Annotated in this window: 52 protein-coding genes and 1 pseudogene (2 of these 53 only partly in view); 26 read left to right on the forward strand and 27 right to left on the reverse strand. The window is 64.1% G+C overall.

Annotated features, from left to right (window positions below; all coding sequences use genetic code 11):
• Positions 1-956, reverse strand: the 5' portion of a protein-coding gene (locus EPO50_RS09205) for an amidohydrolase family protein (protein WP_296343168.1). 730 nt of this gene lie to the left of the window's left edge; 956 of the gene's 1686 nt are visible here — the first part of the coding sequence; the start codon lies at positions 954-956; its stop codon lies beyond the left edge, outside the window.
• Positions 957-1016: 60 nt separating this feature from the next.
• Between EPO50_RS09205 and EPO50_RS09210 the strand changes: the two genes are divergently transcribed.
• Both EPO50_RS09210 and EPO50_RS09215 read left to right on the forward strand, forming a co-directional pair.
• Complete coding sequence (locus tag EPO50_RS09210) at positions 1017-1997, forward strand: tripartite tricarboxylate transporter substrate binding protein (RefSeq protein WP_296343170.1); 981 nt, start codon at positions 1017-1019, stop codon at positions 1995-1997.
• A 62-nt stretch (positions 1998-2059) separates the two neighbouring features.
• On the forward strand, positions 2060-2845 hold the full coding sequence (locus tag EPO50_RS09215; RefSeq protein WP_296343172.1) for a dienelactone hydrolase family protein: 786 nt from the start codon (positions 2060-2062) through the stop codon (positions 2843-2845).
• Here the strand turns inward: EPO50_RS09215 and EPO50_RS09220 are convergent.
• Genes EPO50_RS09220 through EPO50_RS09240 form a run of 5 tightly spaced genes read right to left on the reverse strand, consistent with a single transcriptional unit; the run spans position 2842 to position 7397 of the window.
• Positions 2842-3798 (reverse strand): arginase family protein, encoded by a 957-nt coding sequence (locus EPO50_RS09220; RefSeq protein WP_296343174.1) that lies wholly within the window; start codon positions 3796-3798, stop codon positions 2842-2844. The genes EPO50_RS09215 and EPO50_RS09220 overlap by 4 nt on opposite strands.
• Before the next feature lies 1 nt (position 3799).
• Complete coding sequence (locus EPO50_RS09225) at positions 3800-5056, reverse strand: M20/M25/M40 family metallo-hydrolase (protein ID WP_296343176.1); 1257 nt, start codon at positions 5054-5056, stop codon at positions 3800-3802.
• Positions 5056-5721: an amino acid ABC transporter permease gene (locus tag EPO50_RS09230; protein WP_296343178.1), complete on the reverse strand. Its 666-nt coding sequence runs from the start codon at positions 5719-5721 to the stop codon at positions 5056-5058. Before EPO50_RS09230 ends, EPO50_RS09225 begins: the two co-directional genes overlap by 1 nt.
• A gap of 57 nt (positions 5722-5778) precedes the next feature.
• Positions 5779-6597 carry an ABC transporter substrate-binding protein gene (locus EPO50_RS09235; protein WP_296343180.1) on the reverse strand — a complete coding sequence of 273 codons (819 nt, stop codon included), beginning with the start codon at positions 6595-6597 and terminating at the stop codon, positions 5779-5781.
• Between the two features lie 38 nt (positions 6598-6635).
• Positions 6636-7397, reverse strand: a complete 762-nt coding sequence (locus EPO50_RS09240) for an amino acid ABC transporter ATP-binding protein (RefSeq protein WP_296343182.1) — start codon at positions 7395-7397, stop codon at positions 6636-6638.
• Between the two features lie 116 nt (positions 7398-7513).
• On the opposite strand from EPO50_RS09240, the gene EPO50_RS09245 reads away from it, so the two are divergent.
• Both EPO50_RS09245 and EPO50_RS09250 read left to right on the forward strand, forming a co-directional pair.
• Complete coding sequence (locus EPO50_RS09245) at positions 7514-8392, forward strand: LysR substrate-binding domain-containing protein (protein WP_296343183.1); 879 nt, start codon at positions 7514-7516, stop codon at positions 8390-8392.
• 8 nt (positions 8393-8400) lie between these two features.
• Complete coding sequence (locus EPO50_RS09250; protein ID WP_296343185.1) at positions 8401-9678, forward strand: M28 family peptidase; 1278 nt, start codon at positions 8401-8403, stop codon at positions 9676-9678.
• Positions 9679-9690: 12 nt separating this feature from the next.
• On the opposite strand, the gene EPO50_RS09255 is transcribed toward EPO50_RS09250, so the two are convergent.
• Entirely contained in the window at positions 9691-10584 is an 894-nt protein-coding gene (locus tag EPO50_RS09255; RefSeq protein ID WP_296343188.1) for a LysR family transcriptional regulator, read from the reverse strand.
• A gap of 95 nt (positions 10585-10679) precedes the next feature.
• Between EPO50_RS09255 and EPO50_RS09260 the strand changes: the two genes are divergently transcribed.
• Together EPO50_RS09260 and wrbA are read left to right on the forward strand one after the other, a co-directional pair.
• The gene (locus EPO50_RS09260) at positions 10680-11549 is read left to right on the forward strand and encodes a pirin family protein (protein WP_296343189.1); all 870 of its coding nucleotides are present in this window, start codon (positions 10680-10682) and stop codon (positions 11547-11549) included.
• Between the two features lie 49 nt (positions 11550-11598).
• Positions 11599-12198 (forward strand): NAD(P)H:quinone oxidoreductase, encoded by a 600-nt coding sequence (wrbA, locus tag EPO50_RS09265; RefSeq protein ID WP_296343191.1) that lies wholly within the window; start codon positions 11599-11601, stop codon positions 12196-12198.
• Positions 12199-12280: 82 nt separating this feature from the next.
• Here wrbA and EPO50_RS09270 read toward each other — a convergent pair whose 3' ends face one another.
• Positions 12281-13417 (reverse strand): alpha/beta hydrolase, encoded by a 1137-nt coding sequence (locus tag EPO50_RS09270; RefSeq protein ID WP_296343193.1) that lies wholly within the window; start codon positions 13415-13417, stop codon positions 12281-12283.
• A 195-nt stretch (positions 13418-13612) separates the two neighbouring features.
• On the opposite strand from EPO50_RS09270, the gene EPO50_RS09275 reads away from it, so the two are divergent.
• From EPO50_RS09275 to EPO50_RS09295, 5 genes are all read left to right on the forward strand, one after another.
• A complete protein-coding gene (locus EPO50_RS09275) occupies positions 13613-14032 on the forward strand; it encodes a VOC family protein (protein ID WP_296343195.1) in 420 nt (139 codons plus the stop codon).
• Between the two features lie 54 nt (positions 14033-14086).
• A complete protein-coding gene (locus tag EPO50_RS09280; protein ID WP_296343196.1) occupies positions 14087-14440 on the forward strand; it encodes a helix-turn-helix transcriptional regulator in 354 nt (117 codons plus the stop codon).
• Positions 14437-14979, forward strand: coding sequence for an SRPBCC family protein (locus EPO50_RS09285; protein WP_296343198.1), 543 nt, complete (start codon positions 14437-14439; stop codon positions 14977-14979). Before EPO50_RS09280 ends, EPO50_RS09285 begins: the two co-directional genes overlap by 4 nt.
• A gap of 117 nt (positions 14980-15096) precedes the next feature.
• Positions 15097-16248: a helix-turn-helix transcriptional regulator gene (locus EPO50_RS09290; RefSeq protein ID WP_296343200.1), complete on the forward strand. Its 1152-nt coding sequence runs from the start codon at positions 15097-15099 to the stop codon at positions 16246-16248.
• Positions 16249-16386: 138 nt separating this feature from the next.
• Positions 16387-18951 (forward strand): autotransporter domain-containing protein, encoded by a 2565-nt coding sequence (locus EPO50_RS09295; RefSeq protein WP_296343202.1) that lies wholly within the window; start codon positions 16387-16389, stop codon positions 18949-18951.
• Between the two features lie 22 nt (positions 18952-18973).
• Here the strand turns inward: EPO50_RS09295 and EPO50_RS09300 are convergent, their stop codons facing one another.
• The gene (locus tag EPO50_RS09300; protein ID WP_296343204.1) at positions 18974-19357 is read right to left on the reverse strand and encodes a hypothetical protein; all 384 of its coding nucleotides are present in this window, start codon (positions 19355-19357) and stop codon (positions 18974-18976) included.
• A 111-nt stretch (positions 19358-19468) separates the two neighbouring features.
• Here EPO50_RS09300 and EPO50_RS09305 point away from each other — a divergent pair, with 111 nt between their 5' ends.
• Positions 19469-20581, forward strand: coding sequence for an FUSC family protein (locus EPO50_RS09305; protein WP_296343206.1), 1113 nt, complete (start codon positions 19469-19471; stop codon positions 20579-20581).
• Here EPO50_RS09305 and EPO50_RS09310 read toward each other — a convergent pair.
• Genes EPO50_RS09310 through EPO50_RS09345 form a run of 8 tightly spaced genes read right to left on the reverse strand, consistent with a single transcriptional unit; the run spans position 20575 to position 27988 of the window.
• Complete coding sequence (locus EPO50_RS09310) at positions 20575-21741, reverse strand: acyl-CoA dehydrogenase family protein (RefSeq protein WP_296343208.1); 1167 nt, start codon at positions 21739-21741, stop codon at positions 20575-20577. The two genes, EPO50_RS09305 and EPO50_RS09310, sit on opposite strands and share 7 nt — an antisense overlap.
• 4 nt (positions 21742-21745) lie before the next feature.
• Positions 21746-22540 carry an alpha/beta fold hydrolase gene (locus EPO50_RS09315; protein ID WP_296343209.1) on the reverse strand — a complete coding sequence of 265 codons (795 nt, stop codon included), beginning with the start codon at positions 22538-22540 and terminating at the stop codon, positions 21746-21748.
• A 9-nt stretch (positions 22541-22549) separates the two neighbouring features.
• On the reverse strand, positions 22550-23320 hold the full coding sequence (locus EPO50_RS09320) for a glucose 1-dehydrogenase (RefSeq protein WP_296343212.1): 771 nt from the start codon (positions 23318-23320) through the stop codon (positions 22550-22552).
• Positions 23317-24231: a DMT family transporter gene (locus tag EPO50_RS09325; RefSeq protein WP_296343214.1), complete on the reverse strand. Its 915-nt coding sequence runs from the start codon at positions 24229-24231 to the stop codon at positions 23317-23319. Before EPO50_RS09325 ends, EPO50_RS09320 begins: the two co-directional genes overlap by 4 nt.
• A 55-nt stretch (positions 24232-24286) precedes the next feature.
• Positions 24287-25423: an ABC transporter permease gene (locus EPO50_RS09330; RefSeq protein ID WP_296343216.1), complete on the reverse strand. Its 1137-nt coding sequence runs from the start codon at positions 25421-25423 to the stop codon at positions 24287-24289.
• A 2-nt stretch (positions 25424-25425) separates the two neighbouring features.
• Positions 25426-26358 (reverse strand): ABC transporter ATP-binding protein, encoded by a 933-nt coding sequence (locus EPO50_RS09335; RefSeq protein ID WP_296343217.1) that lies wholly within the window; start codon positions 26356-26358, stop codon positions 25426-25428.
• On the reverse strand, positions 26355-27356 hold the full coding sequence (locus EPO50_RS09340; protein WP_296343219.1) for an HlyD family efflux transporter periplasmic adaptor subunit: 1002 nt from the start codon (positions 27354-27356) through the stop codon (positions 26355-26357). Before EPO50_RS09340 ends, EPO50_RS09335 begins: the two co-directional genes overlap by 4 nt.
• A gap of 2 nt (positions 27357-27358) precedes the next feature.
• A complete protein-coding gene (locus tag EPO50_RS09345; protein WP_296343221.1) occupies positions 27359-27988 on the reverse strand; it encodes a TetR/AcrR family transcriptional regulator in 630 nt (209 codons plus the stop codon).
• A gap of 90 nt (positions 27989-28078) precedes the next feature.
• Between EPO50_RS09345 and EPO50_RS09350 the strand changes: the two genes are divergently transcribed.
• The gene (locus EPO50_RS09350; protein ID WP_296343222.1) at positions 28079-28690 is read left to right on the forward strand and encodes a VOC family protein; all 612 of its coding nucleotides are present in this window, start codon (positions 28079-28081) and stop codon (positions 28688-28690) included.
• Between the two features lie 7 nt (positions 28691-28697).
• Here EPO50_RS09350 and EPO50_RS09355 read toward each other — a convergent pair whose 3' ends face one another.
• Both EPO50_RS09355 and EPO50_RS09360 read right to left on the reverse strand, forming a co-directional pair.
• The gene (locus EPO50_RS09355) at positions 28698-29066 is read right to left on the reverse strand and encodes a DUF202 domain-containing protein (RefSeq protein ID WP_296343224.1); all 369 of its coding nucleotides are present in this window, start codon (positions 29064-29066) and stop codon (positions 28698-28700) included.
• 74 nt (positions 29067-29140) lie between these two features.
• Positions 29141-30364, reverse strand: coding sequence for an acyl-CoA dehydrogenase family protein (locus tag EPO50_RS09360; RefSeq protein ID WP_296343226.1), 1224 nt, complete (start codon positions 30362-30364; stop codon positions 29141-29143).
• 190 nt (positions 30365-30554) lie between these two features.
• Between EPO50_RS09360 and EPO50_RS09365 the strand changes: the two genes are divergently transcribed.
• The 3 genes from EPO50_RS09365 to EPO50_RS09375 all read left to right on the forward strand — a co-directional run bounded on the left by EPO50_RS09365 (position 30555) and on the right by EPO50_RS09375 (position 34489).
• The gene (locus tag EPO50_RS09365) at positions 30555-32006 is read left to right on the forward strand and encodes a thioredoxin (protein WP_296343228.1); all 1452 of its coding nucleotides are present in this window, start codon (positions 30555-30557) and stop codon (positions 32004-32006) included.
• 11 nt (positions 32007-32017) lie between these two features.
• Positions 32018-32530 (forward strand): UGSC family (seleno)protein, encoded by a 513-nt coding sequence (locus EPO50_RS09370; protein WP_296343230.1) that lies wholly within the window; start codon positions 32018-32020, stop codon positions 32528-32530.
• 111 nt (positions 32531-32641) lie between these two features.
• Positions 32642-34489: an AMP-binding protein gene (locus EPO50_RS09375; protein WP_296343406.1), complete on the forward strand. Its 1848-nt coding sequence runs from the start codon at positions 32642-32644 to the stop codon at positions 34487-34489.
• A gap of 15 nt (positions 34490-34504) precedes the next feature.
• Here the strand turns inward: EPO50_RS09375 and EPO50_RS09380 are convergent, their stop codons facing one another.
• Positions 34505-35275: an acetoacetate decarboxylase family protein gene (locus tag EPO50_RS09380; RefSeq protein WP_296343233.1), complete on the reverse strand. Its 771-nt coding sequence runs from the start codon at positions 35273-35275 to the stop codon at positions 34505-34507.
• A 2-nt stretch (positions 35276-35277) separates the two neighbouring features.
• Entirely contained in the window at positions 35278-36387 is a 1110-nt protein-coding gene (locus tag EPO50_RS09385; protein WP_296343234.1) for an LLM class flavin-dependent oxidoreductase, read from the reverse strand.
• 81 nt (positions 36388-36468) lie between these two features.
• Between EPO50_RS09385 and EPO50_RS09390 the strand changes: the two genes are divergently transcribed.
• Both EPO50_RS09390 and EPO50_RS09395 read left to right on the forward strand, forming a co-directional pair.
• The gene (locus tag EPO50_RS09390) at positions 36469-37347 is read left to right on the forward strand and encodes an SDR family NAD(P)-dependent oxidoreductase (protein WP_296343237.1); all 879 of its coding nucleotides are present in this window, start codon (positions 36469-36471) and stop codon (positions 37345-37347) included.
• Positions 37344-38489, forward strand: a complete 1146-nt coding sequence (locus EPO50_RS09395; protein WP_296343239.1) for a DSD1 family PLP-dependent enzyme — start codon at positions 37344-37346, stop codon at positions 38487-38489. Before EPO50_RS09390 ends, EPO50_RS09395 begins: the two co-directional genes overlap by 4 nt.
• Before the next feature lie 15 nt (positions 38490-38504).
• On the opposite strand, the gene EPO50_RS09400 is transcribed toward EPO50_RS09395, so the two are convergent.
• The gene (locus tag EPO50_RS09400) at positions 38505-39680 is read right to left on the reverse strand and encodes an MFS transporter (RefSeq protein WP_296343243.1); all 1176 of its coding nucleotides are present in this window, start codon (positions 39678-39680) and stop codon (positions 38505-38507) included.
• Positions 39680-40804: a CaiB/BaiF CoA-transferase family protein gene (locus tag EPO50_RS09405; RefSeq protein ID WP_296343244.1), complete on the reverse strand. Its 1125-nt coding sequence runs from the start codon at positions 40802-40804 to the stop codon at positions 39680-39682. The genes EPO50_RS09400 and EPO50_RS09405 overlap by 1 nt, the downstream gene beginning before the upstream one ends.
• A 97-nt stretch (positions 40805-40901) precedes the next feature.
• Between EPO50_RS09405 and EPO50_RS09410 the strand changes: the two genes are divergently transcribed.
• The 6 genes from EPO50_RS09410 to EPO50_RS09435 all read left to right on the forward strand — a co-directional run bounded on the left by EPO50_RS09410 (position 40902) and on the right by EPO50_RS09435 (position 47631).
• The gene (locus tag EPO50_RS09410; RefSeq protein ID WP_296343246.1) at positions 40902-42104 is read left to right on the forward strand and encodes a CaiB/BaiF CoA-transferase family protein; all 1203 of its coding nucleotides are present in this window, start codon (positions 40902-40904) and stop codon (positions 42102-42104) included.
• Positions 42105-42129: 25 nt separating this feature from the next.
• On the forward strand, positions 42130-42846 hold the full coding sequence (locus tag EPO50_RS09415; RefSeq protein ID WP_296343248.1) for an FkbM family methyltransferase: 717 nt from the start codon (positions 42130-42132) through the stop codon (positions 42844-42846).
• A gap of 208 nt (positions 42847-43054) precedes the next feature.
• On the forward strand, positions 43055-44251 hold the full coding sequence (locus EPO50_RS09420) for an acyl-CoA dehydrogenase family protein (protein WP_296343250.1): 1197 nt from the start codon (positions 43055-43057) through the stop codon (positions 44249-44251).
• Complete coding sequence (locus EPO50_RS09425; protein ID WP_296343252.1) at positions 44251-45447, forward strand: acyl-CoA dehydrogenase family protein; 1197 nt, start codon at positions 44251-44253, stop codon at positions 45445-45447. Before EPO50_RS09420 ends, EPO50_RS09425 begins: the two co-directional genes overlap by 1 nt.
• 29 nt (positions 45448-45476) lie before the next feature.
• Positions 45477-46619, forward strand: coding sequence for an acyl-CoA dehydrogenase family protein (locus tag EPO50_RS09430; protein ID WP_296343254.1), 1143 nt, complete (start codon positions 45477-45479; stop codon positions 46617-46619).
• 52 nt (positions 46620-46671) lie between these two features.
• Positions 46672-47631 carry an AEC family transporter gene (locus EPO50_RS09435; RefSeq protein ID WP_296343256.1) on the forward strand — a complete coding sequence of 320 codons (960 nt, stop codon included), beginning with the start codon at positions 46672-46674 and terminating at the stop codon, positions 47629-47631.
• 13 nt (positions 47632-47644) lie between these two features.
• Here the strand turns inward: EPO50_RS09435 and EPO50_RS09440 are convergent, their stop codons facing one another.
• Positions 47645-48151: a DUF992 domain-containing protein gene (locus tag EPO50_RS09440; RefSeq protein WP_296343257.1), complete on the reverse strand. Its 507-nt coding sequence runs from the start codon at positions 48149-48151 to the stop codon at positions 47645-47647.
• Between the two features lie 92 nt (positions 48152-48243).
• Entirely contained in the window at positions 48244-49125 is an 882-nt protein-coding gene (locus EPO50_RS09445; protein WP_296343259.1) for a MipA/OmpV family protein, read from the reverse strand.
• A gap of 178 nt (positions 49126-49303) precedes the next feature.
• On the opposite strand from EPO50_RS09445, the gene EPO50_RS09450 reads away from it, so the two are divergent.
• Both EPO50_RS09450 and EPO50_RS09455 read left to right on the forward strand, forming a co-directional pair.
• Complete coding sequence (locus tag EPO50_RS09450) at positions 49304-49975, forward strand: response regulator transcription factor (protein ID WP_296343261.1); 672 nt, start codon at positions 49304-49306, stop codon at positions 49973-49975.
• Positions 49976-51319, forward strand: coding sequence for a HAMP domain-containing sensor histidine kinase (locus EPO50_RS09455; protein ID WP_296343263.1), 1344 nt, complete (start codon positions 49976-49978; stop codon positions 51317-51319). It begins immediately after the preceding gene.
• Here the strand turns inward: EPO50_RS09455 and EPO50_RS09460 are convergent.
• Together EPO50_RS09460 and metH are read right to left on the reverse strand one after the other, a co-directional pair.
• Positions 51316-52038, reverse strand: a complete 723-nt coding sequence (locus EPO50_RS09460) for a sulfite exporter TauE/SafE family protein (protein WP_296343408.1) — start codon at positions 52036-52038, stop codon at positions 51316-51318. The genes EPO50_RS09455 and EPO50_RS09460 overlap by 4 nt on opposite strands.
• Before the next feature lie 31 nt (positions 52039-52069).
• Positions 52070-55670 (reverse strand): annotated as a pseudogene (gene metH / locus EPO50_RS09465) (methionine synthase); it runs 121 nt beyond the window's last position.

The raw sequence follows: 55670 nt of genomic DNA on the forward strand, positions 1-55670 counted from the left end.
GCAGGCTTCCATGCCTGCATGCTCTCGAACAGGTAGGGGCTTTTGAAGGTGAAATCCATGCTGAGCGGGCAGCAGGACGTCTGCGCCACCAGTGCATGTCCACGCGCGCGCGCTTCGTTCACCTGACGCAGCCAATCGAAGGAGGCCGTCGGATTGGTGTTGGAGTGGAAGAGGGCGGCGATCACGACCGGCCGCTTGGCCTCGGCGGCGATTTCTTCGAGATAGGGGATCGAGGTCTTGCTGCCCTTGGTCAGCATGTAGACGCCTTTGCCGCTTTCGCTCATGGCGCGGACCAAGGTGCGCAGCTCGCGATCGTCGGCCAGACGTGACGGCATGGGCGTTCCGCCCTCGCCGTTGTGGGCCTCGGCCGTGCTCGACGCGAAGCCGACCGCGCCGGCCTTCATGGCGTCGCGCACCAGGTCTGCCATCTGCGCGACCTCCGCTTCGGTCGAGGCACGTTCGGTCGCATCAGTGCCCATCACGAAGGTGCGGATGGCGGAGTGGCCGGCAAAGCAGGCGACATTGGGACCGACGCCGTTTTTCTCCAGCATGTCGAGATACTGCGGGAAGCTCTCGAACTCCCAGCGGATGCCGGCGCGCAAGGCATCGAGCGACATGCCCTCGACATGAGTCAGGTGACGCATGGTGAGGTCGCGGTCCTGTGGCTTGCAGGGCGCGATGGTGAAGCCACAGTTGCCGAGCACGGTCGTCGTGACGCCGAGCGCAGGAGAGGGATCGACGAACGGATCCCAGGTGATCTGCGCATCGTAATGCGTGTGACCGTCAATGATGCCTGGGGCGAGGGCGAGCCCGTCCGCTTTCACGCTCTCCTTGGCAGTGCCGAGCTTGGGGCCGATGGCGGCGATCTTGCCGTTGGTGACGCCGACGTCACCGTGAATCGGCTTGGTGCCGGAGCCGTCGAAGATTTCAGCGTCCCTGATGACAAGGTCGAACATCTTGGTTTCCTCCGACCGGAACCCTAGTCTGCTGGCAACAAAATGGAACGGGAGGTTTGCATGACAGGCATGAAGCGTCGTGGATTCGTCGCTGGGGCCACCGGTCTTGGCCTCGCAAGCGGGCTCGCTCCTGCAATCGTTCGTGCGCAGGATTTTCCGACGAAGCAGGTCCGGGCGGTGGTGCCCTATCCGGCCGGCGGCGGCACCGACCTCGTGGCGCGCCTGATCATCCCCCGGCTCGCCGACCGCTGGAAGCAGACTGTCATCATCGACAACAAGGGTGGTGCCAGCGGCATCCTGGGCAGCGAGATCGTCGCGAAGGCGGCGCCCGATGGCTACACGCTTCTGGTGACGACCAGCGCGCACACGATCAATCCCTACACGACAAAGACCCTGCCCTACGACACGGAGCGCGACTTCACGCCCGTGACGCCGTTGATCGAGGGCGCCATCGCTCTGGTCGGCTCGCCCAAGGCGGGCTTCGACACGATGGAAAAATTCCTGACGGCAGCCCGCGCCAACCCCGGCAAGTATCAGTTCGGCAGCACAGAGAACACGACACGCTTGATCGGCGAACTCTTCCGGCTCCGCAGCGGGCTCAAGATCGAGAATGTCGCCTACAAGGGCGCAGCGCCGATGATGCAGGAGCTTGCCGGTGGCCATATCCCGATCGGCTTCACCAGCCCGCTCACGGTGATGTCGCATCACCGCGCCGGTACGCTGCGCATGTTGGCGGTCACGACGGGCAAACGGCTGGCCGCATTGCCCGACATTCCGACCATGGCCGAGGCTGGTGTGGCGGGCGTCGAGCAAGGGGCGTGGTTCTCTCTGTTCGGCCCCGGCAACATGCCGCCGGCGCTTACTCGGAAACTGCGCGACGATGTGGTCGCCGTGCTGGCCGAACCGGAGACGCTCGCCAAGATCCGCGACCTCGCCAGCGAACCGGGTGGCGAGGCACCGGACGCTTTTGCCAGGCGCATCAAGAGGGAGCTGGTGACCTGGGGCGAGATCGCCAAGCAGGCGGGCATCGAGCCGGAGTGATCGTCAGCCGACGATCGTCTTGATCATGGATGGCGATCTTCCCGTCGCTTTATACTAGCGCCATGATTCGGGCCTTTGCGATTGCAGTTCTTCTGCTGTTCGGCAGCCAGGCCGTAGCGCAGAGCGTGAGTTTCCCGAGCGTGCCGGTCGGCACCAGCCAGGCCGGACCGGAAATGAGCGGCTGGGTTTCCAAGCCGCCGGGCGACGGGCCGTTTCCCGCGATCATCCTCGCGCATAGCTGTGCCGGCGTGGGACGGCATACCGACGCATGGGCAAAGCTGCTGGTGAACTGGGGTTATCTCGTGCTGGCGCCGGATTCGTTCAACCCGCGCGGCACCAAGGCTGTCTGCACGACACCCAATGTGGTGACGCCGAACATGCGCGTCGCCGATATCGCGGGCGCTCTCGACTATCTCGCGACGCGGCCCGATGTGGTGAAGGGCAAGGTCGGCATCATCGGCCACAGCCACGGCGGATCGACGGTGATCCGGTCCGCGCAGTCGAGCTTTGCGCTCGACAAGCGCGGGCTCGTGGCGGGCGTTGCCTACTATCCGGGTTGCAATCCGCAATTCGATACGGCCATCGACATCCCGGTCCTGCTGCTGGCCGGCGACAAGGACGACTGGACGTCTTCGGACCGTTGCCGAAAGCTAGTCGGCAGCCTCGCCCGCGGCGATCTCGTTGAGGCTATCTACTATCCCGAGGCCTATCACAGCTTCGATGTGAAGGCCGCGGATCGCACCGTACCGGGTGCCGCCGGCAAGCAGCACCGGCTGGTCTACGACACCGTGGCCGCGCCTGATGCCGAGGCGCGGACCAGGGCCTTCTTCGCGAAGTACCTGCGTTAGGCGTTGCCTGCCAGGCCCATCTGCCGGCAGAGCAGGACCAGGGTTTCGTAGATCACGTGAGCGCAGAGATGGGCGGCCATGCCGTTCACATCCTGCGGCGGGCTCACGGTGTTCACGTCGATCGCCACGATGTTGAGGTCGGTCAGGCAGCGCAGCAGGTCTATGCCTTCGCGCGCACTGAGACCGCCCCAGGACGGCGTGCAGACGCCCGGTGCGGTCGAAGGATCGAACACATCCATGTCGAAGCAGAGATAGACCGGCCGCTTGCCGACCTTGTCGCGAAACTCCGCCATGCGCTGGGCAAAGCCACCGCGGATCAGCTCGTCGATCGAGACGACCTTGTATCCGAGGCTCATGGCGCGCGGCACGACGCCCTGTGCGTAGGTCGTGCTGCGGATGCCGACATGCCAGGAGAATTCTGGATCGACGAGGCCTTCCTCGGCGACGTGCGTGAACTGGGTAGCGGAGTTGTACTTTTCCTCCGCGCCGTAAGGGTAGGAATCGGTGTGCGAGTCGATATGGAGCGCCGCCATCTTGCGGTACTTCTTGCCGACTGCGCGCGCGACCGGGACGGTGACCGAACCGTCGCCGCCGATGGTGATCGGCACGGCGCCGGCCTCGACGATGCGGTCGACGGCCTGTTCGGTACGCTCGAAGGCGTCGACAATCTTGCTGGGCGTGAGCTTCACGTTACCGCAATCGACCAGGCCCAGCGCAGTGACCGGATCGAAGTCGGCATTGGTCGGATTGAATCGGCGCATCAGCGCCGATTGCTGGCGCACCGAGTCGGGGCCGCCACGCGCGCCGATCCGCATGTTGGTGCCGCAGTCGAACGGAATGCCGAGAATCGCCGCCTTGTTGTTGGGGCCGGGCCGTCCATAGGGCGCGCCCATGAAGGTCATGGGCGAGGTGAAGAGATCGGCGTCAGAGAGGCGGTCCAGGGTGCGATCCATTTCAAGGCTCCGCAGAGAGGAAGTCGTAGGCGACAAGGGTGTGGATCTTGGCGACAGCCAGCAGCTCGTCGACCAGGACGTATTCATCGGGGCCGCCCATGTTGAAGGGCGTCAACCCCAGCACCACGGTCGGCACATCGAACATGCGGTACCAGCGCGAGTCCGAACCGCCGACGCGCATGTTGACGGCCGGCGTCTCGCCCAGCACTTCGGCGGCGACCTCGGCGGTACGGCGCACGATCTCGTGGTCCGGCGGGGTGAAGGAGGGCTCGAAGCGACGGATCGCCTTCCAGCTCACGCCCTCAAGCGGCGTCAGCCATTCGTCGAGCTGGCGCACCAGTACGTCCGTCGTGATGCCGACCGGTAGCCGGATATCGGCGCGGGCGATGGCATGCGTCGGGACCAGGTTGGGTGAGGTGCCGCCTTCGATGGTGCCGATGTTCACCGTGACATGCTGCAAGGTATGGGCCTCGCCCACCCCGGATAGTGGCTCGGAAATCGCCTTCGCCTTGGCGATGGCGCTTGTGACGGCGGGCGGGGACTGGAAGGGAACCTCTTCTAGATCCTTCAGCCGATCCAATGCGGTCCGCAGCCGGTCGACGGCGTTGACGCCCTTGTGCACATGCGCGCCATGCGCCGGCGAGCCTGTGGCTTCGATCTCGACCCACATCAGGCCTTTTTCACCGAAGCGCACGACCCTGGGCGATCCGACATCGCCGCAGATATTGGCGTCGCCAGCAGCGTGTGGGATGTGCTTCAGCATCCAGCCGGAGCCCAGCGAACCCATATTCTCTTCGTCGCCGGCCAGGGTGAGCACGATCTCGCCCGACCAGGCGTCGCGATTCTCGGCGAGCAGCAGCGCGGCAAGGAGAGAGCAGGCGATGCCGCCCTTCATGTCGCAGACGCCGCGGCCGTAGAGCTTGCCGTCCTTCAGCACGCCGCCCAGCGGCGGCACGGTCCAGGGCAGGTTCTCGAGAAGCGGGAACGTGTCGAGATGGCCGTTGAAGATCAGCCGCCGGCCGGGCTTGCCGCTCTTGATGCGGGCAACCAGGCTGACTACCCGTGGTTCGGGCTCGACCCTCTCTATCTCGATGCCGGGAATCTCGCGCAGCAGGGCTTCGGCGATGGCCGCAACATCGAATGTGTCGCTCGGCGGGTTGGGTGAGGCAACGCCCACGAGGCGTTGCGTGACGGCGACCAGCCGGTCGAGCGAACCCTCGACGCGGCGCGCCAGTTCAGTACGGACTTCGTTCGACATCAGCGTGCCTGCAGCCTGCGTTCCCAAAACCGGATGCCCATGGCGAGCGGCCAGCAGATGAAGAAATAGACCACGGCGATGAAGGTGAAGGTCTCGAGCGGCCGGAAGTTCGTTGCCGAAAGCTCCATGCCGCGTCGCGTGATCTCGCTCACCGAGATGACGGCGCCCAGCGACGAGAACTTGATGAGCTGTACGAAGTTCGACGCCAGCGGCGGCAGGGTCATACGGATCGCCTGTGGCAGCACGATGCGTCGGAACGACTGGATCGGGGTCAAGCCGAGCACTTGCGCGGCTTCACGATGGCCTTTGGGCACGCCCTGGATTCCGGAGCGATAGACCTCGGAGATAAAGGCCGCCTGGTAGAGGGCGAGGCCGATGATTAGGGCAACCAGCGCCTCGATGCGGATGCCGAACACGATCGGCAGCACGTAGTAGACCCAGAGCAACTGCACCAGGATCGGTGTGTTGCGTACGATCTCGCCGATCGACACGCCGATCCAACGCAGCACCCGGAAGCGCGACATGTCGAGGAGGGCGATGATCAGGCCACCGATCATCGCCAGCACCAGGGTGATGGCCGAGATGATCAGCGTCATCTCGAGGCCGCCCATCAGGAAGTCGAAACTTCCCCAGACCGTGTCCCAGCGGAATTGATATTTGAACATGTCGTCCTCTTGCCGGGAGCGCGCCACGAGCGTGACGCGCTCCCAACGATGAGCGGCTTACGGTGCCACGATCGGGTCGAGCTTGTGCTTCTTGGCGTACTTCAGCAGCCGTCCGTCGAGCTTGATGGTGTCGACGAACAGGTTGACGTAGTTCAGCCAGATCTGGTCGCCCTGTGGTACGACATAGGCATAGGGCGTGATGGCGAGCTTCTCGTTGGGCAGGATGTAAGTTGCCCAGTCGAACTCGTCGGTCACTTTGATGGCGGTCGGGAAGTCGGTGATGATCACATCGACCCGCTGCGCCACCAGCTCGGCCTCACGCGTGTTGGGCGGCGCCACCGAAACCATGTCGGCGTTCTTCAGGTAGCCCTTCATGAAGGGCTCCATGTAGCTGCCCATCGACACCGCGGCCTTGACGCCCTTCTTGTCGATGTCTTCCCACTTCTTGATCTTGCCGTCCTTGCGCGTGACCGCATAGAGGTTGGTCAGCAGATAAGGCTTGGAGAATTCGACGGCCTGTCCGCGCTTCATGGTGGCGCCGACGCCGAACATGCCGATCTCGCACTTGCCGGCCTGCAGGTCGGCGATGAACGATCCGAAGCTCGACTCGACGATCTCGAGCTTGGCGTCGAGCTCCTTGGCGAATTCCTTCGCAAGGTCGGCATCGATGCCCTCGATCTCGCCGGTCTTGGAATTACGGAACGAGATCGAATAGTAGAGCGGGAACTGGCAGACCCTGAGCTTCTTGCTCTTGGTCACCTCGTAGAGACGCGACTGCGTCTGTTGTGCTTCGGCTCCCGTGGCGCCGAACGTCGTGGCGAGCAGGCCGACGGCCCCTGCCAGAGCAAATGCTCCGAAGATCTTTGCAACACCCATGATCTGTCTCCCTCGTTAGCCTTCCCTGTTAAGCGTCGTTACTCGTCCTCGAACTGCTGCAGAAAGCGCTTGGCGCGTTCGGTCTTGGGCGCATCGAAGAAGGAGGCTCCCGGCGCTTCCTCGACGATCTCGCCGCGATCCATGAACACCGTGCGGGTGCCGACATGGCGCGCGAAGCCCATCTCGTGCGTGACCACGAGCATGGTCATGCCTTCCTGCGCGAGTTGGCGCATGACCAGCAGCACTTCGCGGCGAAGCTCGGGGTCCAGCGCGCTGGTTGCCTCATCGAACAGCAGAACCTTGGGCGACATGGCCAGTGCGCGGGCAATAGCGACGCGCTGTTGCTGGCCGCCCGACAGTCGCGCTGGATAGGCGTCGCGCTTGTCCGAGAGGTCGACCTTCTTCAGGAGGCCCTCGGCGATGGCAATTGCCTCGTCCTTGGGCATCTTCTTCACGAGCATCGGTGCTTCGATCAGGTTCTCGAGCACCGACATGTGCGGCCAGAGATTGAAGTGCTGGAACACCATGCCGATGTCGGAGCGCACGGCGCGTGCCGCACTTTTCACCTGACGGTCGGGATTGGCCGTCGCGATCGGCACACCCTGCATGACGATGCGGCCTTCGCTCGGGGCTTCCAGCAACGCAAAGCAGCGCAGCAAAGTGGTCTTGCCCGAGCCTGAAGGCCCGACGATGCAAACCACGTCGCGTTCCGTTACCGGCAGGGAGACGCGTGTCAGCACTTGATTAGCGCCGAACCGCTTCGTGACGCTATCGGCGAGAAGGATAGGAGTACCGCTCATGTCACTCCATAAGCAATTGCTATGCCTGTGTCGACAAGACTGCCGGATCGGCCGAAGATTTGCTAGTTGGAAGGTATTGGATTGCCAAAATCGCAATAACCGTTGTTTATAGGTAAATGGACGTCAAGCTCCTCGAGGCCTTTCGGGCCGTCGTTGACCATCGCTCGGTCACCGCTGCGGCGACCGCCATGGGCGTCACCCAACCCGCCGTCAGCACCCAGATCGCCCGGCTCGAGGAAGCGGTGGGTTTCCCGTTGTTCGAGCGCGCCGGCGGCCGGTTGAAGCCTACGCCCGAAGGCGTGCTGTTCTATGCCGAGGCGAGCCGTGTCCTGGGCGAGGTCGATCGCCTGCAGGCGGCGACGATGCAGATCCGCGAGGGGCAGTCGGGCCGCCTGGTGATCGCCAGCCATCCCTCGGCGGCGATCTCGCTCCTGCCGCCGCTGGTGGCCGCCTTTGTCGCCGAACGACCGGGCGTCGCGGTGCGGCTGATCTCGCGCCATTCCGATGTCGTGAGTCAGCTTCTGCCGACCGAGAGTTTCGACATCGGCATCGCCGAACTGCCGATCGACGAAACCCAGGTTGAGGTGCGGCGCTACGGTATGAGGTGCGTCGCCATCCTGCCGCCACGTCATGCACTGGCTTCGCGCCGCGTGCTGACGCCGCAGCTTCTTGCCGAGTATCCGATGGTGATGCCGGCGCGTTCGCATCAGGTGCCGAACCGGATCCGGGGCGTCTTCAGCGCCGCCGGTGTGCAGTTGAACGGTGTAGTCGAGGCGGAGTTCTTCGCCACGCTGTGCGGCCTGGTCGCGGCCGGCACGGGCTGGTCGATCGTCGATCCGCTGTCTGCCCAGAATTTTGCCCATCTCGGCCTGGTGGCCCGGCCGTTCGAGCCCGCCATCACCTACGAGATTGGCGCCTTCTGGCGTCGCGACCGTGAGCCCTCAGTGCTGGCAGCGGCGTTTCTCGAGATGCTCGACAACAAGTTGAATGGGTGAGTGCCGTCATGCGTTTGGATACCGATCTGGCCGGCCGTCTCGCAGTCGATGAGCTGCTCTGGAAGGATTTCAACGACATTTGCGATTGCGGCGGCAGGCTCTCCGGCACCGAGAGCGAGAAGCGCGCTTTTGCCTTGCTGCGCGAACGCGTGAAAGCCGCATCACCGGCCAATTCGGGACGTTCGATTCCCGTGCCGTACAATGGCTGGCGGTCGCAGTCGGCGACGCTCCGGCTGCAGGACGGCAGCTTTGCCGCGTGCCATCCACTGGTCCGCACGATCGCCACGGGCAAGAGCGGACTCACCGCCGAGGTGATCGACCTCGGTCGCGGCACGCCGGAAGAATTCGAGTCGCACAAGGCGGAGATCAACGGCCGCATCGTGCTGGTGCGCCATGAGCTGATGTTCGCTGCCGGCACCATCCATCGCCGCCGCAAGTACGATATGGCGCGTGCCAACGGCGCGTTAGGTTTCCTGATTGCGGGGCCGCTCGCCGGCCATGTCGTGGCGGGATCGTCGGGACGCGACTCGGGAGATGGCATCCCGGCGCTGGGCATCGCGCCGGAGACGGCGGCAAAACTCGCCCGCCGCGCAGCGGGATTCCCGACAGTCACGATGACGATCGAGACGGACGAGGGGCCAGCTGAGACGGAGACGCTGGTCTACGACTATCCCGGCCAGACCGACGAGTGGGTCGTGCTGTCCGCCCATGTCGACGGCCACGACCTTGCTGAGAGCGCGATGGACAACGGTACTGGCCTCGCCTCGGTGCTGGCGGTCACGCGTGCCCTGTCACCGCATGTGACTTCCTTCCGTCGCGGCCTACGCGTGATGTTCTTCAGTGTCGAGGAGTGGGCGCTGACCGGGTCGGCCCAATATGTGCAGGGATTGAGTGACGCCGAGCGCGCCAAGATCGCGCTCAACGTCAATCTCGACTCGGTGGCGGGCAGTCCTCATCTCGCGGCGCTCACCAGCGGCTTTGGCGGTGTCGAGCGGTTCCTCCTCGGGGTCGCCGAAGTCAATGGCCAGAACCTGCGCACCGTGCGGCCGCTGATGACAAATTCGGACCATGCCAACTTCGCGGCCGGCGGCATTCCCGCAATCCGTCTCGTCGCGGGCTTCGACGATCCGGCGGCCCATCTGCGGGTCGTGCTGACGCCCGCAGACACGCGCGACAAGGTGGCCCAAAGCGAGCTTCGGCAGGCGACCTTGCTGACAGCCGCATTGGTTGCCGCCGCCTGCAATGCCGATCCGGCAGAAGCCGCGAAATGGCGGATCAGGCCTTAGCTTCCTGCAACGTCAGATTTGACTCTTGAAGCGCTCGATCAGCCATTGCGCGGCGGGGCCGGGCGGCGTGTCGGTGCGATATAGCGCTTTCAACGGATAGATACCTTCAGACCACTCGGGTAGATCGAGTTTGACCAGCCGGCCGGCGTCGAGGTCGCCTTGCACCATCGCCGCCGGCATGTTGCCCCAGCCGACGCCAGCCAACAGCAAGGCATGCTTGGCGCCGAGATCGGCGAGGCGCCAGCTCTTCATGCTGATGACGCCGAAATCCTGTCCTTCGGTCAGCTTCGATCGGTCGGTCAGCACGAGCTGGATGTGGTTGCGTGCCGCGCCGGGTGTTTGGGCACCGAGGCGCGCCAGCGGATGAAACGGCGCCGCGACGGGGACGAGCTCCACGCCGCCGATGGCGATGCGTTCGAGGCCAATCGTATCGACATGCAGCGGACCGCTGATGCCGACAACGGCCGTGCGCTCGGAGACGAGCTGTGTGACGGCACCCAGGGTCTCGACGTGAAGGCGCAGCGGGACGGTCGGGAACGTCGCCTGAAACGCCTGCAGGGCATCGACCAGGCGACTCGTCGGTAGCATGACATCGACCGCGACCGAGACTTCGGCCTCCAGGCCTTCGAGCAGGCCCTTCACCTTGGCGCGCAGCATATCGACGCTATGGGTCACGGTTCGCGCCTCCGCGACGATCGCGCGGCCGGCCTGCGTCAGCTCCGGTTTGCGCGTCGCCACGCGGTCGAACAGCGGCAGCCCGAGCTGGGCTTCGAGATTATCGATCGCGTAGGTGATGGCCGACGTCGCGCGGTTCAGTCGCCGGGCCGCCGCGGCGAAGCTCCCAGCATCGACCACGGTGAGCAGAACCTGGAGCTGCCCGAGGGAAGGAAAGCCGGGTTCAGACATTTCTAAAATAATGAAAAGATCATTAAGTATTATACAGATTTTCAGTCCAGAAGGGAACCCCTACATACGCCCTCGACAGGAGGAGGGCGTCTCACATGCAGAACTCAAAGCGAACCGTCGCTTCGGTCCATGAAGCTTTCCGGACCCTCGAAGGCGATGGGTTCGAAGTCCGCCGGGCCATCCCGTCGAATGCCTACGAGGCCATAGGCCCTTTCATTTTCCTCGATCAGTTCGGCCCGATCGACGTCCGGCCGGGCGAAGCGAAGGGCGCTTCAGCGCACCCGCACGCCGGCATCGAGACACTGACCCTGCTGCTGGAAGGCAGCCAGCGGCACAAGGACAGTCTCGGCAACACCAGCGCCATGCGTCCAGGCGAGGTCCAATGGATGCGCGCCGGCCGCGGCGTGATCCATGACGAAGGCCCCGACGAGGCGATGCGCCGCGACGGTGGTCACGTCCATGGCGTGCAGCTCTGGATCAACATGCCCAAGGGCGAGAAGCACGCCGAGCCGTCCTATCGCCACGTGCAGGCTTCCGAGATCCCGACCCTGCAACGCCAGGATGGGCGCGTGCGGACCCGTCTGGTTGCCGGAACGCTCGGCGATCTGGTCGGGCCGATCGCGACCTCGGGCAATCCCTTCGTCGTGCACGCTTCGCTGAAGGCTGGCGCCGAAACGGAACTCGAGACAGGCAATGCGGCGGAGCTTGCGGTCTACGTCATGGTCGGCGCTGTGAGCATCGGCGGTGACGACAAGCGCGTCGCTGCCGGCCAACTCGCGCGGCTGTCGGCCGGCCAGGTCGTGACCCTCACCGCCACAGAAGACAGCGAAGTGCTGTTGATCGGGGGCGATCCGCTCGACGCACCGATCCTGCGTCACGGACCGTTCGTCATGAACTCGATCGCCGAGCTCGAGCGCGCTGTCCGCGACTATCACGCCGGCCGCATGGGCCACATCGACATCTGAGTTTCTACAACCCCCAACCCTCAAAAGTGAAAGACGAGTGGAGAGTGTGATGACCAAGGTTCTTGTTCTTTATTATTCGAGCTACGGCCACATCGAGACGATGGCCAAGGCGGTTGCCGAGGGCGCCCGCGAGGCTGGCGCTCAGGTCGATATCAAGCGCGTTCCCGAGACGGCGCCGGAAGCGGTGGCCAAGGCCGCCCACTTCAAGCTCGACCAGGAAGCGCCGATCGCCAAGATCGAGGACCTGGCCAACTACGACGCCGTGATCATCGGCACGGGCACGCGCTTTGGCCGCATGTCCTCGCAGATGGCGAGCTTCCTCGACCAGGCCGGCGGGCTGTGGGCCAAGGGCGCGTTGCACGGCAAGGTGGGCGGCGCCTTCACCTCGACGGCGACGCAGCATGGTGGCCAGGAGACGACGCTGTTCAGCATCATCACCAACCTGCTGCACTTCGGCATGGTGGTCGTCGGGCTGGATTACGGCCACGCCGGCCAGATGACGCTCGACGAGATCACCGGCGGCAGCCCCTACGGCGCCACGACCATCACGGGCGGCACAGGCCAGCGCCAGCCTTCGGAGAACGAGTTGGTCGGCGCCCGTTATCAGGGCCGCAAGATCGCCGAGACGGCCAAGAAGCTTGCGGTCTAACGATTACTTGGGTGTTCTGAGACACTGAAGAAACAGCCGGCCGACTTGGGCCGGCTGTTTACTATGCGGTCTCAGCCAACGCTCAGGTCTTCAGAAAGGCCAGGAGGAGCCGGTTGACCTCCTCCGGCTGTTCCTGCTGCACCCAGTGGCCGGCGCCTTCGACGAAGTGGATTTCCTTCATGTTGGTGCAGGCGCTCTTCTGCATCTTTTCCAGCGCGCCGGGGGCTTGATAGTTACCCCAGTCGCTCTTGCCCGAAATGAAGGTCGAGGGCTGATCGATGGTGCGACCGGTGAAGATTTCGAGTTCCGGCGTCACGCGGCCGCTGGTTCGGGCGCGATACCAGTTCAAGCCGCCCTGGAAGCCGGTGCGCTGATACTCGCCGCTATAGATCTTGAGCTCGGTATCGGTGAGCCACTTGTTCGCCGCGATCTCGGTGGCGCTCGGCATTTCCTTGGCGACCGTCTCGGCCATGCCTTCGGCAAGGTCCATGATGTAGTAAGTCGGCATCTTGGCCAGCTCTTCGGCGATCCAGCCCTTGAGTTCGTGTGGCTTGTTCGCCTTCCAGTCGGCGCTCTTGTAGTGATAGTAGGCGCGCAGGAAATCGTGCAGGCCCTGTTTGGCGTGCCATTGGTTCTCGTTGGCTTCGCGCGTCGACTGATACCATTGGTAATGCTTGCGCGGCCGCGGCAGCGCTGCCATCGCGGCGTGGATGTCCGGCACCTTTCCGGCGGGTGGCTTGCCGACCGTATCGAAGGGCACGGCGGTGGGACCGCCGAAGGGCGCACTCATCAGCGCCATCCGCTTGAAGATGTCGGGGCGCGCGAGAGAGGCGTAGGAGGCGACCGTCGAGCCGAAATCGTGGCCGACGGCAGCCTCGGCCGTGCGATGGCCCAAGGCGTACAGCACGCCGATCGCATCGCGCAGCAGGTTGGTGAAGCGAAAGCCGATCTGATCGGCATCGTAGTCCGCATCCCATCCCGTCGTGCGGCCATAGCCGCGCAGGTCCGGTGCAATGGCATGATATCCGGCGGCGCTGAGCGCCGGCAGCACCTTGCGCCAACTGAAGGCAAGTTCGGGAAAGCCGTGGAAGAGCATCACGGCGGGCCGACCGGGCGTCTCGAAACCTGTTTCGAGGATGTGGATGTCGAGGCCGTTGATGCCGGGAAGAATGCGGCTGCGCACGCCGGCCGGCAGGACGGAAGAGGGAAGCGGTTCCATGGGCTGTGTGTCCGAGGCTTGAACGAAAGGGAGCGCGAGCCTACTTTGACCTTGTCGAAAAAGGCAGGCCGGTGTGGTTTAGTCCGGCGCTTTCGTCCGCTCTGCGGGCGATCGTCCTGACGGGAGTTTCGCTCCTTTGCCCCGCGACCTCGCGCTCACGCACTCCCGCGTTGGCGAACAAGAGGGACGTGGACCATGCAACAGCAGATTTCCGTGATCACGTTGGGCGTCGCCGATCTGGCGCGCTCCAAGCGTTTCTATGTCGGCGGCTTCGGCTGGAAGCCAGTCTTCGAAAATCCCGAGATCGCCTTCTATCAGATGAACGGCCTGGTGCTCGGCACCTGGCTCGCGTCGGCGCTGGACGCCGATTCCCGGCGGGAGAGCCGACCCTCCGGAGCCTTCAGCTTGGCGCACAACGTTGCATCACAAGAGGGCGTCCAGCCCTTGATCGATCGACTGGCGCAATTCGGCGGCCGGGTGCTGCGGCCGGCCGATGCGCCACCGCATGGTGGCTTCCGCGGCTACGTCGCAGATCCCGACGACCACGCCTGGGAAATCGCCTGGAATCCCGCCTGGCCGATCGCCGAGGACGGCCGGGTCACTTTTGCGATCTGAATAACCTTCAACTAAATGGTTGAATAGTCTGGCCGGGGCATTATGTTCAACCGTATGGTTGAACATAATGCCCCGGCTCTCGACCGCGTGTTCCGTGCGCTCGCCGATCCGACCCGTCGCGCGATGCTGCGTCGGCTGGCCGACGGCGAGCACAGCGTGGGCGAGCTCGCTGAGCCGTTCGACATGTCTTTTGCGGCCGCAGCCAAGCACGTGAAGGTGTTGGAAGAGGCGGGGCTTCTCAGCCGCACCATCGAAGGCCGCACTCATCGCTGCCGCATCGAGGCGGGGCCACTGGCCGAAGCCGATCGCTGGATCGCCTACTACCAGCGCTTCTGGACAGGCCGTCTCGACGATCTCGAAACCGCGCTGCTGCGCCATGCCCACCAGAAGAAGAGGAGTCGCAAATGACGACTGCATCCGACGGCTACGGCCGGATCATCGCGCCTACCGAAGTGCGCTTCGAGAGGTTGCTACCGGGGCCGATCGAAACGGTCTGGGAGTTTCTCACCGACGCGAAGAGGCGTGGCGAATGGCTGGCGCCCGGACCCATGGAGCTCAGGGTCGGCGGCAAGGTCAAACTCTTCTTCAAGCACGCCGATCTCTCGCCTCATCAGGCGCCGGCGCCGGAGAAGTACAAGAGCCTCGACACCAAGGGGCACGAGAGCGACCACGAGATCACGCAGATCGATCCGCCGCGCCTGCTGGCCATGACCTGGCCGAAGAGCTCGGAAGTGATCTTCGAGCTGAAGCCCCAAGGCAGCCAGGTTCTGCTGACGGTGACGCATCGCCGATTGGCGAGCCGCGAGGAGATGGTCGACGTCAGTGGTGGTTGGCATACGCATCTCGACATCCTGGTCGAGCGCGCCAACGGGCGGACGCCTCCTGCCTTCTGGATCGTATTTGGCGATATCGAGCAGGCGTACGAAAAGCGCTATCCCAAAGACTAAATTGGTGTTTCAGACTGCCCATATTCTCTCTGTGCCGCCGCACTCTCGCGAATATAATCCGTGAACGCGAGAGTCGACGGCCGCGAGGCTTGGTAGCGGGAGAAGTTTTTGGCGGCGATGGACAACACGAAGCTGTTAGAGACCATCGGCGCCCTTTACGACTGCGTTGCCGAGCCTGATCTCTGGCAAGCCGCCCTGGGCCGGGTCACGGAGATGACGGACAGCGTCCTGACCATGCTGGCCGTCATGGATCCATCGAAGAAGACAGCGCGGTTCTCGGCGGTCCATGGTGACCCGACCGTGCTTGAGCCGCTAGTTACCACTTACGCCGCTCATGTGCCGTTCTATTCGATCCTGTCCAAGTTCGAACTCGACGTGCCGCTCGATTTCGATGCGCTGTGCCGCCTGTACGGTCCGGAAGGCTACGACGTCTGGTACGCAAGTCGCACCTATACGGAATGGATGCAGCCCAATCGCTTTCGTACGGGGTTCAATCTTGCGGTGATGAAGCGTGACGAGTTTGTCGGTGCGCTCACCACCATCACCCGTGACGACACGCCGGCGACGCCGGCCAGCAAGGCGCGGCTGGCGCAGCTCGCCCCGCACATCCGGCGTGCCGTGAGCATCACGGATTTGTTCGAGGTGGAACGGCGCAGATCCAGGGTCTTCCAGGAAGTGATCGACAACCTGGCTCATCCCGTCTTCATCGTGACGAGCGACATGCGTCTCCTCTACGCCAACACGGCGGCCGAGGTTCTCCTGCGGGACGAAGCGTTCATCCGGCAGGCCGAAGGCCGGCTCACCATCGCCTATGCGCCGGCGCAAGCGTCGATCGCTCATGCTGTGGAACTCGGGCACCGCGATGAGTTCCTGCTCGGGACGGCCGGGATCGGCGTACCGCTCGTCAAGATGGAGCGACCCTCGATCGTCCATGTGCTGCCGCTGAACCGGCGTCACAACACGATCATGTCGCCTCAGGCCACAGCAGCGATCTTCATCGCAGCACCCGGGACCAATCCCATCCCGGCCATCGAGGCGATCGCGGCCTTGTTCGGATTGACCGCGGCCGAGAAGCGAGTCGCTGCCCTGGCGGCCGAAGGCATGACGCGCAGCGAGATCGCCAAGGCGAACGGCGTGTCCGACCATACCGTGAAGAGCCAGCTCGGCGTCGTCTACGACAAGACCGGCACCCGCGATCAACGGCAGTTGCAATTGCTGATGCGTGAACTCACGCCTCCGATCAGGACTGGCCGGCCGGACGAGACCTGAACCGAGTTCGTCGTAGGCATCACCCTATAGGGCGATGCCGGCCCCATCGACCATCCGATATTGCCTCCCGCCGGTTCGTCGTCGGGGAGAGTACAAGTGTCGGTCACTCGTTGGAAATCTCGCAGAAGCACGGTGCCGATGGCCATATCGGCGTTCGCCTTGGCAGCCACGGCAACGTCGGCATCGGCGCAGAGCCTCTGGACGGGGGCCATCGACAACGACTGGTTCAAGGCCGGAAACTGGAATCCGGCTGGCGTGCCGGCCGACAATGCCTGGATCGACAAAACTGGCCCGAATACCGTCATCGATGGTGGCGCGGCATCGGTGACAGGCGCCGTCACGGTGGGTCATACGGCAGGCTCGCTCGGCATGCTGACCATTCGCAACGGTGGTTCGCTCGTCAGCGCAAACGGTTACATCGGGCAGGAGGGCGCCACGGCCGGCATCGTGACGGTCGATGCCGCCTCCTGGAAGGTCGATAGTGCCTTTTATGTCGGCATGGCCGGTGGCGGTTCGGTCCTCGTTTGGAATGGCGGCAAACTGATAACCAACTATACGAATATCGCCGATCAAAGTACCTCCAGCGGCAGTGTTGTCGTCGATGGTGTCGGATCCGCCTGGAACAATGTCCAGGAAATCGAGGTCGGCCGCAGCGGCAATGGCAGGCTTCTGATCAGTAACGGCGGCGTCGTGATCAGCGCGGGCGCAAGGCTCGGCCTGAATCCCGATGCCGAGGGTATTTTGACGGTAGACGGCATCGGGTCACGTTGGCACAACTCGCAAGGTTTCAAGTTTGGTGATTTCGGCAACGCCACGGTGACGATCCGCAATGGCGGCACGATATCGGCCCCGCTTGGGATCATCCTCGCGGAGAAAGCAACCTCGGTGGCGACGCTTAACTTCGGCGCGGCGGCAGGCGACGCTCCGGTCGCGCCGGGCACTGTGACCGTAACTGCGATCAAGTTCGGCGATGGCGACGGCACGATCGTCTTCAACCATACGAGTGCCGCTTACTCTTTCTCTCCTCTTTTCATCGGCCAGGGCCGCATCGATCAGATGGCTGGCACGACGATCCTGACCGGGAGTTCCGCCGGCTTTTCCGGTCTGACAAACGTGAGTGGCGGCCAGCTCATCGTCAACGGTACGTTGCTCGGGACGACGTTCGTGACGGGCGGCGTTCTCGGCGGCACCGGGACGGTGGGCTATCTCGAGCCTAAGATCGGGGGCACGGTTGCGCCGGGCAACGGCTCGATCGGCACGCTGACGGTGACCAACCATTACGGTCAAGCGCCAGGCTCGATCTATCAGGTCGACCTCGCTTCGAGCGGTGTGAGCGACCGGCTCGTCGTGGGCGGCATCGCGCAGTTTCTCAATGGCTCGATGCTTCAGATCGCCAAGGCGGACAGCGGACCCTACGTCGCCGGCACGCGCTACACCGTGGTCACGGCCGCTACCAATATATCCGGGACGTACACACTCACCGGCGACACACAGATCTCGGCGTTCCTGGGATTCGCCGCCGCCTACGATAACAACAACGTCTATGTCGACGTCCTGCAGACCCGTTCCTTGACGGCAGCAGCCCAGACCGCGAACCAGCTCAATACAGCGGCCGGTCTCGGAACGTTGCCGGCGTCGGGGGCGCTTTCCACTGCCATCCTCAACCTCCCGAGCGACGCAGCGGCTCGTGTAGCTTTCGATCAGCTTTCGGGAGAGGTCCACGCCTCGATCAAAAGCGTCCTGATCTCCGACAGCCAGTTCTTGCGCGATGCCGCGTTCGGCCGTCTGCGCAGCGCTTCCGGCAGTCCGGGGACGGCAATGGCGCCGACCGTGGCCCAGGCTGAATGTGAGGCGGCGACATCATGCGCGACCATGGATCGCGTGACGTTCTGGACACGAGCCTTTGGCTCCTGGGGCCGATGGAACAGCGACGGCAATGCTGCCACGCTGTGGCGCGACACGGGCGGCTTCTTCCTGGGCGCCGACATTCCCGTAATCGAGGATCGGGGACGTGTCGGCCTCCTTGTCGGTTACAGCCGGTCGAGCTTTCAGGTCAGTGACCGCAACTCTTCCGGCACCAGCGATAACTTCCATCTTGGCTTCTATGGTGGGACACAATGGGGCGATCTCGCCCTTCGCCTGGGCGTTGCCCAGACATGGCATACGCTCTCGACCAGCCGTTCGATTGCCTTCCCTGGCTTCACTGACACAACCAAGGGCAACTACACCGCTGGTACTACCCAGGTGTTCGGTGAGTTGGGTTACGGTCTGGAGATGGGTTGGGCCTCCTTCGAGCCTTTTGCCAACGTGGGCTATGTGAGCCTTCGGACTGATGGCTTCAGCGAGACGGGTGGCGCCGCCGCCTTGTCGAGCTGGGGATCGGTCGCGAATGCCACCTTCACCACTCTCGGGATGCGGGCCTCGACTGATTTCACGCTGGGCAATGTCAATGCGGTGGCGAAGGCGAGCGCCGGTTGGCGGCATGCTTTTGGTGGCACGACTCCCGCCGCGACCTTTGCTTTCGCCGGTGGTGGACCATTCAACGTGTTGGGTGTTCCGATCGCACAGGATGCCGCTGTCATCGAAGCAGGATTCGATTTCCGTCTCGCACCCAACGCCACCTTAGGGATCTCCTATGGCGGACAGTTCGGTTCCGGCACGCTCGACCAATCCGTCCGCGGAAACCTCAGCATCAAGTTCTGATCGATGCGAGGCGCCAGTCGCGTTACGGGTTCGCGATCTGGTGCTCGTACTGTGGTTCGTCGCTGAAGATGACCAGGCTGCGAGCATAAGTTTCGCGCTCCAGACACGCCCGGTAGTCTGTCGTGGTCGGCGCCAGCCCATACTCCATGCAGGCGTCGCGCGAGTCGGCTGTCATGCGCGCCAGCGAGTAGGCCAGTTCCGGCTTGCCCCACTCGAGTGCACGTGTGGCCTGCGACAGGCAATATTCATAACCGGCTGACGAGGACCCGATGCCTTGTCCCAAGCAAATACGATCAGCCTGGCTTTGGGCCGATGCCGGCGGCGCTGACGGAACGATAGAAGCTGCGACGGCAACGAGAAGTGTGGTGCCGAGGGCGAGAGCGGCCCAATGGTGGGTACGAGTCATGGACTCCTCCACGCTGATGAATTGAAAGTGGTACCTAAGGAACGCGTCGGCAAGGGGACGGTTGCCCTTGTCCACTTTCCGCCGCATTCACGGCATGGTTCCTTGTCGGGAATGATTTTGTCCCGCCTTGAGGTCCTTCGACGCTGGTTGCGTGCGCGCACCCGTGCCTATCGCGTGCAACTGGCGCTCACCTTGCGGATGACCCTGGCGGCGATCCTGAGCCTCATCCTGGCCCAGGCCCTCGATCTCCCGCTGCCGCTCTGGACGGTGCTGACGGCACTGATCGTGACGCAGATGAGCGTTGGTCGGTCCCTCAAGGCTTCGATCGATTACATGCTGAGCACGGTTGCCGGCACGATCTATGGCGGTGCGCTGGCCATCCTGATTCCGCATCAAAGTGAATGGTCACTCCTCCTGGTTCTGTTCCTGGCCGTAGCACCTCTGGCCTTGCTGGCTGCACTCAAGCGCAATCTCAACGCCGTACCGGTCGCGTCGATCATCATCGTGCTGATGCCGGCCATCGCCCATACCAGCGGCCCCTTCGACACCGCGGTCTATCGCGTGCTCGAAGTATCGCTGGGTGTGATCGTGGGGTTCCTGGTGTCCTTCCTCGTTCTCCCGGCAGGCGGCCACCGGTTGGCCCGTCAGGAAGCGGCCCGCGTGCTCGATCTCCTGGCCAAGGTGCTCGCGCGCCTGCTGCCGGGACCAATGGCCGATGTGGAGGCCGAAGAGTTACGGCAGCTCTATGACCGCATCGGTCAGGCTCTCGGCGACCTGACTGTGAGCGCCACTGAGGGCGAGCATGAGCGCTCCGCCGGACTCTCCGCCGAACCCGATGTTCGCCCGTTGCGCCAGACGCTGGCGCGCTTGCGCCATGACGTGATCACGCTCCGCCGTATCGTGCGCGGTGAATCCTTGCCCGAGCCGCTACAGTCGCGGCTCACGCCCAAACTTGTCGAGGTCGGTCGCGCAGGCGGTGAATATTTGAGGGCAGCGGGCATCGAGCTGCTGGCCCGCCGTCTGCCTCCCTCCGCCGATCGCCTGGAGGCGGCATTCGTTGCCGCCGCCGCCGAGATTGCGGCACAGCGCGGCGAAGGGCTGACGCGCGGCCTGTCCGACGACATGGTCGGCCGCTTCTTCGCGCTGAGCTTCGCGCTCGAACAGTTGCGGCAGAACCTGCGCCAGCTCGGCCGCGAGATCGAGCGCTCGGCTCGCGCTCAGTAGCTCTTGGGCAGGCCCAGCACGCGCTCCGCGACATAGCAGAGGATGAGCTGTTCGCTCACCGGCGCGATCCGCGCGATCATCACTTCGCGCAGGAAGCGCTCGACGTGGAACTCCTTGGCGTAGCCGTAGCCGCCATGCGTCAGGATCGCCCGTTCGCAGGCGTCGTAGGCCGCACGCGCCCCGAGATACTTGGCCGAGTTCGCCTCGGCGCCGCATTCCTTGCCGTTGTCGTAGAGCCAGGCGGCCTTGAAGGCCATCAGGTTGGCGGCTTCGAGCGTCATCCAGCTCTCGGCCAGAGGATGCTGGATCGCCTGGTTCTTGCCGATGGGTCGGCCGAACACGACACGCTCCTTGGCGTACTGCGTGGCGCGGGCGAGGGCGGCCTTGCCGATGCCGATCGCCTCCGAAGCGATCAGCACGCGTTCGGGGTTCAGCCCGTGCAGGAGGTAGTGGAAGCCCTTGCCCTCCTCGCCAATGCGATCCTCGAGCGGCACCTTCAGTCCGTCGATGAACACCTGGTTGGTGTCGATCGCCTTGCGGCCCATTTTGTCGATCTCGGTGATCTCGACCTTGGAGCGGTCGAGATCGGTGTAGAAGAGCGACAGCCCGTCCGTCGGCTTCTTGCACTTCTCCTTGGGCGTGGTGCGCGCGATCAGGAGCATCTTGTCGGCGACCGAGGCGGTCGTCGTGAAGGTCTTCTTTCCGTGCACGATGTAGCCGTTGCCGTCGCGCTCGGCCTTGGTATCGAGTGCAGTGGTGTTGAGGCCGGCGTCGGGCTCGGTGACAGCGAAGCAGCCCTTGACCTTGCCTGCGATGATATCCGGCAGGATGCGCTTCTTCTGCTCTTCCGTGCCGAACACCACGATCGGGTTCGGCCCGAAGATGTTGAGATGGATTGCCGACGCGCCCTGGAGGGCGGCACCGGACTCCGCCACCGTCTGCATGACCAGCGCTGCTTCGGTGATGCCGAGACCGGCGCCGCCATATTCCTCCGGCATGGCGATGCCCAGCCAGCCAGCGTCCGCCATCGCCTTGTAGAAGTCGTTGGGGAAGCCGCCGTCCTTGTCCTTCTTCAGCCAGTACTTGTCGTCGAACTGGGCACAGAGCTTGGCCACGCTGTCCTTGATGGCGAGCTGGTCTTCAGTGAAGGCGAATTCCATGGTGTTACCTGTTGAGTCCTAGCCATTGCATCATGATCGGATTGAACTGTTCCGGCCGCTCGACATTCGGCAGGTGGCGCGCCTTGGCGATGTCTTCGTAGCGCGCCCCCGGGATCTTGGAGGCGATCAGCCTGTTGCGGTCCGGCGGCGTCGCCTGGTCGTCGTCGCCACATACGACGAGGGTCGGCGTCTTGATGGTGGCGAGCCGGTCCAGATAGTCGAAATTCTGGATCGCCGCAGCGCAGCCCAGGAAGCCAGGGCTCGATGTGCCGCAGATCGTCGAATGGATTTCCTTCCAGCGCTGCGGGTTCGTTCCTTTGAACTCGGCCGTGAACCAGCGTTCCATATTGCCGTCGGCTAACAGCGCCGTACCACCCTTGCGGACGGCCGCCTTGCGCTGATCCCACAGGCCAGCCGAGTCGTCGGGCGAGGAGGGGTGCGTGTCGCAGAGCATCAACGACTTCAACCGGTCGGGATAGGCCAGCGCAAAACCCTGGCCGATCATGCCGCCGATCGACAGGCCGATGTAATGCACCTTGGCGATGCCCAGGAAATCGAGGGCGCCTTTCACGTCGGCCGCCAGCGCGTCCATCGTGTAGTCGCCGTCGACCGGCTGGCTGCCGCCGTGGCCGCGCATGTCCAGCCGCAGCACGCGATAACCGGCGGCCAGCAGCGGCACGAGCTGCTCGTTCCACATGCCGCCATCGGCCGACAGCGAATGGGTGAAGCAGACCACCGGCGCGTTCTGCGGCCCGGCGAGGTCGAAGTAGATCTTGTGGCTGTTATGGGAGAAGAGCATGGCCTTCCCTCACATCGCCGAGATGCCGCCGTCGATCACGACTTCCGAGCCGGTCATGAAGCTCGATTCGTCGGAGGCGAGGAAGACGAGCGCCCAGCCCACTTCCTCGGGCCGGCCGAGGCGGCCGATCGGGACCTGCTTGCCGAGCTTCTGCTGCATCAGGTCCTGGCCGAAGCGGTCGCGATACTTGTCGAGGATCGGTGTGTCGATGAAGGTGGGATGCACCGAGTTGCAGCGGATGTTGTAGCCTGACTTGGCGCAGTGCAGCGCCACCGACTTGCTGAGGAGGCGCACGCCGGCTTTGGCCGAGTTGTAGGCCGCCATGTTGGCGCCGGCGATGATGCCGGAGATCGACGAGATGTTGATTACCGAGCCGCCCAGGCGGCTGGTGTGCTTCTTGATCTCGGAAACGCCGTGTTTGCAGCCGAGGAACACACCGTCGAGGTCGATGGCGTGGACCTTGCGCCACTCCGCGAGTTCGATCTCCTCGACGGTCTTGCTGAGGCCGATGCCGGCGGAGTTCAGCAGCACGTGCAGCGCGCCGAACTTGTCGACCGTTTCTTTGATCGCGGCCTTCCAATTGTCCTCGCTGGTGACGTCGAGCTTCACGAAATGGCCCGAAGAACCCAGCTTGTCGGCCATTGCCTTGCCGCGATCCTGTGCGATATCGGCGACTACCACCTTGGCGCCTTCCTGCACCATCAGCGCCGCCGCGTTGGCGCCGAGACCCGATGCGCCACCCGTGATCAAGGCCACTTTGCCGGCCAGACGATCCGTCATTTCTTCTTTCCTCCCGAAACTGCTTCCCGATGAGCGATGTAGGTCGTGGCGGCCACGATGATCGCGGCGCCGACGAAGGTCCAGACGTCGGAGGTCTTGCCCCAGACCGCCACGTCCATCAAGGCGGCCCAGACGATCCCTAGGAAGGTGATGGGTTGCAGGGCGGAAATGTCGAGGAGGCGATAGGCCCAGGTGATGAAGAAGTAGCCCATGGTGCCGAAGAAGCCGGCGGCCAGGAACAGCAGGAGCTGCATCAGGGTCGGCGTCTGCCAGAACCAGAGGCCGAAGGGGGCAAAACAAACGGTGGCGATCATCGTCTGCCAGAAGACCACGAGGGCCGGTCGATCGCGGCCCGACACGGCTTTGGCGACGAGATTGGAACCGGCGATCAACGGCACTGCGCCGAGCATCAGCCAGATGCCGGCATTCGCCTCGGCGAGGCCTGGCCGCACGATCACCAGCATGCCGAGGAAGCCGATGGCAACCGCCGTCCAGCGCCGTGCGTGGACCTTCTCCCCGAGGAAAAGCACGGCGCCCAGCGTGACGAAGATCGGACCGGTGAAACCCAACGCCGCCATGGTGGCCAGCGGCAGCCAGACGACGGCCTCGTACCAGAGGGCATAGCCGGAGGTATGGAACATGCCGCGAAAGCAGTGCAGCTTGAAATCGCGCGTCGCCATCCCCGCGATGCCGCCGTACCACAGCATGACGGGCGCGATCACGACGACGCCGGCCAGCCAGCGCCCCCACGAAACGAGGAGTGGCGGCAGTTCGGTCGCCAGCTCCTTTACCGAGGTGTTGAGCAGGGTGAAGAAGATGCCAGATATTACGGCGACGACGAAGCCGCGGGCTGTGCGCGATGGGATGAACCGCGACAGGGAGTCGGGAGCTTCGACGGCGGGGGCGGACATGGGGCATCCGGCTTGCCTGCGCCACGAACGCCGGTCAACCCGCAGGTTTTGCAGGTCAGTCCAGCGTCACCCGATAGCGGCTGATGGCCAGGATCGAGACCAGCAGCAGCATCGCCAGTAAAGCCGCAAGCGCGGTCGCGATGTCGTCGAAGCTCGCACCCTTCAACATGACGCCGCGCACGACCCGCATGAAGTGGGTGGCCGGCAGCGCCTCGCCGATCCATTGCGCCCACACCGGCATGCCGCGGAAGGGGAACATGAAACCCGACAGCAGGATCGACGGCAGCATCATGAAGAACGAAGCCTGCATGGCCTGGAGCTGGTTCTGCGTCAGCGTCGAGATGGTAAAGCCGATGGCGAGGTTCACGGTGATGAACAGCGCCGTTCCGACCGAGAGAAGGGTGACGCTGCCTTCGATCGCTACGTCGAAGAGCAGGCGTGAAACGATCAGGATGACGGCGACCTGCACCGAGCCGATCACGATGTAGGGCACGATCTTGCCCACCATGACCTCAAGTGGCCGCACCGGCATGGCGAGCAGGTTCTCCATGGTGCCGCGCTCGCGCTCGCGGGTGACGGCGAGTGCCGTCATCATCACCATGGTCATGGTGAGGATCACGGCGAGCAGCCCGGGCACGATGTTGAGCCGCGACTTGCCCTCGGGATTGTAGCGGCGCTGCACCACCAGTTCGACCGCGTCGGGCTTGTTGCGCAGGCTACTCAGCGGGCCGACGAAGTCGTGGGCAGACAATGCCTGATTGATCGCGCGCCCGGCAGCGGCCAGCGGGTTGGCCGTGGCTAAGGGATCGGTTGCGTCGGCGTCGATCAGGATCTGCGCGCGCTCGCCACGGATCAGCCGGCGCGTGAAGTCCGAGGGGATGGTCACGACGAACTGCACATCACCTTGTTGCAGGAGCGCGCTCGCTTCGTCCTCGCTTTTTGGCTGGTGTGTGAATTTCATGTAGCCGGTGTTGGAGAGCGCCGAGAGAACGGTGCGCGTGATCTGGCTCTGGTCGGCAGCGATGACGGCGGTCGGCAGACGGTGCGGGTCGGTGTCGATCGCGTAGCCGAACAGCAGGAGCTGCATGATCGGCATGCCGAACATCATCGCGAAGGTGAGGCGGTCGCGGCGGAGCTGGAGCACCTCCTTCACGATGATGGCGGCAAGCCGCTTCCAGGCACCACGCCACATGGTCAGGCCTCGACGCCGGGTGCGTTGTCGTGCGCCCGTCCCATGAGATGGATGAAAATGTCCTCCAGTGTCGGTTCAGCCTCCTGCCAGACGACGTTGGGATCGCCACGGAAGGGCTCTATGGCGCGTTCGAGTTCGGCTCGGTCGGGACCGCAGACATGGAGCGTCGTGCCGAACGCGGCCGCGGCGCTCACGCCCGACGCATCGCGCAACTTTGGGGCAAGCCGATCCGCGCCCGGGCCGGTCGCCACGAATGCGAAGAGGCCGGATTGCCGGATGATGTCCTCGGCGGTGCCGCGTGCCATCAGCTCGCCGTAGGCGATGTAAGCGATCTCGTGACAGCGCTCGGCTTCGTCCATGTAGTGCGTCGACACCAGCACGGTGATGCCTTCAGCCGCGTAGGTATGGATCTCGTCCCAGAACGCGCGGCGTGCCTTGGGATCGACGCCGGCGGTCGGTTCGTCGAGCAGCAGCAGCTTGGGCTCGTGCAGGACGCAGGCCGCGAGGGCCAGGCGTTGCTTCCAGCCGCCGGAGAGCGATCCAGCCAGTTGGCCCTGGCGTGTCGTCAGCCCCAGTCGTTCCAGCGATTGGTCGACACGGGCTTTCAACCGGTCGAGCCCATAGACGCGGCCGACGAACTCGAGATTCTCGCGAATGGTGAGATCCTCGTAGAGACCGAAGCGCTGGGTCATGTAGCCGGTCTGCCGCTTGATCGCCTCGCGGTCGTGCACGAGGTCATGACCGAGACAGGTGCCACCCCCTTCGTCGGGGGTCAGCAGGCCGCAGATCATGCGCAAGGTCGTGGTCTTGCCTGAACCGTTCGGCCCGAGGAAGCCGCAGATGCGGCCCTGTTCGACGGCGAGACTGAAGCGATCGACGACGGTGCGCGTGCCGTAGCGCTTCACCAGATCATGGACGTCGATCGCCCGTGTCATGGCGCGGTTCCAAACGGTTCGACGGCGACGGGAAGACCCGGCTGCAGGGGCGTGGCCAGCTTGGTGGGCCGTGCTTCGACCAGGAACACGAGCTTGGTCCGGGCGCTCTGAGAATAGATGACGGGCGGCGTGTACTCGGCGCGCGGTGAAACATAGATGATTGTCGCCTTGAGGCCGGATGGGCAGGAATCGCAGGTAAAGGACACTTCGTTGCCGGGGCGGGCCCGCGCCACGTCCTCTTCGGGTACGAAGAAGCGCAGCTTCACCCGGAAGTCGGGCAACAGGGAGACGACAGGCGATCCGGCTGGCACCCATTCGCCGACGTTGAAGAAGGTGTTTTCGACCAGCGCGTCTTCGGGCGCGACGGGCATCAGGTCGTCGAGCTTCTTCCTCGCCTGGTCGACGTTGGCCTGGTTCTGGACGACCAGCGCCTTGGCGGCGTCGATCTCGTCGGGGCGCGCGGCGAGATCGCCGACTTTTTCCTGCGCGGCGAGAGACGCCGCGCGCGAGCGGAGTTGGCGCACCTGGGCATCGGCCTGGTCATAGGCCTGGCGTGTCGTGTAGGCACGTTCGAGAAGCTGCGCCTGGCGCTTGAGCTCGACCTCGGCCAGCGCCAGAGACGCTTCGACCTCACGGCGTTGGCCACGGATGACGTCCTGCTCTTCCTGCCGCTTGCCGGTCAGCATGTTTTCGTAGCGCGCCTTGGCTTCGGCGAGGGCTGCTTCGGCACGTGCGACCTCGGCCTTGGCGACCACGGGATCGATCACGAACAGCCGATCGCCTTTCTTCACGCGGCCGCCGCGATCGACCGGCCGTTCGAGCAGCCGTCCGGCGATGGGGGGCGCGATCAGGCTGGTCTCGCCTTCGACATAGCCGAGATACGTCGATGTGTCGGAGCCGAGGCCGATGAAAGCAAGCATGCGCTCGCCCCAGACAACATAGGAGACGAGCGCCGCAGCAACGAGTGCTGCGATGACGACGAAGGGCGCGCGTTTCATGATCAGGCCTCCGGAGCGGGGCGTAACGCGTGCAGCATCAGGTCGGCGTGATGGCGAGCCAGCGCTCGCACATCGAGCTTCTCCGCGCCGATCGGCTCGAACACTGTGCGCCAGAGGCCGGCCAGCAGCATGGCGCCCATCATCGAGCGCACCGTCATCGCCGGATCGACCTTGCGGAACTCACCTTGCTTGATGCCGCGTGCGATCAGCTCTTCGAGCAGTGGCAGGCCGCGGCCGATCACTTCCTTCAGGTAGAACTGGCCGATCTCGGGGAAGGCGCGGGACTCGGCGATCACCAGCTTGGCGATCGAGGCCATGGGCGTGTCCTCGATGCGGCCGGCCATAAATTCGAGGATGCGGGGCAGCAGGTCGGCCACGGGGCCACGATGGGCGGCCAGCATCGTCTCTACCGTCATCAGATTGGCGGTGATGGCCTGCCGGATCACACCTTGGAAGAGGGACAGCTTGTCGTCGAAGTAGAGGTAGATCGCCGCCTTGCTGAGGCCCGCGCGCCGGGCGACGTCGTCCAGCCGCGTGCCGGCGAAGCCCGTTTCGACAAACTGGGCGAGGGCGGCGTTCAGTATTTCCTGCGGCCGTTCGGCCGGTGCGCGACGCTGTTTGACCGGCTTCATAAAACTAACTTACCAGTCAGTTAGTTGAGTTTCAAGAGGATGCCGATCCTGCAGGCGGCAGCCTAGACTGGCCGTTTGGAGGGACCTCCCATGGACACAATGCTCGAAACGTCGCTGCGTGCCTGCCGCACGCTCGATCCCAAGCCGGCAACCCCCGTCCTGTTCGCCCACTTCGTGCTGCGCTCTTCGAACATCCAGCCGATGATCGACTGGTATTCGACGGTGCTGAACATGCATGTGGTGCAGCGCACCGAGTACATCTGCTTCCTGACCTACGACGACGAGCATCACCGGCTCGGCATTGTGAACCTCGCCGGACTCACGGCACCCGATGCGAAGACATCCGGCCTCGCCCATGTCGCCTACACCATGGCCGATATCGGGGCGCTGCTCTCGACCTATCGCCGCGTGAAGACGCTCGGCATCGAACCGTCGCGCTGCATCCATCACGGTCCGACCGTGTCGATCTACTACCGCGATCCCGACGGCAATGGCGTCGAATTGCAGGTCGATCGCTACGCGACCAAGGAAGCGACGGCGGCCTATTTCCAGACGGCCGAGTTCAAGAAGAATCCGATCGGCGTTGTCTTCGACCCCGAGACACTGGTTCAGGCCTACGAGGCCGGTGCACCTGAAAGCGAGCTGCTCACCATGCCCGAGGGGCCGCCGGCAGCGCCGCAATCGCCACCCAAGCCAAACTGAGTCTGGCCTAGAACAGCCAGGCCAGGGCGGTTCCGCCCATGAGGATGAAGAGGATCGCCGTGCCGACGACGAGGCGGTTGGCCGGGCGATAGCTGCCGCTCTCGATCATCCGGCCGACATGCAGGTAGTGCCAGATCGCACCGCAAAGCATCACGATGCCGAGAACGACGAGGCCAATGCCCAGCTTCTCGACGTGACGGTTGGTGATCTGACGCACTTCCGGCACGACCTGATGCATCTCCACGAGGAAAAGGCTGAAGCGGTTGATGGCGACGCCGAGCGTCATCACGGCAATCGATGTCCGGATCCAGGCGAGGAACGTCCGTTCGTTGGCGAGATGATCGCTGATGTGTCGGTTGATGGGCGCGTTCTCCACGGCATTCCCTCCAGACAAGAAAAAGGGCGCGACCCCGAAGGATCGCGCCCCGCTTTTCTCCGTCAAGTGACGGCTTAGTTGTACTTCGAGATCTCGAGGCGGCCGACCTGGTCGCGATGAACCTCGTCCGGACCGTCGGCCAGACGCAGCGTGCGCTGGTGGGCGTACATGCTGGCCAGCTTGAAGACCTGGCTGACGCCACCGGCGCCGTGGAGCTGCAGGCAGCGGTCCACCACCTTGGAGGTGATGTTCGGCACCGCCACCTTGATCATCGCGATCTGCTGGCGGGCTTCCTTGTTGCCGTACTTGTCCATCGCCCACGCGGCCTTGAGGACCAGCAGGCGGGCCATGTCGATCTCCATGCGCATATCGGCGACATGGGCCTTGGTGACGCCCATCTCTGAGATGCGCTGGCCGAAGGCGACGCGGCTCTTGGCGCGCTTGATCGCCATTTCGAGCGCACGCTCGGCGACGCCAATGGCGCGCATGCAGTGATGGATGCGGCCCGGACCCAGGCGGCCCTGGGCGATCTCGAAGCCGCGGCCTTCACCCAGCAGGATGGCCGACTTCGGCACGCGCACGTTGTCGTAGATCACCTCGGCATGGCCGTGCGGGGCGTCGTCGTAGCCGAACACATGCAGCATCTTGACGATCTTGATGCCCTTGGCATCGCGCGGCACGACGATCATCGACTGCTGGCGGTAAGCCGGCGCGTTGGGATCGCTCTTGCCCATCAGGATGATGACCTGGCAGCGCGGATCGCCCATGCCCGACGACCACCACTTGCGGCCGTTGATGACGTAGTCGTTACCATCGCTCTCGATGCGGCATTCGACGTTTCGCGCATCGGACGAGGCGACCGCCGGCTCGGTCATGGCGAAGCAGGAACGGATCTCACCGTTCAGCAGCGGCTTCAGCCACTTCTCCTTGTGCTCCTTCGAGCCGTAGCGGGCGAACACTTCCATGTTGCCGGTGTCGGGGGCGGAGCAGTTGGTCGATTCCGAGGCGATCGAGGAGCGGCCCAGGACTTCGCAGATCGGCGCGTATTCCAGGTTGGAAAGGCCCATCGTGCCATGGGTGTCGCCCGAATCGCGGTCGGCCGGCAGGAACATGTTCCACAGGCCGCGCTTCTTCGCCTCGGCCTTGCATTCCTCGATGATCGGCGGGAGCTGCCAGCGATCCTTGGCCTTCTCCATCTGCTCTTCGTAGACGGGCTCGGCCGGATAGATGACCTCGTCCATGAACTTGTTGAGCTTCTCCAGAAGCGCCTTGGTGCGATCCGAATATTCGAAATCCATCGCTCTTTCTCCCTTTGTGCTGCGGCGCACTCTGGCCGAAAACCTCGCCAATGTGAACGGGCATTCAGGTCGGAGACGGTACCCACGACGCCGCATGCACGGCCGGTTTCGGATCGCGGACGAAGTCGAGCCTCACCGCGAGTGCATGCCGCAACAGACACGCTAGTATCCATACCGAGGGAGAACGCCCGTGAACCTTGTCGGAATGAACGAGGGATTCGTGCTGGTCGCCAAGCGCGACTGCCAGACCTGTGAACTGGTGCAGCCGGTGGTGCGCGAACTGGCCGCCGGGGCGCGACCGCTCGCTGTCTACAGCCAGGACGATCCGGCTTTCCCCGAGGGCGTGGCCGGCGTCCGCGATGACCGTGCCCTGGAAGTCTCTTTCCGTCTCGGCATCGAAACCGTGCCGACCCTGATCCGCCTCGAAGGTGGCCGCGAGGTCGAGCGCGTTGTCGGCTGGCAGCGTGACGAGTGGCGGGCGTTGACCGGCGTCAATTCGCTGGGCGAGGGCTTGCCAGCGTGGCGGCCGGGCTGTGGCTCCAAATCCGTCGAGCCCGGCATCGTCGACGAACTCGAGATCAAGTATGGCGACGTGCCGTTCCAGGCGCGGCGCATCGAGGTCGGTGAGCATGAGGACGAATTCGAGGCGATGTATTCGCGGGGCTGGTCGGATGGCCTTCCGACGGTGCCGCCGACGCGACTGCGCGTGCATCGCATGCTGAAGGGCACAAACCGCGATCCCAAGGACGTGCTGGGTCTGCTGCCGCCCGACCTGCAGCCGATCACGGTCGAGAAGGTGGCCATCAATGCTGTCATGGCAGGCTGCGCGCCGGAATACATGCCGGTGGTGATTGCCGCAGTCGAGGCCGCGCTCTCCGAGCCCTTCAATATGCATGGTGTACTGGCGACCACCATGTTCTGCGGCCCGATCATGATCGTGAACGGGCCGATCGCCAGGGCCATCGGCATGAACGGCCGCGGCAATGCGCTGGGGCAAGGTAACCGTGCCAACGCCACGATCGGCCGCGCCCTGCAGCTTTGCGTGCGCAATGTCGGCGGCGGGCGGCCGCAGGGTGTCGACCGTTCGACCCTGGGAACGCCCGGCAAGTACACCTTCTGCTTCGCGGAGGATGAGGCGGGCTCGTTCTGGGAGCCGCTGTCGGTCGAGCGCGGCTTTGCCAAGGGCAGCAATACCGTGACCCTGTTCGCCGGTGACGGCGTGCACGGCGTCGTCGATCAGCAATCGCGTACGCCGGAATCGCTGTCGCGTACCTTTGCGCTCAGCCTGCGCGGCGTGAACCATTGGAAGCTCGCACAGGGAGCCGATGCCATCCTGGTCGTGAGCCCCGAACACGAACGCACCTTCAAAACGGCCGGCTGGGACAAAGCACGACTGCGCCGGGAACTCGACGCCTTGCTCGAACTGCCCGCCGAAGAGATCGTGCGTGGGGCGGGTGGCATTGCCGAAGGTGTGCCGGCTGCGGCGCTGGGCGACCGCAAGACCATCCCGAAGTTCCGCAAGGGCGGACTGCTGATCGTGCGGGCCGGTGGCGACGCCGGCATGTTCTCGGCCGTGATTGCCGGTTGGGGCGCCTCGGGGCCAATCGGCAGCACACCGGTCACCATCGCCATCAAGGATTGAGGAGGAAACGGATGGAACTGCTCGACCCAACATCAGAGATTTCGCCCATACGGCGTGCCCGCAAGGCGCCGCCCGACAAGATCGCTGGCTTGACCGTGGGGCTGCTCGATATCTCCAAGCCGCGCGGCAACATTTTCCTCGACCGCATCGAAGAGCGGCTGACGGAAAAGGGCGTGGCGGTGAAGCGCTACAAGAAGCCCACTTTTACGCGGCCTGCCCCCAATGATCTGTCGCAGAAGATCGCCAGCGAGGTCGACCTCGTGATCGAAGGCCTGGCCGATTGAGGCTCTTGCACATCGTGCAGTCTGCACGACATCAAGACCCTCGACGACAAAGGCATTCCCGGCGGCTACGTCGCCTCTTCGGTGTTCGTGGAAGCAAGTGAGGCGCAAGCCCAGTCGCTCGGCTTCGAGCCCGGCGTCGTCTACGTCCCGCATCCCATCCAGGACCGCACCGACGACGAAATGCGGGCGCTCGCTGACCAGGCATTCGAGCAGGTGCTGGCATTGATTGAGCGCGCATAGAGCCCTGTGCGGCACGCACGTCCAGGGTAACGATGCCTCTTGCCGACGGCGTCGTTGCATCCCTAAATCGTCGACAATGACGATTTAGGGAGAAGCGTGTTGGACAGCATTATGCAAGCACCGTTCAAGCCGATCGACTTTCTCAGCCGCGACGTGTCGGCGGAGCGGCGGGCCGACGGCACGATCGTGCTGCAGTCGAACCACAAGCTGAAGCCTTACCAGAAGCACGTGCCGGCACTGCTTGCACGCTGGGCGGCCGAGGCGCCGGACCGGATCTGGCTGGCGCAGCGCCGCGGTCCTGATCGGGAATGGCTGAAGGTCACCTATGCCAAGGCCAAGAAGCAGGTCGATGCGGCGACCCAGGCGCTGCTCGATCGCGGGTTCGGGCCTGACAAGCCGGTGATGATCCTGTCGTCGAACTCCATCGAATTCGCGCTGCTCACCATGGCAGCCATGCAGGCGCGGACGCCGGTTGCGCCGGTGTCGCCGGCCTATTCGGTGATGAGCCAGGATCATGCCAAGCTCCGTTACGTCTTCGACCTGATCAAGCCCGGTCTCGTGTTCGTGCAGAACGGGGAGATTTACGCCCGTGCTCTGGCCTCGCTCGATCTCGAGGGCGTGCTGCTGGTCCATGTCGACAAGGCGCCGCCCAAGATGCAGTCGCTGCCCTGGAGCGAACTGATCGCCACCCGGCCGACCGAAGCCGTCGCGGCGTCGATCGAGCAGATAGGGCCCAAGACGACGGGCAAGTTCCTGTTCACTTCGGGCAGCACCGGCATGCCCAAGGCCGTCATCAACACCCAGGAGATGATGTGTGCCAACCTGGCGATGGGGCAAATGTCGCGCACCCGCAAGGCCAGCGATCCGCCGGCCGTGATGCTCGACTGGCTGCCGTGGAACCACACGATGGGCGGCAACGCGACCTTCCAGGGCAATCTGGCCGACGGCGGCACGACCTATATCGACGACGGCAAGCCGTTGCCTGGCCTTTTCGAGGAGACATTGCGCAATCTGCGCGAAGTCTCGCCGACTTACTTCGCCAACGTGCCGGCGGGCTACGCCATGCTGGCAACGGCTCTGGAAAACGACAACGCGTTGGCCAAACGCTTTTTCAAGAACCTGAACTCGCTCGCCTATGGCGGCGCTACTCTGCCAGACGATCTTTACCAGCGGATGGAAGCGTTGGCCGTGAAGTACACGGGCTACCGTCTGCCCTTCGTCACCGGCTGGGGTTCGACCGAGACATCGCCGACGGCGACCACAGTGCATTGGGCTTCGGAGCGTGTCGGCCTGGTCGGGCTGCCGTATCCCGGCGTGCAGCTCAAGATGGTGCCGACCGGCGAGGAGGGCCGCTACGAGCTACGCCTCAAGAGCGTGATCGTGACGCCGGGCTATCACAAGCGACCCGACCTCACCGCCCAGATGCTCGATGAAGAGGGCTTCTACAAGATCGGTGATGCCGGTCGCTTCGTCGATGCCAGCGATCCGAGCCTCGGCCTGATCTTCGATGGTCGCGTCGTCGAGGACTTCAAGCTGATGAGCGGCACCTTCGTTCTGGTCGGTACCCTGCGCACGGCCGCGATCGCGGCAGCCTCGCCGGTACTGCAGGACGCCGTGATCTGCGGCCAGGACCGCGAATATGTCGGCCTGCTGGGCTTCCCCAACATCGCCGCCTGCCGCCAGCTCGCGGCAGATTCGGAGGCTCGGCTCACTACGGCCGAGCTGCTGGCTCACCCTGCCGTGGTCGGCACCCTGAAGGCCGGCCTTGCGAAGATGAACGCCGAGGGCGGCGGCTCGTCGATGCACGCGAAGCGTGTCCTGCTGATGACCGAGCCGCCCTCGGTCGATGGCAACGAGATGACCGACAAGGGCTACATCAACCAGCGCGCGACGCTGGAGCGCCGCAAGGCGCTGGTCGAGAAGCTCTACGCTGGGGGCGAGGGCGTGATCGTGATCTAGGAATTGAGGGGCCGACTATTCGTCAGCCCGCGATTCCCGAATGCGGCGCGTGCCCTGGAACACCGGCTTCAGCGGATCCATCACGAAGCGGATCCGCGGCAGGTCGGTGTCCACGGTGCAGCAGGTGCCGATGATCGGATCGGCGAGCGTTACGTTGGGCGCGTGCCATGCCGCGGCGTCGAAGGCCGAGACCTGCGGCTTGCCGCGCTCGGACTTGTAGAAAGTGTACTTCGGGTCGACCTGGATCAGCATCGGCTGGGTCTGGCCATCGAGCGGCGCGTTCGCCGCCGTCACCCAGTTGATGTATTGCACGTCGTTGCCGGCCACCGGCTGCGGGTCGACCAAAGCGCAATCGAGGATCGTCTTACCGTCCTTCTTCGCCGTGCCGATGATGCGGTCGTGGCGCCGCACGAACTTCACCTCGCCGACGTCGATGGGGAAACCCCAGCGCGTGCGCAGCGCCTCGGCTGCAGCCGAGCTGCTCGCGACGGCACCGAGCAGGAAGCCGCGCGGATGGACGCCGGCCCGGCTGCCCAGGCGCAGCACTGCAAGATTGAACGGACCGACCGGGCTCTCCGGATACTTCGTGACGGCGAGGATCACGTAGGAGGGCAGCGCGGGGTGCATTGCCTTGGGCAGCAAAGCCTCCGTCGTCGTGCGCGGCACTTCGATCAGGAGCTGCATCATCTCGGCCTTGGGCAGCGTCCAGGCCTCGGTGTCGAGATTGGCAAGCGTCGGCAGGCGGGCGGGCGATTGCGTGATGTCGAGCGATCCATAGAGGGGCATGGTTACTCTCCCGCCGCGGCGGCCACATGGCCGGGTTTCTTGGCGAAGTGTGGCATCACTTCCTTGGCGAACAGGCGCAGGCTCGCCATAACCTGGTCCTGCGGCACGACCTCGTTGGCGTTCAGGATGAAGTTGATGCAGTCGACGCCGAGCGACTCCCATTTCTTGACGGCACGGATGATGCGGGCGGGATCGCCGTAGGCCATACCTTCGGTCTGCTGCTCGTTGGCATCGGGGCCGGTGGCGGCACGGCGCAGCGCCGGCAGCAGGCCAAGCGACTGGTACGACGGCGAGGAGTAGACCTCGCGCGTCGAGATGAGCTGCGTGGCGAGATAGTTGAAGGTGTTGCCGAGCTTCTTGCCCATCTCGACGCCAGTCTTCTCGTCCTCGTGACAGAACAGGAAGTTGGTGGTGGCGACCTGTTCATTAATGAAAGCGCCGACCGGCTCGCAGTTCTGGATGCGACGGCGATACTCCTTGATCTTCTTCTCCTGCTCCTCGAAGCCCGCGAAGGAGAGGCCGAGGCTGCCCAGCCCGCGGTCGGCCGCGTCGATCTCGGTGCCGGGGCTGGTCACGGCGACCCACATCGGCGGGTGCGGCTTCTGGTAGGGCTTGGGCAGAATGGTGCGCTCCGGCATCGACCAGAACTCGCCCTGATAGGAGAAGGTCTCCTGCATCCACATCTTGGGCAGGCAGCGCACGAACTCATCCCAGCTCTTCTTAGTCGTATCGGGATTGGCGCCGAAGCCGCCGAGCTCGGTCCAGGTCGCTGACCGTCCGGTGCCGACATGCAGGCGGCCACCCGACAGCAGGTCGAGCGTGGCCGTGCGCTCGGCGATCTTGATCGGGTGATTGAACTCCGGGACGCAGACCACGATGCCATGCCCGACCTGGATACGCTTGGTCAGCACGGCGCAGGCGGTCAGGAACAGCTCCGGGGCGGAGCAGTGGGAATACTCTTCGAGGAAATGGTGCTCGACGGCCCACACATGATCGAAGCCCAGCTCATCGGCTAGCTTCACCTGTTCGAGGCAGTTGTTGTAGACGGTGCGTTCCTTCTCGGGCGTCCAGGGACGCGGAATCGAGATCTCGTAGAACAGGCCGAACTTCATGGCGTCCTCCGCGGTTGCGAAACGCTAGGCTTGCCCGGCGGCGTGTGCAACACCACCATGGCATCGGAGGGCGAAACGCGGATGAAACGACTGGCAGGCAAAGTTGCGATCGTGACCGGCGGGGCGAGCGGCATGGGCCGCGCGACCGTCATGCGTTTCCTGAGTGAAGGCGCGAAGGTGGTCGTCGCCGATCTCAACGAAGCGAATGGCAAGGAAACGCTCGCCGTTGCCAAGGCGCAGGGCCACGACGACGCCATCGCCTTCATACGTTGCGATGTCGCGAAGGAAAGCGACGTGGACGCGACGGTGGCCGAGGCCGAGAAGCGCTTCGGCCGGCTCGACATTGCCTATCTCAATGCCGGCGTCGGTGGCGCGTTCGGGCCGATCGCCGAGACCAGCGTCGAGGACTGGGATTACACGTTTGCTGTCCTGACGCGATCCGTGTTCCTCGGCATGAAGCATGCTTCGCTGGCGATGAAGAAGCACGGAGACGGTGGCGTGATCCTGGTAACGGCGTCGATCGCCGGCATGATCGGTGGTGGCGGCAGCCACGCCTATTCGGCGGCCAAGGCCGCCTGCATCAGCTTGATCGACAATGTGGCGGCCGAACTCGGCCCGGATCGCATCCGGGTGGTCGGCATCGCTCCCGGTGTGATCTCCACGCCGCTGGTTCATCGCGGGCGTCCAGAGAAATACGAGAAGCAGTTCGCTCAACAGCCCTGGCCCGATCGGGGCGAACCCGAGCATATCGCCGACGTCGCGGCCTTCCTGTGCTCCGACGACGCGCGTTTCATTACCGGCGAAACCATCAAGGTGGATGGCGGCCTGCTGGCCCAAGGCGTCGCGCTCTGGGGCACCGGCCAGGACAACACCTTCATGAAAAGCGCTGGCGTCAACCGCGGTACGACCGGCGAGGCCATGGTCGTCCGCACTCTTCAGCCTGGAGACAATCGGAAATGAGCGAAGCGCAACGACTGCACGGACACCTGATCGGCCAGCAGGGCTCGCGACGCTCGCTGAACACGCCCGCGCTGGTGCTCGATCTCGAAATGCTCGACCGCAACATCGCGGAGATGGCGTCTTTCGCCAAAGCGCACAACGTGAAGCTGCGTCCGCATTCCAAGACCCACAAGTCGGCCGACATTGCGCGTCGCCAGATCGCGGCCGGCGCACTGGGTGTCTGCTGTGCAAAGCTGGGCGAGGCCGAGGCGCTGGGCGAGGCGGGTATCCAGAGCCTGCACATCACCTCGCCGGTGGTGACGCCGCAGGCGATCGACCGCCTGATGAAGCTGAATGGCGAAGTGTCTGATCTCATGGTGGTGGTCGATCATCCCGCCAATGTCGAGGCGCTGGCCACGGCCGCGGCCAAGGCCGGCAAGCCGCTCGCCGTCATCGTCGATATCGATCCTGGCATTCACCGCACCGGTGTCGCCTCGCCGGATGCTGCCGTCGAGCTCGTGCAACAGATCGTGAAGCACAAGTCGCTGAAGTACGCTGGCGTGCAATTTTACTGCGGCCGTCACCAGCACATCGTCGACTTTGCCCAGCGCAAGGCCGAGATCGAGGAGCGCACGGAATACCTGAAGGGCATCCTTGCCAAACTCGACGCGGCAAAGCTCAGGCCTGCGATCGTCACGGGTTCGGGCACTGGCACGCACTGTATCGACGCCAAGCTCGGCGTCTTCACGGAGCTGCAGGTCGGTTCCTACGTCTTCATGGATCACGACTACAACGTCTGCGACCTGCGTGGCCTCGACAAACCCACCTTCGAGCAGGCTTTGCAGATCGACGCGCGCGTGGTCAGCGCTAACACAGCCGGCATGGTTACGGTCGATGCCGGCCTCAAGGCCATGGCGACCGAGAAGGGCCCGCCGGTGATCCTGAAAGGCGCCGTCGATGGCGCCACGACCCGCTTCATGGGCGACGAGCATCTCGCGGTGATCGCGCCGGAAGGCAAGGCTGCACCGGCGCTGGCTGAGCAGGTTATCCTGACGCCGCCGCATTGCGACCCGACGGTCAATCTCTACGAGAGCTATCATGTGGTGAAGGGCGACACGCTTGTCGAGATCTGGCCGGTGACGGCGCGAGGCCGTTCACGCTGAGCTGCCGAGCACGCGTTAGGTCTGACCCACGAGCATTTGGCCCTTCCACGTGCGGGCCAGCAGCAGCAGCGCCACCATGCCGAGGGCGCTGACGACGGTCATGCCGAGGAAGGCGTGCTGGCCAAACTCCGAATAGAGCAGGCCAGAGAACTGGAAGACCAGCGCCTGGGTGGCGCCGGTGCCGAGCGCGTAATAGAGGCTCTGGCCGATCGCAGCGCCATGTGGCGGCAGCGCGCGCTGCAGGAAGGCCATGGCGCCGAGATGGCATGCGGCGAAGGTGCAGGAGTGCAGGGCCTGCAGGAGGATGAGCGCCCATAGCTCCGTCGTGAAGGCCATGGCGGTCCAGCGCACCATGCCGGCGCCGAGCCCCAGCGCGATCAGGCCGCAGACGCCGAGCCGCTGCAGCAGCCAGCCACCGAACAGCATCAGGACGATCTCGATCGCCACGCTCTCGGCCCAGAGTAAGCTGATAGTGACATCGTCGATGCCGGCGCTGCGCCAGGTCAGTGTGCCGAAGCTGTAGAGCACGGAGTGGCTGGCCTGACAGAGACCGCAAGCCATCAGGAAGAGGATGAACGGCCGTTGGCGCAACAGTTCGCCGATGCGAATGGGGGCATGGCCGCGGGCCGCCACAGCTGCCTTCGGCTCGGCTGCAGGCAGCAGCAAAGCGAAGGGCGCCAGGAAAATGATGCTCGCAAGGCCGACGAAGAGCACCCACGGCGGTCCGTATCGGTCGACGGCGATGCCGCACATGAATGTACCGGCGATGAAGGCCACCGAACTCCACATGCGCACGCGCGCGTAGTCGAGCCCATGCTTCCGGGTCTCCGTGACCAGCACGCCGTCATAGAGCGGCATGGGCGGCGACCACAGGAAGCCCCAGACCATGGTGACGACGAAAATCGCCAGGAACGAGTAGGACAATTCGTAGGCACCGACCATGACGACGGTAGCGAGGCCCAGGGTCACCATCACGCCCCGGGTACCGCCCAGCCTATGGGCAATCCAGCCGACAGACAGCGTGGCGACGACGGCCACGATCTGGCGCGACATGAAGAGCGTGCCGATCTCGGTGTCGGTGACGCCGCGGTCGCGCAACCACACCGGCCAGTAGCTCATGAAGGCGCCGGCAGCGAAGAAGTAGGCGCCGCCATAGGCCGCGAGCCGTAGGCCCGTCAGCCATTTGGACATCAGATGGCGAACTCGTGCCGGATCGCTTCGCTGTGTTGGCCGAGGGTCGGCACCTCTCCCAGCCGTTCGGGCTCGCCAGTGTAGGACGCGGCGAGGGCGGGGATCGAGATGTCGCCGCCGCTCGACGAGAACGCCGTGCGGCGAAGCTGCGGGTGCTTCGAGAGATCCGTGACGGTGCTGACTCTTGCCCAGGCGATCTGTGCAGCATCGAGCCGGGCGGCCAGGCTCGCGAAATCCTGCGCGCCGAAGCTCTCCTGCACGATGGCGTTGGTAGCATCGCGCCGGGCATTGCGCGTCTTGTTGGTGGCGTAGTCGGGATCCTTTTCGAGGCCGGGCCGGTCGAGCACGCCGTGGCAGAGCCGCTCGAACTCGCGGTCGTTCTGGATCGAGATCAGCACCGGCACCTGGTCGGCTGTCTGGTAGACGCCATAGGGTGCGATGAAGGGATGTGTGAGGCCGAGCCGCGGCCATTCGTAGGCCGAGTAGTCCATGGCGAGCAGCGGCACGGTCATCCACTCCGCCATCGACGAGAAGAGCGACACCGAGATGGCGCGTCCTTCGCCGGTCTTGTGGCGTGCCAGCAGCGCTTCGAGGACGGCGGCATGGGCATACATGCCGGTGCCGATATCGGTCGCCGAAATACCAACCCGCCCTGGTCCATGCTCAGTGCCTGTAATCGAGGCGAGTCCGCTCTCGGCCTGCACCAGCAGGTCATAGGCGCGCCGGTCCTTGTAGGGGCCGTGATCGCCGTAGCCCGAGACGTCGACGGTGATCAGCTTCTTGTGCGCCGTCCGCATCGCGGCAGAACCGAAGCCCGCCCGTTCGGCAGCGCCCGGCGCCAGGTTCTGGATCAGCACGTCAGCCTTGCCGATCAGCCGGTGCAGCAGGGCGAGATCGTCCTTCTGCTTGAAGTCGAGGGTGAGGGACTGCTTGCCGCGGTTCAGCCAGACGAAATAGCTCGAAAGCCCGTGCACATAGCCGTCGTAGGCGCGGGCGAAATCGCCTTCGGGCCGCTCGATCTTGATCACCCGCGCACCAGCATCCGCTAGGCGAGCCGAGCAATAGGGGGCAGCGACCGCCTGCTCCACGCTCACAACAAGCAGACCGTCCAGCGCTCCAGGCATTGCTCACCTTCTCTTTGTTCAGGGCCGGCAACATGCCTCAGCCTGCTCGGGTATGCCATAGTGCGTCGTTCATGGAACGAGGAGTGAGGACGAGGAAATGCCGGGACCGTTGCAGGGCGTGCGTGTAATCGATCTGACGGCCGTGTTGTTGGGGCCGTTCGCCACGCAACACCTGGCCGATATGGGCGCCGACGTGATCAAGGTCGAGCCGCCGGAAGGCGATCTGCTGCGTGCCTCAGGCGGCAGCCTGGGGCGCGACAAGGGCATGGGCCCGATCTACATGGCCGCCAACCGCAACAAGCGGTCGATCTGCCTCGACCTTAAGAAGCCGGCCGCCTGCGCCGTCCTGAAGGACATGGTCAAGACGGCCGACCTGTTCATCCATAACAGCCGGCCGCAGGCGATCGAGCGGCTGGGCTTGGGCTACGAGGATCTGAAGAAGATCAACCCGTCGATCATCTACGCCTACTCGCTGGGCTATGCCCGCAAGGGCCCCTATGGGCACAAGCCTGCCTTCGACGACCTGGTGCAGGGCGTGAGCGGTGCGGCCTCGCTGCAAAGCCGGGTCGATGGCCTGCCGCCGCGCTTCATGCCCAGCCTGATCGCCGACAAGACGACGGGCCTTCATCTCTGCATCGCCGTTCTCGGCGCGCTCTATCACCGCAAGGCGACGGGCGAGGGCCAGCTGATCGAAGTGCCGATGCTCGAGACCCTGGCCTCGTTCTGGCTGACCGAGCATCTGTTCGGAGCGACCTGGAAGCCCGAGCGCGGCGCCATGGGCTACGACCGCATCATCAACAAGTTCCGCCATCCTTTCCCGACGAAGAACGGTTACGTCTGTGCACTGCCCTACACCGACCAGCACTGGATCACCTTCTTCGAGTTGGCTGATCGGCCCGACCTCGCCAAGGAAAAGCGCTTCATCGATCGCATGGAACGCGCCAAGCACTTCAGCGAGCTCTATCAGGTGCTCGGCTCCCTCCTGAAGGATCGTACGACAGAGGAATGGCTGGAGATGTTCGACAAGGCCGACATCCCCGCCATGCCGGTGCGCACCCTGGAGGAGTTGCTGGACGATCCGCACCTCAAGGCTACCGGCTTCTTCACCGAGCGCGAGCATCCGACGGAAGGCCCGATCACTACCTTCGCGAGCCCACTCGACTTCGAGAAGACCAAGGTCGAGTTCCGCCGCCATGCCCCTCGGGTCGGTGGCGATGGCGTCGAGGTGTTGCGCGAAGCCGGCTTGAGTGATGCCGCCATCGAGAAGCTGAAGGCCGACAAGGCATTGATCGTCCCGTAGCGCTGGCTGTTAGCGTCCGGTCGAGATGATCACTTCCCTTGTGAAACGGCTGATGGTGCTGACGCCCTATCGGATATCGCGTCGGCGCGAGAACCGCTTCGACGCGACCCATAGCTGTCTCCCGCATTTGCGGGAGTTGGGCTACGTGCCACACCTGATCATCGACGGCGGCGCCCACCTCGGTGCCTTTGCCGAGGCGGCACATGCCGCCTTTCCCGAAGCTGAAATCCACCTCATCGAGCCGCAGCCGGCTTGTCAGGCACCGCTCGAAACGCTGACACGCCAGCGAGGCTGGGTGTTCCATGCCTGTGCGTTGAGCGATCACACGGGCACGGTTCGCATGGCTTGCGATGTGAAGCCCAGTACTGGAGCCTATGTCGCGACCACCGGAGAAGCGACGGTAGATGTGCCGGCAGCCACGATCGATTCGCTGTTCGGCGCGCGCCTCACCTTCGAGCATCATGCCCTGCTCAAGCTCGACCTGCAGGGGCACGAGTTGCGGGCATTGCGCGGTGCTGAGGCCTCGCTGCCGAAGATCGACGTCGCGCTGGTCGAAGTCTCCTTCTTTCAGCAGGGAGCGCCGACCATCCCGGAAATCGTCAGTTTCTTCGACGAAAAGGGCTTCGACCTTTTTGACATCGTCGGATTGGCAGGGCGTACGCGCGATGGCCGTTTGCGGCAGGGCGATTTCGTCTTCGTACGGCGTGGCAGCCTGCTGTCGGCCGACAACTCTTGGGTCTAAGGCGACCTTTGTGTCAGGCACAGCGCAAGAAATGGGGCCGGCAGGCTTTGAGCGCGGAGATCTTCCCACGTCGTTGACGCGCGAAAAATCCACGTAAAGGCGTTCCGCTTCGCGGCGGATTCAGCCGCTATCCGGTTGCGTTTTACTTGTCCGGACGGGGCTCGTCGCTAAACTCCGGCCAAATCAAATTCCGCCCCGGGAGGGCCAGATGGACCTCGCTTTTACGCCTGAAGAACAGAAATTTGCCGACGAAGTTCGTGCCTTTGTTCGAGCCAACCTGCCGGCCGATGTGCGCGACAAGGTGAAGAACGGCAAGCACCTGATCCGCGACGACTACATGCGCTGGCAACAGGCGCTCGGGAAGAAGGGCTGGCTGGTCTATACGTGGCCGAAGAAGCATGGTGGCCCCGGCTTCACACCGGCGCAGCGTTATATTTTCGAGAACATCTGCGCCGAGGAATACGCGCCAGGCATCATCCCGTTCGGCACCAAGATGGTCGGGCCGGTGATCTACACCTTCGGCAGCGAGGAGCAGAAGTCGAAGTACCTGCCGGCGATCCGCGAAAGCACCGTGTGGTGGTGTCAGGGCTACTCCGAGCCGGGCTCGGGCTCCGACCTCGCGAGCCTGCGCACCAAGGCGGAGAAGAACGGCGACCACTATATCGTGAACGGGTCCAAGACCTGGAACACGATGGGCCATTGGGCCGACTGGATCTTCTGTCTCGTCCGCACCGATCCCAAGTCCAAGCCACAGGAGGGCATCTCCTTCCTGCTGATCGACATGAAGACGCCGGGCATCACCGTGAAGCCCATCATCATGGCCGACGGCGGCCACGAGGTGAACGAGGTCTTCTTCGACAATGTGAAGGTTCCGGTCGAGAACCTCGTGGGCAAGGAGAACGAGGGCTGGACCTGCGCCAAGTTCCTGCTGGCCAACGAGCGGCTGGGCATTGCGGCCGTGCCGCAGTCCAAGCGCGGAGTCGAGGCGCTGAAGGACATCGCCCGTGCAGAGCAGGAAGACGGCAAGCCGCTGATCGAGAACCAGAGCTTTGCCGAGAAGATCGCCGATCTTGAGATTCAGGTGACGGCACTGGAGTTCACCGAACTGCGTGTGCTGTCGCAGATGGCGCACGGCGGCCAGCCGGGCCCCGAGGTCTCGGGCCTCAAGATCCGCGGTTCGGAGATCCAGCAGCGCATCACCGAACTCACCATGGAAGCGGTCGGCGAGTATGCCGCGCCCTACCTGCCCGGCTTGTTGTGGCAGGGCACGAACGAGGAGCCGGTCGGGCCGAGCTACGCCCATCTCGCGGCGCCGCGCTACTTCAACACGCGCAAGACCACGATCTACGGTGGCAGTAACGAAATCCAGAAGGGGATCATCAGCAAAATGGTATTGGGGCTGTAATGGATCTGGCACTCAAAGCCGAGCACAAGGCGTTCGCCGACGAAGTCCGCGCCTTTGCCCGCGAGAACCTCTCCCCCGCGACGCGTGAAAAGACCTTCTCCGGCAAGCACTACGATCGCGACGATCATATGGTCTGGCAGCAGGCGCTGGGGAAGAAGGGCTGGCTCGCCTACACCTGGCCGAAGAAGTACGGCGGCCCGGGCTGGGACGTGACACAACGCTTCCTGTTCGAGAACGTGCTAGCCGAGGAGGGCGCGCCGCGCATCCTGCCGTTCGGACCAAAGATGGTCGGCCCGGTGATCTACACCTTCGGTACGGACGAGCAGAAGGAACGCTTCCTGCCGGGCATCCGTTCTTCCGAAGTGTCGTGGTGCCAGGGCTATTCCGAGCCGGGCGCCGGTTCGGACCTCGCCAACCTGCGCACCCGTGCGGTGCGTGAGGGCGACCACTACATCGTGAATGGTCAGAAGACCTGGACCTCGTTCGCGCATTGGGGGGACTGGATCTTCTGTCTCGTCCGCACGAACACCGAGGTGAAAGCGCAGGAGGGTATCTCCTTCCTGCTGATCGACATGAAGACGCCGGGCGTCACCGTGCGGCCGATCATCATGACCGACGGCGCCCATCACGTGAACGATGTGTTCCTCGACAACGTGAAGGTTCCCGTCGAGAACCTGATCGGCAAGGAGAACGAGGGCTGGACCTGCGCCAAGTTCCTGCTGGCCAACGAGCGGCTCGGCATCGCCGAGGTGCCGGCCTCCAAGCGTGGTGTCTCGGTGCTGCGTCAGATCGCTCGCAGTGAGCCGCAGAACGGCAGCACCCTGGCCGACGATCCGGCGTTTACGGCACAGATTGCCGACATCGACCTGCAGGTGCAGGCGCTGGAGATGAGCGAACTGCGCGTGCTCTCGACCATGGCCCAGGGTGGTGCGCCCGGTCCGGAGGTCTCGACGCTCAAGGTTCGCGGTTCGGAAATCCAGCAGCGCATCGCCGAGCTCACGATGGAAGCGGTGGGTGAATATGCCCAGCCCTACCAGCCCGGCATGTTGTTTCAGGATACGAACGAAACGCCGATCGGCCCTGATCACGCGCCGCCCGCGGCTCCGCGCTATTTCAACATGCGCAAGACCAGCATCTACGGCGGCAGCACAGAGATTCAGAAGAATATCGTGTCGAAGATGGTGCTCGGGCTATAAGTCCAGCGAAGAATTCCGGAGGAGAAACAATGGATCTGTCCCTTTCCGACGAACAGAAGCAGTTGAAGGATGCCGCGGAGCGCTTCGTTCGTGACAAGTACACGTTCGAGAATCGGCGCAAGATCGCTGCCACCGAGCGCGGCTGGCTGCCGGAGAACTGGTCCCAGTTCGCCGAACTGGGCTGGCTCGGCATGTCGTTCTCGGAAGAGGATGGCGGCTACGGCGGCGGTCCGATCGAGACCATGATCGTCATGGAAGAGTTCGGAAAAGGTCTGGTGCTCGAGCCGTTCCTGCCGACGGTGGTCCTGGGCGGCGGCATGATCGCCAGCGCCGGTACGAAGGCCCAGAAGGAAGCGCTGCTGGCGCCGATGATCGAGGGCAAGAAGCAGTTTGCCTTCGCCTGGTTGGAGCGCCAGTCGCGCTACAATCTGGCCGACGTGTCGCTGAAGGCAACCAAGGAAGGCGCCGGCTGGTCGCTCTCCGGCCATAAGGGCGTCGTCTACAACGCGCCGTCCGCCGACCATATCATCGTGCTCGCCCGTACCGCTGGCTCGGCGCGTGAGCCGAAGGGCCTGACGCTCTTCATCGTCGACGCCAAGGCCAAGGGCATCAGCCGTCGCGACTATCCCACCCAGGATGCGCTGCGCGCCTCGGAGCTCACCTTCGACAAGGTCTCGGTCGGCGCCGACGCTGTGCTGGGCAAGGTCGATGAGGCGTTCCCGGTCGTCGAAGGCGCGGTCGATCGTGCCATCGTGGCGCTCTGCGCCGAGGCCACCGGCTGCATGGACGCCATCAACGCGGCCACGCTGGAGTACATCAAGACCCGCAAACAGTTCGGCGTGCCGATCGGCAAGTTCCAGGTGCTGCAGCACCGCATGGTCGATTGCTTCACCAACGCCCAGGAAGCGCGCTCGATGACGCTGATGGCGTCGCTGAAGATCGACGACAAGGATGCGACGGTCCGCGCCAAGGCGGCTTCCGGCGCCAAGGTGCAGATCGGCAAGTCGGGCAAGTTCTGCGGCCAGAGCGCGGTGCAGATGCACGGCGGTATGGGCGTCACCGACGAACTCTCGGTCAGCCACTACTTCAAGCGGCTGACGATGATCGACCTGATGTTCGGCAACCAACAGCATCACCTGACCCGCTACAGCAACCTCGCCATGGCGGCGTGATCAAAGACTGCGCCGGAGGCGTGCCAGAAGGCTGGCGCGCCTCCAGCAATCCATGAGTGCCATCGTTGACATCATCGTGCCGGTCTTCGGCATGGTGCTGGTTGGCTGGCTGATCGGCCGCAGCAAGCTCCTGAGCGCCGAGGGTCTGCGCGGGTTCACCGCCGTCACCTTCTATGCGCTGTTCCCAGCGCTGCTTTTCCGGTCGATGGCCAAGGTGCGGATCGAGGCACTCGAGCCTGCCATCCTGGCCGCCTTCTTCGGTGGCGTGCTTCTGCTCTATGCGGCGATGCTGTTGCTCGGCCGGCTGCAGGGGCTGAGCCTCGGTGATCGCGCCATGTTTGCCCTCTCGGGCACCTTCTCGAATGGCGTGGGGATCGGCATCCCCTTCATCACCTACGCCTTCGGCGAGACGGGGCTGGTGCCTCTGCTGATGATCATCAGCGTGCACTCGTTGATCCTGCTCACTTTCTCCTGTTTCCTCATGGAAATGGATGGGCGTCCAGGTGAGTCGCGTGGGCGCCTGGCGGCGCGGCTTGGTCGGGCGGCCTTCTCCATGCTCAAGCATCCGGTTGTCCCGGTGATCTTTGCGGGCCTGCTGTGGGGTGAGATCACGACCCACACGGGCCTCGCCACGCCCGCGGTTATCGATCGTATCCTGGCAGCCCTCGCCGCAGCGGCGCCGCCCTGTGGCCTCATCATGGTCGGCGCGTCGCTCGCGCATGTCGGGCTGAAGGGCCATTGGCAGCCGGCGGCGGTGGCGGCGGCCTTGAAGCTCGCCGTATTACCGGTGCTGGTCTGGTTGATCGGGCGCTACGTCTTCCCGCTCGATCCGCTCTGGCTGATGGTGGCGACTCTGAATGCGGCGCTGCCGGCTGGCGCCAACGTCTATCTGATTGCCCAGATGTACAATGTCGGCGTTGGCCGGGCGACCAACGCCGTCGTGATTTCCACGGCAGCCAGCGTCTTCACACTCTCGATTGCATTGCTGCTGCTCGGGGTGCAGGCGCGCTAGGGAGGCGGCTGCCTTATGGCTTGAGCTTGATCGACATCTCGGCGATGCCGGTGGCGAGGTTGTAGCCCGCGTCCTTCACGATGCCCGAGGCGACCATGCCGATCTCTGCATTGGGACCACCATAGATCCAGTTGCCGCCGGCCTGGCCGCCGGCTGCGACGGTGCTCTGCTCGCCGACATAGGTGCCGCTCAACTGGTTCGGCTTCCGGTCCGATCCCAGCGAGTAGACGCGCCAGACCGTGTGCACGGCCTTGGTGTAGCCGATGTCGACGCCGACCTTGTTGATGGTGCCAGTGTATTCGGCCGAGTGGCCATCCCTGCCGAGGAAGACGCAATCCATGTTCTTGCTTGAGCCCAGGACGTATCCTGTGCCGCCAGCGATGTTGCAGCTCAGCGCGCCGATATAGATTCGCGAGTTGCTATTGGTGGTGTTGAGTTGTTGTGGGGTCGACTGCTGCATGCACGCGCCGGCAGTAAAAGCGAGAGTTACCGCCGTGGCGGCCGTTACAAGTCTGTTCATGAGTTCTCCTTAACGGAGAGACTATGACATGAAACGCCGTTGCAATGCTGCTCGCATCGGCATCATACGATGGGGATATGCAACCGGAATTCTTAGAACTTGTAGGAAAGTCCCAAGAGACCGAAGGGTTGTGTTGGCGTCTCCACGATCGGGCTGGCCGCGGCATTGCCCAGCAGTTGGGAAAAGCCGACGGTCGCGTTAACGTTCCAGGCGCTGGATAGAGCAAAGACGCCGGACAGGCTGGCGGAGATGCTGCGAAAACCGGCGCCGGGCTGATAGATCGCATAGTTGGTGTTACTGGCTTGCAACGGGTCGACACCGAACCATTGCTGCATGTTGTTGTTGTCGGCCCAAGTCGTCCCGACCAGGCCAATCACCATGACGCGCGATGTCAGACGGCGGCGGTAGCTCGCCTCGAATGTCACCGTCGTGCCGTTCTGATTGCCGAAGGCGCGGTCGCCTTGCAGGGAAAAACCCAGGCCACCGAAATCGGCCCGCAAGAACAGGCTGCCGCGCACGGCAGGGTTGATATCGCCCAGGCCGTTCAAACGCGGCGCCCAGTTCTGCCAGCGACCAACGGCATAGCCCACGGCGCCACCGAAGGAGAGGGGACCTCCACGCCACAGGACGAGGCCAAGACCGTCGCGACCGTTGATATAGATCGTGTCGAGCATTGGCAGGCCGGCACGATAGGAGATGTCAGGCAAGGGAGCGGGAATGATTACGAACGACTGGCTGCCGGGATAGACCGGAGCGACGAGGCCGCCGGCGCCCAGGCGCACCGACCAGCGGCCGGACGCGAGGGTCGTTCGTGAAGGTGCTGTGAGTTCCATGTCCGCCGCCTGACCATGGGCCCGGCCTGTAATCAGAAGATTGATCGCGAGCAGAGCGGTCAGATAGACGGCCAGTGTAATAACGACCTGGCCGATCGTCCGTGGCCAGTGCGTGGCCCGGCGACTGTCATTCGACACCATGTACTTTGTCCTCTGAGCAATGACTCTCCGGGCAGGCCCGGCGCTCAGACTGACTAGAGGCGCTACATTGCCAGAAGCTGGTATCGGCCCAGTAGACGCTGCAATCTTTTGTCGGCGCATGTCAGGTTGTGGCAATGCAGCCGTGAGAGCATCGCAGCGGAGCGAATAGTAGAGCCGGATGCGCATTCTTTTGGTGGAAGACGAGATAGAGATGGCGGCGGCGCTGCGCGCCGCGCTGGCCCGTCGTGGCTTCGTTGTCGACAGGGTGCGGACTCTCGAGGATGCACACATCGCGCTGAAGGAAGCGGGTGTGCGTGCAGTGCTGTTGGACAGACGATTGCCCGACGGTGATGGGCTCAGTCTCCTGCCGGTGTTGCGGGCAATGGCCGATCCGCCACCTGTGATCGTGTTGACGGCACTCGGGCAGACCATGGAGCGCGTCGAAGGGCTCGATGCTGGCGCCGACGACTATCTCGTGAAGCCGTTCGAGTTGGATGAGCTGCTGGCCCGGTTGCGGGCCGTCACCCGGCGTCGTGCCGGTGCTGCGGTCGAGCCTCTGACGCTGGGGGCGCTCAGCTTCGACATGGTGCATCGCGAGGCACAGGTAAGTGGCCAGCCTTTGCAGTTGCCGCGGCGGGAGATCGCGTTGCTCGATGTCCTGTTGCGCCGAGCCGGCCGTGTGGTCCTGCGCGAGACGATCGAGGCGGCGCTTTTCGGCTTCGACGATGCACCGGCGTCGAACACGCTCGATTCGCATGTGTCGCGCTTGCGGCGCCGGTTGTCGGATGCGGGCGCCGGTGTCGCTATCCATGCGCTGCGTGGCGTCGGCTACATGGCGAAGGCGGAGTAGATGCGCTGGTGGCCGGCGCGGCGTCGCGCTCCATCCCTGGCGCGTCGGATGATCCTGGGCCTCGTCGCCTTTCAGGCCTTTGTCGGATTGCTGGAGATTTTCGCCGAGCCGATCGCGTCAGGCCGGTTGTCTTTGCGCCAATGGTTGGCCGCCGAGCAGGCCGCGCAACTGGTGGCCGCGTCGGTGGACCGCAATGCTATCGGTGAGTTGACCTTCAAGCCGACACCCGACATGTCCGCCTATATCGCGGCAGCGCCCGATTTCTGGTTCTACGTGACCGACGGCACCGAACTGGTCCGCGGCGGCAGCACCGAGCAGCCGAAATTCGAGCGAGGTCCCGACGGCAAGCGAGTGGATCCACGACAGGGCACGATGTTCCAACTCGAGACCCAGGTCGGGCGCGTCAACTTGATGCTGGGCGGCGAGCATGGCGAGCTGCTGGAAGGTGCTTGGGTCTGGCTGGAGGATCGACTGCGCCGCTGGCTGTTTACCCTGGCGATCGTCTCCGTCTGTGTGACGGTGGTGACCATCGCATTGGTTCAGCTGCTGTTGCGTCCCGTGCGGGCTGCGGCGCGTGCGGCTGCGGCCCTGCAGCCAGGGCAACATGTGCCAGCGCTACCCGAGGCGGGTGTGCCCCTCGAGATTCTGCCCCTAGTCAGTGCCACCAATGCCGCGTTCGACCGACTGGAGCGGGAGCATAGTCGCCAACGCCGCTTCATCGCCAATGCCGCGCACGAATTGCGCACGCCGATCGCCATCCTGGGTATCAGGCTCGACGAACTACCCGAGGGACAGACCAAGCATCGGCTGCGCCAGGACGTCCGGCGCCTCACCATGTTGGCCAACCAGCTCCTCGATCTCGAACGTTTGCAACATTCCGGTGGACCGCAGTTGGACCGCCGGGTCGATATGGTGGCCCTTGCGCGGGAGGTCGTTGCTGAAATCGGACCACTGGCCGTCGACAGTGGCGGAACGCTCGCCTTCCGAAGCGCGTTGCGGCAGCTCAATGTCGCGGGTGATGAACAGGCGTTACGTGGTGTCCTTCTCAACCTCATCAGCAACGCCCTGACCCATGGTGGGCGCGGCGTGAGTGTGGAGGTGCGTATCGACGTCGATGGGTCGATCGTCGTGGCCGACGGTGGCGTGGGGGTCACGGTCGAGGCGCGCGAACGCATCTTCGAAGCGTTTCAGCGCGCCAGTGAAGGTTCGGCCGGCGCCGGCCTCGGCCTCTACATCGTGCGCGAAGTGCTGAGCGCCCACCGTGCGCAGATCGAATTGCGCGACGGCAGGCCCGGAGCGGTCTTCCGTATCCGCTTCGACGACATGGCGCGCTGGTCGGCCTAGCGGAAAGCTGACGACAGAAGCACCAACCCAGCTACGGCCATCACGATATCGAGCAAGCGCTGGAAAACCCTGGTGCTGAGCCGCTCGACGACCATGCGCGCGATATAGGTGCCGGCCATGACAGACGACCCCGAGATCAGGCCTTTGATCAGGATGTCCATAGGCAGGGCGCCGAAGTGCTGGAAGGTGATGGCCTTGCTGATGTAGAGCGCGAGCGAGCCCGCGGCCTCGGTCGCGATGAACGCGCCCTTCACGAGCCCATGTGCGGCGAAGGCGGGGACGCTGAGTGGTCCGGTCGAGACGACGATGCCGGTCAGGAAGCCGATGACGGCACCGGCCAGGGCCATGCCGCCGTAACCCAGAACGATGTTGCGGGCGGCGAGCCAGTGGCGGCCCGGGATCATCGCCAGAAAGAAGAGGCCGAGTGCCAGATCGACGGTCCGTTCCGGCAGCATCAGCAGGGTGCGGGCGCCAAGTGCGGCTGCCGGAATGCCGCCCAACGCATAGGCTGTGCAGGCCCGCCAATCGATGTCGCGCCACCACGCGGTGATCTTGGCGAAGTTCGACATCAACGCCACGACCGTCATGATCGGCACGGCCTCTCGCGGCCCGAAGGCAAAGACCAGAACCGGCAGCAGGATGACCGTGGCGCCGGTGCCGACAATGCCGCTGACGACTCCGGCGACCAGTCCCACCGCGAGGACGAGGGCGTAGGTCAGCATGCCGGGAGCATGCTCCCGGCGACGGCGATCAGTATCCGATGTTCGGCCTCAGCCATTTTTGCGCCTGTTCGATCGTGACACCGCGGCGCTTGGCATAGTCCTCGACCTGATCGGCGCCAATACGGGCGACACCGAAATACTGCGCCTCGGGATGGGCGAAGTAATAACCCGACACCGCCGAGATCGGGATCATGGCGAAGCTCTCGGTCAAGGTCAGGCCAGCGTTTTGGCCGGCATTCAGCAGCCGGAACAATTCGGGCTTCTGGCTGTGGTCGGGGCAGGCGGGATAGCCGGGCGCCGGCCGGATGCCGCGATACTTCTCGCGCACCAGCTCCTCGTTGCTGAGGGCCTCGTCGGGCGCGTAGCCCCACAGGGTCTTGCGTACCCGTTCGTGAAGACGCTCAGCGAAGGCCTCGGCGAGACGATCGGCCAGCGCCTTCAGCAGGATGTCCGAATAGTCGTCATGGTCGGCGCGGAAGCGGGCGAGATGCTCCTCGATTCCGTGGCCAGCCGTTACGGCGAAGCCACCGATCCAATCGGCTTCGGGCGAAATGAAGTCGGCCAGACACATGTTGGCGCGACCCGAACGCTTTTCGATCTGCTGGCGCAGGAAGTAGAGGCGAGACAGTTCCTTGGTCCGGTTCTCGTCGGTGTAGAGCACGACGTCGTCGCCGTCCCGGCGGCACGGCCAGAAAGCGACGACGCCTTTGGCGGTCAGCCACTTCTCGCGCACGATATGGTCCAGCATCTTGCGCGCATCGGCATAGAGCTTCTTGGCGCTCTCGCCCACCACCTTGTCTTCGAGGATCGACGGATAATTGCCGGCCAACTCCCAGGCGCGGAAGAACGGCGTCCAGTCGATACGCTCGATCAGCTCATGCAGGGGATATTCGGCAAAGACGCGTGTACCGGTTACGGCAGGCTTGGGCGGCGTGTAGGCCGACCAGTCGATCTGATAGCTGTTGGTGCGCGCCGCCGCGATCGGCACGACCTTGTCCTTCTGCTTGTCGCCGCGTTCCACACGAATCGCTTCGTACTCAGCGGCAACCTTCTGGGCGAACTCACTTGCCTGGTCGCCCGACTCGGAAACCAGCGCCTGGCAGACGCCGACGGCGCGCGAGGCGTCGAGCACATGCACGGTCGTGCCCTCGTAGCGCGGCGCGATGCGCAGTGCCGTATGGACCTTTGATGTGGTGGCGCCTCCGATCAGCAGCGGCACCTTGAAGCCCTGGCGGGTCATTTCCTCAGCTACGGTCACCATCTCGTCGAGTGACGGCGTGATCAATCCCGAGAGCCCGATCATGTCGGCCTTGTTGTCGTTGGCCGACTTCAGGATGTCCTGGAACGGCACCATAACGCCGAGGTCGATGACCTCGAAGTTGTTGCACTGGAGGACCACGCCCACGATGTTCTTGCCGATGTCGTGGACGTCGCCCTTGACCGTCGCCATGACGATCTTGCCCTTGGAGCGGGAGCCCGCGGACTTCTCCGCCTCGATATAGGGCAGGAGATGGGCCACGGCCTTCTTCATCACGCGCGCGCTCTTCACCACCTGGGGCAGGAACATCTTGCCCGCGCCAAAGAGATCGCCGACGACGTTCATGCCGGCCATCAGCGGGCCTTCGATCACCTCGATCGGCCGCGCGATCTGCAGGCGCGCCTCCTCGGTGTCGGCGACCACGAACTGGTCCATACCCTTGACCAGCGCATGCTCCAGCCGCTTCTCGACCGGCCAGCTGCGCCACTCCGCATCCTGCGTCTCGGCAACTTCGCCCGTGCCCTTGTACTTGGGTGCCAGCTCGAGAAGCCGCTCGGTCGCGTTGGGATTGCGGTTGAGGATGACGTCCTCACAGGCGTCGCGCAGTTCCGCCGGGATCTGATCGTAGACCTCGAGCTGACCGGCATTGACGATGCCCATGTCCATGCCCGCCTGGATGGCATAGTAGAGGAACACCGAATGCATCGCCTTGCGCACCGGCTCGTTGCCGCGGAAGGCGAACGAAAGGTTGGAGACGCCGCCCGAGATCTTGGCCGCCGGGCAGCGCTTCTTGATCTCGCGGGTGGCCTCGATGAAATCGACGCCGTAATTGTTATGCTCCTCGATGCCGGTGGCGACCGCGAAGACGTTGGGATCGAAGATGATGTCCTCGGCCGGGAAGCCGACCTGGTTCACCAGGATGTCGTAGGCGCGGGCGCAGATCTCGACCTTGCGCTCCTTGGTGTCGGCCTGGCCCTTCTCGTCGAAGGCCATGACGACGACCGCAGCACCGTAGCGCCGGACCTTGCGGGCATGGGCGATGAACGGCTCGATGCCTTCTTTCATGGAGATCGAGTTCACGATTGGCTTGCCGGCGACACACTTCAGGCCGGCCTCGATTACGCTCCACTTGGAGCTGTCGATCATGATTGGCACCCGGGCGATATCGGGCTCCGCTGCGATCAGCTTCAGATAGGTGTCCATCGCCTTCTCGGCGTCGAGCAGGCCCTCGTCCATGTTGACGTCGATGACCTGCGCGCCGCTTTCGACCTGCTGGCGCGCGACCTCGACGGCGGCCGTGTAGTCGCCTGCCAGGATCAGCTTCTTGAACTTGGCCGAGCCGGTGACGTTGGTGCGCTCACCGATGTTAATGAAGGTGGCGCGCGGCCCGGTCGGGGTCTCGATATCGTTACTCTGTGACATCAGAAGAAACTCGCTGCTTCCATTCCGGAGAGGCGTAGCGCCGGCGGCAGCACCTGCCACGTGCGCGGCTTCACGCCCTTGACCGCCTCGGCGATTGCTTTGATGTGGCCGGGCGTCGTGCCGCAGCAACCGCCGACCACGTTCAGCCAGCCGTTCTCGGCCCAGCCCTTGACCAGCTTGCCGGTCATCTCCGGCGGCTCGTCATAGGCACCGAGCTCGTTGGGCAAGCCGGCGTTGGGATAGACGCAGAGCATGCTGTCGACCTGCGGGTTCAGCGCCTGCACATAGGGGTGCAGTTCGGTCGCGCCGAAGCTGCAGTTCAGCCCCATTGTGATCGGCTTGGCGTGACGCACCGAATGCCAGAAGGCCTCGACCGTCTGGCCCGAGAGGTTGCGGCCGGCGAGGTCGGTCAGGGTCATGGACACCATCACCGGGAGCACTTCGCCGCGCGCTTCGCCCGCCTCATCGGCCGCGACGAGGGCCGCCTTGGCGTTCAGCGTGTCGAACACCGTCTCGACCAGGATGAAGTCGACGCCACCGTCCAACAGGCCGTCGATCTGCTCGCGGTACATGTCCTTCACTTCGTCGAAGGTCACGGCGCGATAACCCGGATCGTTGACGTTGGGTGAGACGGAAAGCGTCTTGTTGGTCGGGCCGAGGGCGCCCGCGACAAAGCGTGGCTTGGCCGGATCGCGCGCCGTCGCGGCATCGGCGCAGGCGCGCGTCAGCTTGGCAGCCGCGAGATTAATCTCGCGCGCCATGCCGCTGATGCCATAGTCCGAAAGGCTGATCGAGTTGGCATTGAAGGTGTTGGTCGCCACGATATCCGCGCCGGCGTCGAGATAGGCGTTGCAGATCTCGGAGATCACGTCGGGCCGCGTCAGGTTCAGAAGGTCGTTGTTGCCCTTCTGATCGTGGTTGCCGAGCGTGTCCTTGAATTGAGGACCGC

It is taken from the genome of Reyranella sp. (assembly GCF_004297405.1).
In the GTDB taxonomy this organism is placed as follows: Bacteria; Pseudomonadota; Alphaproteobacteria; order Reyranellales; family Reyranellaceae; genus Reyranella.

What these genes read in the sequence shown, in the direction of transcription:
- wrbA (WP_296343191.1), top strand. Translation starts at nt 11,599, where the DNA reads ATGACCAAGGTTCTTGTTCTTTATTATTCGAGCTACGGCCACATCGAG.
- EPO50_RS09300 (WP_296343204.1), bottom strand. Translation starts at nt 19,357, where the DNA reads ATGACTCGTACCCACCATTGGGCCGCTCTCGCCCTCGGCACCACACTT.
- EPO50_RS09240 (WP_296343182.1), bottom strand. Translation starts at nt 7,397, where the DNA reads ATGAGCGGTACTCCTATCCTTCTCGCCGATAGCGTCACGAAGCGGTTC.
- EPO50_RS09225 (WP_296343176.1), bottom strand. Translation starts at nt 5,056, where the DNA reads ATGTCGAACGAAGTCCGTACTGAACTGGCGCGCCGCGTCGAGGGTTCG.
- EPO50_RS09275 (WP_296343195.1), top strand. Translation starts at nt 13,613, where the DNA reads ATGCAACAGCAGATTTCCGTGATCACGTTGGGCGTCGCCGATCTGGCG.
- EPO50_RS09410 (WP_296343246.1), top strand. Translation starts at nt 40,902, where the DNA reads ATGCCGGGACCGTTGCAGGGCGTGCGTGTAATCGATCTGACGGCCGTG.
- EPO50_RS09420 (WP_296343250.1), top strand. Translation starts at nt 43,055, where the DNA reads ATGGACCTCGCTTTTACGCCTGAAGAACAGAAATTTGCCGACGAAGTT.
- EPO50_RS09290 (WP_296343200.1), top strand. Translation starts at nt 15,097, where the DNA reads ATGGACAACACGAAGCTGTTAGAGACCATCGGCGCCCTTTACGACTGC.
- EPO50_RS09330 (WP_296343216.1), bottom strand. Translation starts at nt 25,423, where the DNA reads ATGTGGCGTGGTGCCTGGAAGCGGCTTGCCGCCATCATCGTGAAGGAG.
- EPO50_RS09245 (WP_296343183.1), top strand. Translation starts at nt 7,514, where the DNA reads ATGGACGTCAAGCTCCTCGAGGCCTTTCGGGCCGTCGTTGACCATCGC.
- EPO50_RS09305 (WP_296343206.1), top strand. Translation starts at nt 19,469, where the DNA reads ATGATTTTGTCCCGCCTTGAGGTCCTTCGACGCTGGTTGCGTGCGCGC.
- EPO50_RS09435 (WP_296343256.1), top strand. Translation starts at nt 46,672, where the DNA reads ATGAGTGCCATCGTTGACATCATCGTGCCGGTCTTCGGCATGGTGCTG.
- EPO50_RS09260 (WP_296343189.1), top strand. Translation starts at nt 10,680, where the DNA reads ATGCAGAACTCAAAGCGAACCGTCGCTTCGGTCCATGAAGCTTTCCGG.
- EPO50_RS09390 (WP_296343237.1), top strand. Translation starts at nt 36,469, where the DNA reads ATGAAACGACTGGCAGGCAAAGTTGCGATCGTGACCGGCGGGGCGAGC.
- EPO50_RS09220 (WP_296343174.1), bottom strand. Translation starts at nt 3,798, where the DNA reads ATGGATCGCACCCTGGACCGCCTCTCTGACGCCGATCTCTTCACCTCG.
- EPO50_RS09230 (WP_296343178.1), bottom strand. Translation starts at nt 5,721, where the DNA reads ATGTTCAAATATCAATTCCGCTGGGACACGGTCTGGGGAAGTTTCGAC.
- EPO50_RS09395 (WP_296343239.1), top strand. Translation starts at nt 37,344, where the DNA reads ATGAGCGAAGCGCAACGACTGCACGGACACCTGATCGGCCAGCAGGGC.
- EPO50_RS09340 (WP_296343219.1), bottom strand. Translation starts at nt 27,356, where the DNA reads ATGAAACGCGCGCCCTTCGTCGTCATCGCAGCACTCGTTGCTGCGGCG.
- EPO50_RS09270 (WP_296343193.1), bottom strand. Translation starts at nt 13,417, where the DNA reads ATGGAACCGCTTCCCTCTTCCGTCCTGCCGGCCGGCGTGCGCAGCCGC.
- EPO50_RS09380 (WP_296343233.1), bottom strand. Translation starts at nt 35,275, where the DNA reads ATGCCCCTCTATGGATCGCTCGACATCACGCAATCGCCCGCCCGCCTG.
- EPO50_RS09210 (WP_296343170.1), top strand. Translation starts at nt 1,017, where the DNA reads ATGACAGGCATGAAGCGTCGTGGATTCGTCGCTGGGGCCACCGGTCTT.
- EPO50_RS09255 (WP_296343188.1), bottom strand. Translation starts at nt 10,584, where the DNA reads ATGTCTGAACCCGGCTTTCCTTCCCTCGGGCAGCTCCAGGTTCTGCTC.
- EPO50_RS09375 (WP_296343406.1), top strand. Translation starts at nt 32,642, where the DNA reads ATGCAAGCACCGTTCAAGCCGATCGACTTTCTCAGCCGCGACGTGTCG.
- EPO50_RS09415 (WP_296343248.1), top strand. Translation starts at nt 42,130, where the DNA reads ATGATCACTTCCCTTGTGAAACGGCTGATGGTGCTGACGCCCTATCGG.
- EPO50_RS09215 (WP_296343172.1), top strand. Translation starts at nt 2,060, where the DNA reads ATGATTCGGGCCTTTGCGATTGCAGTTCTTCTGCTGTTCGGCAGCCAG.
- EPO50_RS09350 (WP_296343222.1), top strand. Translation starts at nt 28,079, where the DNA reads ATGGACACAATGCTCGAAACGTCGCTGCGTGCCTGCCGCACGCTCGAT.
- EPO50_RS09320 (WP_296343212.1), bottom strand. Translation starts at nt 23,320, where the DNA reads ATGACGGATCGTCTGGCCGGCAAAGTGGCCTTGATCACGGGTGGCGCA.
- EPO50_RS09440 (WP_296343257.1), bottom strand. Translation starts at nt 48,151, where the DNA reads ATGAACAGACTTGTAACGGCCGCCACGGCGGTAACTCTCGCTTTTACT.
- EPO50_RS09285 (WP_296343198.1), top strand. Translation starts at nt 14,437, where the DNA reads ATGACGACTGCATCCGACGGCTACGGCCGGATCATCGCGCCTACCGAA.
- EPO50_RS09430 (WP_296343254.1), top strand. Translation starts at nt 45,477, where the DNA reads ATGGATCTGTCCCTTTCCGACGAACAGAAGCAGTTGAAGGATGCCGCG.
- EPO50_RS09445 (WP_296343259.1), bottom strand. Translation starts at nt 49,125, where the DNA reads ATGGTGTCGAATGACAGTCGCCGGGCCACGCACTGGCCACGGACGATC.
- EPO50_RS09385 (WP_296343234.1), bottom strand. Translation starts at nt 36,387, where the DNA reads ATGAAGTTCGGCCTGTTCTACGAGATCTCGATTCCGCGTCCCTGGACG.
- EPO50_RS09360 (WP_296343226.1), bottom strand. Translation starts at nt 30,364, where the DNA reads ATGGATTTCGAATATTCGGATCGCACCAAGGCGCTTCTGGAGAAGCTC.
- EPO50_RS09400 (WP_296343243.1), bottom strand. Translation starts at nt 39,680, where the DNA reads ATGTCCAAATGGCTGACGGGCCTACGGCTCGCGGCCTATGGCGGCGCC.
- EPO50_RS09235 (WP_296343180.1), bottom strand. Translation starts at nt 6,597, where the DNA reads ATGGGTGTTGCAAAGATCTTCGGAGCATTTGCTCTGGCAGGGGCCGTC.
- EPO50_RS09315 (WP_296343209.1), bottom strand. Translation starts at nt 22,540, where the DNA reads ATGCTCTTCTCCCATAACAGCCACAAGATCTACTTCGACCTCGCCGGG.
- EPO50_RS09345 (WP_296343221.1), bottom strand. Translation starts at nt 27,988, where the DNA reads ATGAAGCCGGTCAAACAGCGTCGCGCACCGGCCGAACGGCCGCAGGAA.
- EPO50_RS09425 (WP_296343252.1), top strand. Translation starts at nt 44,251, where the DNA reads ATGGATCTGGCACTCAAAGCCGAGCACAAGGCGTTCGCCGACGAAGTC.
- EPO50_RS09250 (WP_296343185.1), top strand. Translation starts at nt 8,401, where the DNA reads ATGCGTTTGGATACCGATCTGGCCGGCCGTCTCGCAGTCGATGAGCTG.
- EPO50_RS09335 (WP_296343217.1), bottom strand. Translation starts at nt 26,358, where the DNA reads ATGACACGGGCGATCGACGTCCATGATCTGGTGAAGCGCTACGGCACG.
- EPO50_RS09310 (WP_296343208.1), bottom strand. Translation starts at nt 21,741, where the DNA reads ATGGAATTCGCCTTCACTGAAGACCAGCTCGCCATCAAGGACAGCGTG.
- EPO50_RS09450 (WP_296343261.1), top strand. Translation starts at nt 49,304, where the DNA reads ATGCGCATTCTTTTGGTGGAAGACGAGATAGAGATGGCGGCGGCGCTG.
- EPO50_RS09280 (WP_296343196.1), top strand. Translation starts at nt 14,087, where the DNA reads ATGGTTGAACATAATGCCCCGGCTCTCGACCGCGTGTTCCGTGCGCTC.
- EPO50_RS09405 (WP_296343244.1), bottom strand. Translation starts at nt 40,804, where the DNA reads ATGCCTGGAGCGCTGGACGGTCTGCTTGTTGTGAGCGTGGAGCAGGCG.
- EPO50_RS09325 (WP_296343214.1), bottom strand. Translation starts at nt 24,231, where the DNA reads ATGTCCGCCCCCGCCGTCGAAGCTCCCGACTCCCTGTCGCGGTTCATC.
- EPO50_RS09295 (WP_296343202.1), top strand. Translation starts at nt 16,387, where the DNA reads ATGGCCATATCGGCGTTCGCCTTGGCAGCCACGGCAACGTCGGCATCG.
- EPO50_RS09455 (WP_296343263.1), top strand. Translation starts at nt 49,976, where the DNA reads ATGCGCTGGTGGCCGGCGCGGCGTCGCGCTCCATCCCTGGCGCGTCGG.